General features: G+C 68.1%; 58 protein-coding genes (1 of these 58 only partly in view). 20 read left to right on the top strand and 38 right to left on the bottom strand.

Features of this window, described 5'->3' with window-relative positions; all coding sequences use genetic code 11:
- The 5 genes from rplD to FFS56_RS14115 form a co-directional block, all read right to left on the bottom strand.
- Positions 1–124, bottom strand: the beginning of a protein-coding gene (rplD, locus tag FFS56_RS14135) for a 50S ribosomal protein L4 (protein WP_021201122.1). Its footprint begins 539 nt before the window's first position; the window shows 124 of its 663 coding nt (coding positions 1–124); its start codon is at positions 122–124; its stop codon lies off the left edge, out of view.
- 2 nt (positions 125–126) lie between these two features.
- Entirely contained in the window at positions 127–786 is a 660-nt protein-coding gene (rplC, locus tag FFS56_RS14130) for a 50S ribosomal protein L3 (protein WP_021201123.1), read from the bottom strand.
- 8 nt (positions 787–794) lie between these two features.
- On the bottom strand, positions 795–1,103 hold the full coding sequence (rpsJ, locus tag FFS56_RS14125) for a 30S ribosomal protein S10 (RefSeq protein ID WP_017201594.1): 309 nt from the start codon (positions 1,101–1,103) through the stop codon (positions 795–797).
- An 845-nt stretch (positions 1,104–1,948) separates the two neighbouring features.
- Positions 1,949–2,161, bottom strand: a complete 213-nt coding sequence (locus FFS56_RS14120; protein WP_045264638.1) for a hypothetical protein — start codon at positions 2,159–2,161, stop codon at positions 1,949–1,951.
- A gap of 99 nt (positions 2,162–2,260) precedes the next feature.
- Positions 2,261–4,072, bottom strand: a complete 1,812-nt coding sequence (locus FFS56_RS14115; RefSeq protein WP_127012574.1) for a DUF4012 domain-containing protein — start codon at positions 4,070–4,072, stop codon at positions 2,261–2,263.
- A 90-nt stretch (positions 4,073–4,162) separates the two neighbouring features.
- Between FFS56_RS14115 and FFS56_RS14110 the strand changes: the two genes are divergently transcribed.
- Together FFS56_RS14110 and FFS56_RS14105 are read left to right on the top strand one after the other, a co-directional pair.
- Entirely contained in the window at positions 4,163–5,416 is a 1,254-nt protein-coding gene (locus FFS56_RS14110; RefSeq protein ID WP_127012575.1) for a nucleotide sugar dehydrogenase, read from the top strand.
- On the top strand, positions 5,413–6,567 hold the full coding sequence (locus tag FFS56_RS14105; protein ID WP_127012576.1) for a hypothetical protein: 1,155 nt from the start codon (positions 5,413–5,415) through the stop codon (positions 6,565–6,567). Before FFS56_RS14110 ends, FFS56_RS14105 begins: the two co-directional genes overlap by 4 nt.
- Here the strand turns inward: FFS56_RS14105 and FFS56_RS14100 are convergent.
- From FFS56_RS14100 to FFS56_RS14000, 22 genes are all read right to left on the bottom strand, one after another.
- Entirely contained in the window at positions 6,546–7,568 is a 1,023-nt protein-coding gene (locus FFS56_RS14100; protein ID WP_127012577.1) for a glycosyltransferase family 1 protein, read from the bottom strand. The two genes, FFS56_RS14105 and FFS56_RS14100, sit on opposite strands and share 22 nt — an antisense overlap.
- A complete protein-coding gene (locus FFS56_RS14095; protein WP_127012578.1) occupies positions 7,565–8,893 on the bottom strand; it encodes an oligosaccharide repeat unit polymerase in 1,329 nt (442 codons plus the stop codon). The genes FFS56_RS14100 and FFS56_RS14095 overlap by 4 nt, the downstream gene beginning before the upstream one ends.
- On the bottom strand, positions 8,890–10,026 hold the full coding sequence (locus FFS56_RS14090; RefSeq protein WP_164734111.1) for a glycosyltransferase family 4 protein: 1,137 nt from the start codon (positions 10,024–10,026) through the stop codon (positions 8,890–8,892). The genes FFS56_RS14095 and FFS56_RS14090 overlap by 4 nt, the downstream gene beginning before the upstream one ends.
- Positions 10,023–10,955: an NAD-dependent epimerase/dehydratase family protein gene (locus tag FFS56_RS14085; protein ID WP_127012580.1), complete on the bottom strand. Its 933-nt coding sequence runs from the start codon at positions 10,953–10,955 to the stop codon at positions 10,023–10,025. The genes FFS56_RS14090 and FFS56_RS14085 overlap by 4 nt, the downstream gene beginning before the upstream one ends.
- Positions 10,952–11,614 (bottom strand): NeuD/PglB/VioB family sugar acetyltransferase, encoded by a 663-nt coding sequence (locus tag FFS56_RS14080; RefSeq protein WP_164734112.1) that lies wholly within the window; start codon positions 11,612–11,614, stop codon positions 10,952–10,954. Before FFS56_RS14080 ends, FFS56_RS14085 begins: the two co-directional genes overlap by 4 nt.
- Complete coding sequence (locus FFS56_RS14075) at positions 11,607–12,230, bottom strand: sugar transferase (RefSeq protein WP_127012582.1); 624 nt, start codon at positions 12,228–12,230, stop codon at positions 11,607–11,609. The genes FFS56_RS14080 and FFS56_RS14075 overlap by 8 nt, the downstream gene beginning before the upstream one ends.
- A complete protein-coding gene (locus FFS56_RS14070) occupies positions 12,227–13,363 on the bottom strand; it encodes an aminotransferase class I/II-fold pyridoxal phosphate-dependent enzyme (RefSeq protein ID WP_127012583.1) in 1,137 nt (378 codons plus the stop codon). The genes FFS56_RS14075 and FFS56_RS14070 overlap by 4 nt, the downstream gene beginning before the upstream one ends.
- Complete coding sequence (locus FFS56_RS14065) at positions 13,360–15,168, bottom strand: nucleoside-diphosphate sugar epimerase/dehydratase (RefSeq protein WP_127012584.1); 1,809 nt, start codon at positions 15,166–15,168, stop codon at positions 13,360–13,362. The genes FFS56_RS14070 and FFS56_RS14065 overlap by 4 nt, the downstream gene beginning before the upstream one ends.
- A complete protein-coding gene (locus FFS56_RS14060; RefSeq protein ID WP_164734113.1) occupies positions 15,165–15,752 on the bottom strand; it encodes a hypothetical protein in 588 nt (195 codons plus the stop codon). Before FFS56_RS14060 ends, FFS56_RS14065 begins: the two co-directional genes overlap by 4 nt.
- Before the next feature lie 250 nt (positions 15,753–16,002).
- A complete protein-coding gene (tuf, locus tag FFS56_RS14055; protein ID WP_046747810.1) occupies positions 16,003–17,193 on the bottom strand; it encodes an elongation factor Tu in 1,191 nt (396 codons plus the stop codon).
- A gap of 168 nt (positions 17,194–17,361) precedes the next feature.
- Positions 17,362–19,476 carry an elongation factor G gene (gene fusA / locus FFS56_RS14050; RefSeq protein WP_046747809.1) on the bottom strand — a complete coding sequence of 705 codons (2,115 nt, stop codon included), beginning with the start codon at positions 19,474–19,476 and terminating at the stop codon, positions 17,362–17,364.
- 87 nt (positions 19,477–19,563) lie between these two features.
- Positions 19,564–20,034, bottom strand: coding sequence for a 30S ribosomal protein S7 (gene rpsG / locus FFS56_RS14045; protein WP_017201608.1), 471 nt, complete (start codon positions 20,032–20,034; stop codon positions 19,564–19,566).
- 5 nt (positions 20,035–20,039) lie between these two features.
- Positions 20,040–20,408 carry a 30S ribosomal protein S12 gene (gene rpsL / locus FFS56_RS14040; protein ID WP_017201609.1) on the bottom strand — a complete coding sequence of 123 codons (369 nt, stop codon included), beginning with the start codon at positions 20,406–20,408 and terminating at the stop codon, positions 20,040–20,042.
- 217 nt (positions 20,409–20,625) lie between these two features.
- Positions 20,626–21,273, bottom strand: coding sequence for a spermidine/putrescine ABC transporter substrate-binding protein (locus tag FFS56_RS14035; RefSeq protein ID WP_164734114.1), 648 nt, complete (start codon positions 21,271–21,273; stop codon positions 20,626–20,628).
- A gap of 81 nt (positions 21,274–21,354) precedes the next feature.
- Complete coding sequence (locus FFS56_RS14030; RefSeq protein ID WP_052748698.1) at positions 21,355–21,789, bottom strand: hypothetical protein; 435 nt, start codon at positions 21,787–21,789, stop codon at positions 21,355–21,357.
- Positions 21,790–21,854: 65 nt separating this feature from the next.
- Positions 21,855–22,886, bottom strand: a complete 1,032-nt coding sequence (locus FFS56_RS14025; RefSeq protein WP_046747807.1) for an ABC transporter — start codon at positions 22,884–22,886, stop codon at positions 21,855–21,857.
- Between the two features lie 109 nt (positions 22,887–22,995).
- Positions 22,996–23,148 (bottom strand): hypothetical protein, encoded by a 153-nt coding sequence (locus FFS56_RS20585; RefSeq protein ID WP_164734115.1) that lies wholly within the window; start codon positions 23,146–23,148, stop codon positions 22,996–22,998.
- Positions 23,149–23,218: 70 nt separating this feature from the next.
- Positions 23,219–23,875: a hypothetical protein gene (locus FFS56_RS14020; RefSeq protein WP_127012586.1), complete on the bottom strand. Its 657-nt coding sequence runs from the start codon at positions 23,873–23,875 to the stop codon at positions 23,219–23,221.
- Entirely contained in the window at positions 23,872–24,204 is a 333-nt protein-coding gene (locus FFS56_RS14015) for a PadR family transcriptional regulator (protein ID WP_046747805.1), read from the bottom strand. The genes FFS56_RS14020 and FFS56_RS14015 overlap by 4 nt, the downstream gene beginning before the upstream one ends.
- Before the next feature lie 98 nt (positions 24,205–24,302).
- Complete coding sequence (locus FFS56_RS14010) at positions 24,303–25,241, bottom strand: sugar ABC transporter permease (RefSeq protein WP_046747804.1); 939 nt, start codon at positions 25,239–25,241, stop codon at positions 24,303–24,305.
- Position 25,242: 1 nt separating this feature from the next.
- Entirely contained in the window at positions 25,243–26,847 is a 1,605-nt protein-coding gene (locus FFS56_RS14005) for an ABC transporter permease subunit (RefSeq protein ID WP_127012587.1), read from the bottom strand.
- Between the two features lie 69 nt (positions 26,848–26,916).
- A complete protein-coding gene (locus tag FFS56_RS14000) occupies positions 26,917–28,125 on the bottom strand; it encodes a maltose ABC transporter substrate-binding protein (RefSeq protein ID WP_046747802.1) in 1,209 nt (402 codons plus the stop codon).
- Between the two features lie 186 nt (positions 28,126–28,311).
- On the opposite strand from FFS56_RS14000, the gene FFS56_RS13995 reads away from it, so the two are divergent.
- The 3 genes from FFS56_RS13995 (at position 28,312) to FFS56_RS13985 (ending at position 30,347) form a co-directional block, all read left to right on the top strand.
- Entirely contained in the window at positions 28,312–28,743 is a 432-nt protein-coding gene (locus FFS56_RS13995; protein WP_046747801.1) for a hypothetical protein, read from the top strand.
- 13 nt (positions 28,744–28,756) lie between these two features.
- Positions 28,757–29,245 (top strand): YajQ family cyclic di-GMP-binding protein, encoded by a 489-nt coding sequence (locus tag FFS56_RS13990; protein WP_017829222.1) that lies wholly within the window; start codon positions 28,757–28,759, stop codon positions 29,243–29,245.
- Between the two features lie 469 nt (positions 29,246–29,714).
- Positions 29,715–30,347 carry a GntR family transcriptional regulator gene (locus tag FFS56_RS13985; RefSeq protein WP_046747800.1) on the top strand — a complete coding sequence of 211 codons (633 nt, stop codon included), beginning with the start codon at positions 29,715–29,717 and terminating at the stop codon, positions 30,345–30,347.
- A gap of 4 nt (positions 30,348–30,351) precedes the next feature.
- Here the strand turns inward: FFS56_RS13985 and FFS56_RS13980 are convergent, their stop codons facing one another.
- From FFS56_RS13980 to FFS56_RS13960, 5 genes are all read right to left on the bottom strand, one after another.
- Positions 30,352–31,359, bottom strand: coding sequence for an alpha/beta hydrolase (locus FFS56_RS13980; protein ID WP_127012588.1), 1,008 nt, complete (start codon positions 31,357–31,359; stop codon positions 30,352–30,354).
- 71 nt (positions 31,360–31,430) lie between these two features.
- Entirely contained in the window at positions 31,431–32,804 is a 1,374-nt protein-coding gene (locus FFS56_RS13975; protein WP_046747798.1) for an FAD-dependent oxidoreductase, read from the bottom strand.
- Between the two features lie 61 nt (positions 32,805–32,865).
- A complete protein-coding gene (locus FFS56_RS13970) occupies positions 32,866–33,927 on the bottom strand; it encodes a polyprenyl synthetase family protein (RefSeq protein ID WP_127012589.1) in 1,062 nt (353 codons plus the stop codon).
- A 46-nt stretch (positions 33,928–33,973) separates the two neighbouring features.
- Positions 33,974–34,693, bottom strand: coding sequence for a class I SAM-dependent methyltransferase (locus FFS56_RS13965; RefSeq protein ID WP_058632562.1), 720 nt, complete (start codon positions 34,691–34,693; stop codon positions 33,974–33,976).
- Complete coding sequence (locus FFS56_RS13960) at positions 34,690–35,253, bottom strand: DUF402 domain-containing protein (RefSeq protein ID WP_127012590.1); 564 nt, start codon at positions 35,251–35,253, stop codon at positions 34,690–34,692. Before FFS56_RS13960 ends, FFS56_RS13965 begins: the two co-directional genes overlap by 4 nt.
- A 56-nt stretch (positions 35,254–35,309) precedes the next feature.
- Between FFS56_RS13960 and FFS56_RS13955 the strand changes: the two genes are divergently transcribed.
- On the top strand, positions 35,310–36,578 hold the full coding sequence (locus tag FFS56_RS13955; RefSeq protein ID WP_137772116.1) for a chorismate-binding protein: 1,269 nt from the start codon (positions 35,310–35,312) through the stop codon (positions 36,576–36,578).
- A 13-nt stretch (positions 36,579–36,591) separates the two neighbouring features.
- On the opposite strand, the gene FFS56_RS13950 is transcribed toward FFS56_RS13955, so the two are convergent.
- The 3 genes from FFS56_RS13950 to FFS56_RS13940 are packed head-to-tail and all read right to left on the bottom strand — an operon-like array spanning position 36,592 to position 39,465.
- Positions 36,592–37,434: a PPK2 family polyphosphate kinase gene (locus tag FFS56_RS13950; RefSeq protein WP_127012592.1), complete on the bottom strand. Its 843-nt coding sequence runs from the start codon at positions 37,432–37,434 to the stop codon at positions 36,592–36,594.
- A 16-nt stretch (positions 37,435–37,450) separates the two neighbouring features.
- Positions 37,451–39,100 (bottom strand): 2-succinyl-5-enolpyruvyl-6-hydroxy-3-cyclohexene-1-carboxylic-acid synthase, encoded by a 1,650-nt coding sequence (gene menD / locus FFS56_RS13945; RefSeq protein ID WP_127013007.1) that lies wholly within the window; start codon positions 39,098–39,100, stop codon positions 37,451–37,453.
- Positions 39,101–39,114: 14 nt separating this feature from the next.
- A complete protein-coding gene (locus FFS56_RS13940) occupies positions 39,115–39,465 on the bottom strand; it encodes a PLD nuclease N-terminal domain-containing protein (protein WP_046747792.1) in 351 nt (116 codons plus the stop codon).
- 75 nt (positions 39,466–39,540) lie between these two features.
- Here FFS56_RS13940 and FFS56_RS13935 point away from each other — a divergent pair, with 75 nt between their 5' ends.
- The 5 genes from FFS56_RS13935 to FFS56_RS13915 all read left to right on the top strand — a co-directional run bounded on the left by FFS56_RS13935 (position 39,541) and on the right by FFS56_RS13915 (position 44,580).
- A complete protein-coding gene (locus FFS56_RS13935; RefSeq protein ID WP_127012593.1) occupies positions 39,541–39,969 on the top strand; it encodes a hypothetical protein in 429 nt (142 codons plus the stop codon).
- Between the two features lie 70 nt (positions 39,970–40,039).
- Positions 40,040–40,693 (top strand): thioredoxin domain-containing protein, encoded by a 654-nt coding sequence (locus FFS56_RS13930; RefSeq protein ID WP_046747790.1) that lies wholly within the window; start codon positions 40,040–40,042, stop codon positions 40,691–40,693.
- Positions 40,694–40,782: 89 nt separating this feature from the next.
- Entirely contained in the window at positions 40,783–41,595 is an 813-nt protein-coding gene (locus FFS56_RS13925; protein ID WP_127012594.1) for a tyrosine-protein phosphatase, read from the top strand.
- Positions 41,596–41,640: 45 nt separating this feature from the next.
- Entirely contained in the window at positions 41,641–43,716 is a 2,076-nt protein-coding gene (locus FFS56_RS13920) for a DUF2156 domain-containing protein (protein WP_046747788.1), read from the top strand.
- A 30-nt stretch (positions 43,717–43,746) separates the two neighbouring features.
- Entirely contained in the window at positions 43,747–44,580 is an 834-nt protein-coding gene (locus FFS56_RS13915) for a nucleotidyltransferase domain-containing protein (RefSeq protein WP_127012596.1), read from the top strand.
- 3 nt (positions 44,581–44,583) lie between these two features.
- On the opposite strand, the gene tet(42) is transcribed toward FFS56_RS13915, so the two are convergent.
- Complete coding sequence (gene tet(42) / locus FFS56_RS13910) at positions 44,584–45,870, bottom strand: tetracycline efflux MFS transporter Tet(42) (protein WP_233437323.1); 1,287 nt, start codon at positions 45,868–45,870, stop codon at positions 44,584–44,586.
- A 71-nt stretch (positions 45,871–45,941) separates the two neighbouring features.
- Here tet(42) and FFS56_RS13905 point away from each other — a divergent pair, with 71 nt between their 5' ends.
- Positions 45,942–46,556 (top strand): TetR/AcrR family transcriptional regulator, encoded by a 615-nt coding sequence (locus tag FFS56_RS13905; protein WP_046747787.1) that lies wholly within the window; start codon positions 45,942–45,944, stop codon positions 46,554–46,556.
- Positions 46,557–46,563: 7 nt separating this feature from the next.
- Here FFS56_RS13905 and FFS56_RS13900 read toward each other — a convergent pair whose 3' ends face one another.
- The gene (locus tag FFS56_RS13900) at positions 46,564–47,142 is read right to left on the bottom strand and encodes a hypothetical protein (RefSeq protein ID WP_137772117.1); all 579 of its coding nucleotides are present in this window, start codon (positions 47,140–47,142) and stop codon (positions 46,564–46,566) included.
- A gap of 69 nt (positions 47,143–47,211) precedes the next feature.
- Positions 47,212–47,652 (bottom strand): alternative ribosome rescue aminoacyl-tRNA hydrolase ArfB, encoded by a 441-nt coding sequence (gene arfB / locus FFS56_RS13895; RefSeq protein ID WP_046747784.1) that lies wholly within the window; start codon positions 47,650–47,652, stop codon positions 47,212–47,214.
- Between the two features lie 133 nt (positions 47,653–47,785).
- On the opposite strand from arfB, the gene FFS56_RS13890 reads away from it, so the two are divergent.
- The 8 genes from FFS56_RS13890 to FFS56_RS13860 all read left to right on the top strand — a co-directional run.
- A complete protein-coding gene (locus tag FFS56_RS13890) occupies positions 47,786–48,403 on the top strand; it encodes an AraC family ligand binding domain-containing protein (RefSeq protein ID WP_233437324.1) in 618 nt (205 codons plus the stop codon).
- Between the two features lie 12 nt (positions 48,404–48,415).
- Positions 48,416–48,628, top strand: coding sequence for a helix-turn-helix domain-containing protein (locus FFS56_RS20835; RefSeq protein ID WP_233437325.1), 213 nt, complete (start codon positions 48,416–48,418; stop codon positions 48,626–48,628).
- Positions 48,629–48,815: 187 nt separating this feature from the next.
- The gene (locus FFS56_RS13885; RefSeq protein WP_046747782.1) at positions 48,816–49,880 is read left to right on the top strand and encodes an ABC transporter substrate-binding protein; all 1,065 of its coding nucleotides are present in this window, start codon (positions 48,816–48,818) and stop codon (positions 49,878–49,880) included.
- Between the two features lie 8 nt (positions 49,881–49,888).
- On the top strand, positions 49,889–50,962 hold the full coding sequence (locus FFS56_RS13880; RefSeq protein WP_233437326.1) for an iron chelate uptake ABC transporter family permease subunit: 1,074 nt from the start codon (positions 49,889–49,891) through the stop codon (positions 50,960–50,962).
- Positions 50,959–52,062: an iron chelate uptake ABC transporter family permease subunit gene (locus FFS56_RS13875; RefSeq protein ID WP_127012599.1), complete on the top strand. Its 1,104-nt coding sequence runs from the start codon at positions 50,959–50,961 to the stop codon at positions 52,060–52,062. The genes FFS56_RS13880 and FFS56_RS13875 overlap by 4 nt, the downstream gene beginning before the upstream one ends.
- A gap of 11 nt (positions 52,063–52,073) precedes the next feature.
- A complete protein-coding gene (locus FFS56_RS13870; protein WP_052748696.1) occupies positions 52,074–52,862 on the top strand; it encodes an ABC transporter ATP-binding protein in 789 nt (262 codons plus the stop codon).
- On the top strand, positions 52,859–54,508 hold the full coding sequence (locus FFS56_RS13865; protein WP_127012600.1) for an ABC transporter ATP-binding protein: 1,650 nt from the start codon (positions 52,859–52,861) through the stop codon (positions 54,506–54,508). Before FFS56_RS13870 ends, FFS56_RS13865 begins: the two co-directional genes overlap by 4 nt.
- Positions 54,501–56,304, top strand: a 1,804-nt coding sequence (locus FFS56_RS13860; protein WP_137772327.1) for an ABC transporter ATP-binding protein, incomplete at its 3' end; no start/stop codon positions are given. The genes FFS56_RS13865 and FFS56_RS13860, both read left to right, overlap by 8 nt.

Here is a 56,304-nt window from a genome sequence, read left to right as displayed (position 1 = left end):
CGACGACCTGGTGGATGAGCGGGATGTTCGTCTTGGCGTCGAACAGCGCGGCGGGAAGCTCGATCGAGCCTGCCTTCTTGCCGTCTGCCTTGAGGACGTCGAGCGCGAGAGTGGAGTCAGCCATGATCAGGCACCCTTCACTGCGTTGCGGACATAGACGATGCGGCCACGAGCACCGGGGACGGCGCCCTTGACGAGCATGAGTCCCTTCTCGATGTCGATGGAGTGCACCGTGAGGTTGAGGACGGTCACGCGCTCGCCACCCATACGGCCGGCCATGCGCATGCCCTTGAAGACGCGGCTCGGGGTCGACGATGCGCCGATGGAGCCGGGCTTGCGGTGGTTGCGGTGCGAACCGTGCGAAGCCGAGACACCCTTGAAGTTGTGACGCTTCATGACACCGGCGAAGCCCTTGCCCTTGCTCGTGCCGACGACGTCGACGAGCTGGCCGGCCTCGAAGGTGCCGTCGACCGTGAGCTCCTGGCCCAGGTTGTAGTCGCCGGCGTCCGCGGTGCGGATCTCGGTGACGTGACGACGCGGCGTGACGCCTGCTGCCTCGAAGTGGGCGGAGAGCGGCTTGTTCACCTTGCGGGGGTCGATCTGGCCGTACGCGATCTGCACGGCGTTGTAGCCGTCCTTCTCGGGCGTGCGGACCTGGGTGACCACGTTGGGTGCCAGCTCGATGACGGTGACGGGAACGAGCTTGCCGCTCTCGTTCCACACCTGGGTCATGCCGAGCTTCGTGCCCAGCATGCCCTTGGAAACCTTGGAGTTGATGTCAGCCATGTCGAACCTCAGAGCTTGATCTCGATGTTGACATCGGCCGGCAGGTCGAGACGCATCAGCGAGTCGACGGCCTTGGGCGTCGGGTCGACGATGTCGATCAGACGCTTGTGGGTGCGCATCTCGAAGTGCTCGCGGCTGTCCTTGTACTTGTGCGGCGACCGGATGACGCACACGACGTTCTTCTCGGTCGGAAGGGGCACGGGGCCGACGACGGTTGCGCCCGCACGGGTCACGGTGTCGACGATCTTGCGTGCGGACGTGTCGATGACCTCGTGGTCATACGACTTCAGGCGAATGCGGATCTTCTGTCCCGCCATTGTCTGCTCTCTCTCTTTAAGCGTCTTACCGTCCGGGACCGGGTGGCCCTGGGGCATTGGACGCACGTCGGCGCTGTTCGCGCCTCGGCACGAGAACGGCTCTTGCGAGTCGATCTGCTGCACCACTGTTCTTCTGTCAGCCGGACGCCGTGAAGCGACCGGATGCCGACCTTCCGCCGCGCACGGCAGAACCCTTCATGTAGAGGGGTGTCGGGGTTGTGTTCTGCTACCCGCGGCCTAGAACCCTGCACCGTCCCGGAGGAGGCACCGTCTATGCACTGCCCTGGCAGTGATCCCTCGCGCGCACAGCGGCGACGGAATATCGAACCTGTCTATTCTGCCACGGCTGATTTCACTTGCGCAAACCCGGGCGTGTCGCGCTCCTCCGGCAGCCCCGGTGACGCGTCCGAGAGGGCTCAGATCCCAGGAGATAGCGGGGCGAGGCATCCCCATGCCTCGCCCCGCTTGGGGAGGGCGTTCAGTGCGAGGGGGCACACCGAACGCGAGTAGCCCGGCGTGAAGGGACGCCGAACTCCTCGACCGAGGGCGCGGCGGAAGACCCGCCGCGCAGGCAGGGAGACGCTCAGGCGCCGTGACGGCGCGCGTCGCACGATGATCCCCAAGATCGCTTATCCCCAGTTTTGTACGCGGAAGTCCGCGTGCTTCGGGAAACCGAACCCCTTCGGCTCCCCGACCGCAAGATCCCCAGGCGGTCTCGACGATCCTACTGGATACATCTGTGGATGCGCCACATCCGACGACATTCCGAAGCCGAAGCCGCTGGACAGGAACAAAAGAGCGGCGACCCACCGGAGTGGATCGCCGCTCAGATGCTGTGCTGAGTCCTACTCGTTGCCGACGGCCTTGTCGGCGCTGTCGCGGATCTCGTCGATCTTGTCTGCGGCGCCGGGAGCGATCTTCTTGGCGAAGTCGGCCACGCCGTCGAGCACCTTGTCGCTGATGTCCTCGGCCTGCTCGCTCTTGACCGCCTCGGCGATCTTGTCCTTGTTCTGCTCGTACAGGTCCTTGCCCTTGTTGACGGCGTCCTCGATACCCATGATTCCCCTTCGGAGGCGGTGTGCAATGTGCGTCCAGTCTGCACGAAGGGCCGCACCATCACCAGAGGTAGTGCCTGAGGCAGAGGCCCGCGCCGACGCTCACTGGCAGGTGACGGCGTCCTGCGTGAGGACCGTCGGAGTGACGACCGGGGTGCTGTCGAGCTCGATCTTCGTGGGGGCATCGGAGTCCGCGACGAACTCGTAGGTGAGCGTCTTGGTCTCCTGCGGTGCGAGGGTCAACCGCATCGTGCCGACGGTGAACTCCTGATCGCGCAGGACCTCCGAGCGCGAGAGCTCCGCGTCCGCGTGCTGTGCCACCGCCGTGTACCCCTCGGGGGCGAAGACGAGCGTCTCGACTTTCATGGATCCCTTCGGCGTCTCGACACCGATCCCGGTGACGTACTCCGGAAGGCCGCGCACCGACGCGGGATCCACGGTGTTGCCCAAGGTGACCGTCACGAAGACATGACGCCGTCCATCGGCTGCGCAGACGGGCTGGCTCACGTCGATCCCCTGCGTCATGTACCGCTGCATCTTCCCGGGAGTCGAGTCGATGAAGTACACGCCGAAGCCCTCCGCACCGTCCGCTGCGTACGGACCTCTCCGATCGACAAGCGTGCCGGCGATGAGCTCCTGCTCCGACTCTCGCGCACTCCAGATCGCGATCCGCCCCTCCTTCGCCGCGAGTCCGAGCACGGAGGACAGCTTGGCGAGATCCGCCTCGCCACCCATCAGCTTCTGCAGCGTCAGGCCGGCGAACACCTGGTTGATCATGTCGACCTCGGCAGGCTCGTACGTCTTGTACAGGTCACCGAGCAGCATGGCGACCGCGTTGGAGTTCGAGATCTCCGGACCACCGGGGATCGCGACGGGCCCGGTCGCCACCAGGAGGTAGCTCAGGGCGACGGTGTCGAGAGCGACCACCGCATCGACTTCGACGCCCTTGGCCTCGCGCCACATGTCGCGCGCGACCTCGAACGTCCGGTCGAAGCGGGGCGAACGGGTGAGGGACTGCACATAGCTGCCGAACAGGAAGCCGTACAGGTTGGATTCCTCCTGGGTCACTCCCCCGACGGGCGGGCGGAAGTTCGGGAAGTCGCGTCCGGACGCCGACGACTGATTCACGATCGAGATGGCGCCGTTGTCGATGTGCACCTGCGCGAGCGAGCCGATGGTGCCTCCCCCGGACATCACCTCTCCGTTGTTCTGGAAGATGACGAGCACATCACGCGGCCCACCCTCCCCCAGGATCTCCGGAAGAGCTTCGACCAATGGCATCACGCCGGCAAGAGTGCTCGCAGCAGGCTTCAGGACCTTCTCGATGCGCTCGACGCCGGACGCCACGGGCCCCAGGAGTGCGCCGTGGTCGACGCCCGCCAGCATCGATGAGGCGTCCCGGACGGCCTTGTCGGCTGACCGCGCGATGTCTCCGATGCCGTGGATCGCCTGGAGGTCGAGGCCTCCCTCTGAGGGACGAAGCGCAGCGATGTCGATGGCAGACGCCGGAAGGAGCGCCTTGGTGGCCAGTTCGTCGACGGCGGCGGTCGCCATGCGGACGCCATGGAGGTTCGGACCGACCACCGGCACCCACTCCAGCGACTCCCAAAGGAATCCGCTGGTCTGCTCATGCGCGGAAGCGGCGGTCTTCGTCAGCTCCTCCGCGGCCGCCTGCGCACCCGCGCTGTCTCCCGAGGCGATCAACCCGGGGATGCTCTGTGCCAGCGGGACCGAAGCCTCGAGCTTGTCCTTGGCGTCGAGCGCCTTCGGAATGAGGATCGCCGCGATCACGGCGACGGCGATGAGCAGTGCGAGCACGACGCCCACCACCCACAGGATGATCCGCGTGCGGCGACTCTTTCGACGCTGCTGCTCGTTCTGGGCTCGACGCGCGCGTCTGGAGTCTCGGGTCACCGCAATATACTACCGACGTGGACCTGAGCAGCGTCGCAGACCGCGACGCACGCCCATGGCGGGGTTCGCCCACACCATGGAGGAGTGCACGTGAAAGCTGTCATCGTCGGTCAGGGATATGTCGGGCTTCCGGTCGCCATGCGCGCCGTGCAGGTGGGCATGACCGTCGTCGGACTCGATGTCGACAGCGTGCGGATCGCCGCTCTGCACGCCGGTGAGTCGTACGTCGATGACATCTCGTCGGAGCAGCTGAAGGAGGCGATCGCTTCCGGTCGCTATCTCGCGTCCTCCGACTACGGCGACACCGAGGGCTTCGACGTCGCGGTGATCACGGTCCCCACCCCGCTCCGCGAGGGCCTCCCCGACATCTCCTACATCGAGTCGGCGGGAGCATCGTTGGCGACCCGACTCACCCGCGGGGCGACGGTCGTGCTCGAGTCCACGACCTACCCGGGCACGACAGAGGAGATCCTCGTCCCCCTCCTCGAGGCCGGGTCCGGGCTCCGGGCAGGACAGGACTTCGCCGTCGGATACAGCCCGGAGCGGATCGACCCAGGCAACCCCACGTGGGGCTTCGTCAACACCCCGAAGGTCGTCTCCGGCATCGACGAGCAGTCGCTCGGCAAGGTGAAGGCCTTCTACGACCTCCTCGTGGACCGGACGGTGAGCGTGACCACGCCCAAGGAGGCCGAGCTCACCAAGCTTCTCGAGAACACGTTCCGCCACGTCAACATCGCCCTGGTGAACGAACTCGCCGTGTTCGCGCACGAGCTGGGCGTCGACATCTGGGAATCGATCGATGCCGCGGCGACCAAGCCGTTCGGGTACATGAAGTTCACCCCGGGCCCCGGTGTCGGCGGCCACTGCCTTCCCGTGGATCCGAGCTACCTCTCGTGGCAGGTGCGGCGCAAGCTCGGACGCAGCTTCCGCTTCGTCGAACTCGCCAACGATGTCAACGACCACATGCCGGACTACGTCGCCCAGCGTTCCATGGAGCTGCTCAACGAGGATCGGCGCTCGTTGAACGGATCGACGATCCTGCTGGTCGGACTCGCGTACAAGCGCGACACCGCCGACATCCGCGAGTCCCCCTCCCTGCGCCTCATCGAGCTGCTCACCTCCTTCGGCGCGTCCATCCGCGGCGCGGACCGCCACGTCGAGTCGCACCGGTGGCCGGCCGCCGTCGAGCGTGTGGAGCTCTCCGCTGCGGAAGTGGAGGCCGCGGATCTGGTCATCCTGGTGACCGACCACTCCGACTTCGACCTGACGCTACTGCATGAGTCCCCGACGCCGGTGCTCGACACCAAGGGCCGGCTCACAGGACCCAGGGTCGTTCGTTTGTGAGCTCGCTGCGCCTGATCCTCACGTCCTCGGCTGCCGCGGTCGCGACACTCTCCGTTCAGGTCCTCGGCCTCATCACCCTCGCCCCCACGGACTTCGGGCTCTTCTCGATCGTCTATCTCGCCGGCGCCTTCGCGCTGTCGCTCGCGCTCTCGCTCATCTGCGAGGCGGCGACCCGTTCGCGCCAGGACGCCCCCACCTCCTGGGCGGACTTCAGCGGTGCGTCGACGGAGTTCGCCCTGATCTTCGCCGCCGTCTCCGCACTCGTCGTCTCCCTGACGAACTCGCCCCTGACGCCGTACTGGTGGCTGATCGCGCTCGCCATCGGCGGCGGCGCCTACCGCTCGACCGCACGGTTCTACGCGGTCGAGAACGGCGACGCACGCGGGTCGGTCCTCGGTGACGCCATCGCCGCCGTCGTCGCCGTCGTCCTCAGCGTCGTCACCCTCACCCTCCACAGCGGCGAGCTCTCCTGGGTGCTCGGCACCTGGGCGGCGTCGAGCGTCGTCGCCGCCGTGTTCTCGAGGTGGCCGGCTCTGGGTCGCCCTGGCGTGCTCGTGCGCTGGACCCGTCAGCGCTGGACCGCCATCGCCCCTCTCGTCCGAGACTCCCTGATCATGGATGCCTCATCGATCGGTACCCCCTACGCGCTGGCCCCGATCCTCGGAGTAGGCCCGTTCGGTGTCTACCGCGCCGTGTCGAACGTCGCCGCACCGGTGCGCCTGCTGCTGAATCCGATCCGGCCGCGCATCGCCCGACTGCGGATGTCTGCGGCGACCGTCGGCGCGGTCGTGGCCGGCGGCATCGTGCTCGGCGGTCTCGCCGCCGGGGTGCTGCTGCTGCTCGGCGAGACGTCCTGGCCGCTCGGCACTCTCCGGGACCTCATTCCGTTCGCCGCACCGACCGCGATCTTCGTCATGGCGAACATGGTGGGGCACACCTTCTACATCGTGTCCCGGCTGCGGGCCTCACGACGCGGACTGCTCACGGCGCGGCTCGTCCAGACCGCGCTGGGCGTCGTCGGGCCGCTGGCGGGTGCTCTGCTGGGCGGGCTGAGCGGAGCGATATGGGCATACGCCCTCTCCACCCTGCTGTCGTCGCTCTTCTGGCTGCTCGTCGCCCGCCGCGCGGATCAGCTTCCGGTCACCGCCTGACGCCAGACCGACTCCCACGCCGAGAAGCTGTAGTGATCCCGGACTGTGCGGTGACCTGCGGCTCCACGCTCAGCACGTCGCGTCGCGCTCTCCGAGAAGAAGCCGGTGAGAGCGTCCGCCCAGTCGTCCGCGCTCTCGGGCGCGATGCCGTCTCCTCTGCGCAGGATCTCGGCGTTCACCCCGACCGGGTCGCCCATCATCGGAATCCCGGCCGCGCCGTACTGCAGCAGCTTGTAGCCGCACTTGCCTCGCGACCAGGCGGAATCCGGTGTCGGCATCAGCCCGAGATCGGCGTCGGCGAGCACGGCACCGAAGGTCTGCGGCGACCACGCCACCCGGTCGACGATCGCGTCCAGCGGGCCGAGCTCCGCGTCCCCCGCGCTGACGACGGTGAGCCGCATGCCCGTCCGCTCATGCGCGTAAAGCAGCGCAGACTCGATGTCGCGCAGATAGCCCTCCGTGGCGGGCGAGCCGATCCATATCGCGCGCGGCGTCTCCCCGATCTCGAAGCTCGTCTTGCGCGAGTAGTCCGCCGGATCCACGCAGCTCGGGATCACGGTCACGCGAGGGTTGATCCGACTCGCTGCCTCGGCGAGTGTGGGGTTTCCGGCGATGACGACGTCGGCCGCGCCGACCGCCGCTCGCCAGATCGCCGCCTTCGGGAACGGGCCCCGGCGGTCGAGGTGGAGGGCGTCGTCGAAATCGTAGATCCCGACGCGCTCGCCACCCAGCAGACGCCTCTCCACACCGCCGCGGCTCAGCGGACTCGCCTGCCGCGACACCAGCACTCGCGCGTCGCGCGGAGGCCTGCGACGCAGCTCCACCTCGGCCGCGAGCAGCCGCCGAGGCGACTTCAGGAGAGACCGTCCGGAGTTGGTCGCCCCGTCGAGATACGAGTGCGTGACCGCGGGCACCTCCAGCCTGTCGAGCCAGTCGAAGACGCGGACCCGTGCGCTTCCCGCACTGCGCCCGTAACTGGTGTACGTGTGCAGCGCCGTCACGATGCCGCCCGCCGGCGAGAGCCGATCACCCCGAGCACCACGATGATCGCGGCTGTGACGAGGTACAGCGTGTTGTTGGTCTTCTGCGCGAACGTGACCAGGAACAGCGTCGACACCAGCAGGGCCGACAGCCACCATCGCGCGGGCGACGCCCGCCGCGTGGAGTACAGGTAGGCCACGAGCGCGCCGATCGCCGCCGCGCCGAGGGCGACGCCGACGACCCGCCAGTCCCGATAGAACGGCTCCAGCCACGTGTACACGTTCGTCAGTGTGCCCACGTCGACGAACGGCGCCGAGGATTCCCAGGTGCGCAGCCCGGGGATCAGACCCAGGATGGGCTCGAAGAAGGCCGTTCCGAGGGTCTGCGGGTTGTAGTCGCCGTAGACGAGGCGAGGCCCGCCCACCGGGGGCCACGCGCCGTTGGTGGAATCCACCAGGGACAGGAACGCGGGCACGCCCGCGGTCAGGTAGATGAAGGGGCTGGAGAGTCCGGAGGCGCTCAGGGCAGGCGAGACGTTGCCGCCGACATCACCCGTCTTGCCCAGTGCGCCGGCGAGCACCTGGAAGGCCAGAAGCGCTCCGACGCCGATGGCTGCGATCGACACCGCCATCACCCACGGCCGGCGGTACCACGCACGCTCAGCCCCGCCCCGCCACGAGCGCGCGTAGAGGAGGAGAAGAGCAGCGATCGCGAGCAGAACCCCCGCGAAGAGGTTCGTCCGCTGCAGCAGGGCGAGCATCGAGGTGGCGAGCAGGACCGCGGCCGGCACGCGCCACCACCACGCGAGTCCGTTCCGGACCGACCCGGGGACGATGAGGATCGCCAGCAGAAGAGGTCCGACGTACATCAGCAGACGCGCCCACAGGGGCACCCCGGCGAGGTACGACTCGGCGGCGCCTCGGATCGTCTCGGGATGGAACCAGAAGGCGTCCCACCCGAAGCGCTGGAGGATGGTCCAGATGTACACCCCGAAACCCAGCGCGTAGGCGCCGGCGAGGATCAGCAGGACTCGCCGGCTGACGAGCGCATGGTCCCGCGGTGCCAGGTCGGCGCCGCGTGCCTTGCGGGCTGCGAGCGCGACACCTCCCCACGCCCCGACGGAGAAGAACGCCATACCGACCAGCAGCACGCCCCACGCGGCGATCGATGCACCGTGATAGGCGATGAGCCCCGACCCGACGAGGACCAGCGTCACCGCCCACACCGCGTTGTGCACGACCACGGGAAGGAACGCTCGTCGCGCGATGAACCAGGTCAGGACGGTCAGTCCGATGAGCACGGCGACGACGACGAGCGCGCCGACGCCGTTGGAGACGTCCGTCATCGCCGACCCCGCTCCATCTCACTCCGCAGGAAGTCGGACACCGAGGCATGGACCGCGTCACGTCGGAAATGCTCGACCACGAAGTCGCGGGCGTTCGCGCCCAGGTCCGCCGCGAGATGCGGATCCTCGATCACCCGCTGCAGAGCGTCGGCGAGCTGACCCGCGTCCCCCGCCGTCACCATGAGTCCGGTGCGCTCGGGGATCACGGAATCCACCGCTCCGGTCGCATCCGTCGTGACGACGGCGATCCCCGTCGCCCCCGCCTCCAGCACGACGTTGGGGAAGCCCTCGCGCAGGGTCGGGAGGCAGAGGGCTCGCATCAGGGGATAGTACATCGATGTGTCCGGCACGGCCCCGAGCACGATCGGGGCGCGCCGCAGTCGAGAGAAGGAACCCAATTCCGCACCGTCGACGCCGCCCACGATCAGCAGCTGGTACTCCGCTCCTCGGTCGTCCAGGAGGCGACAGGCTTCGGCGAGGACCTCGAGGCCCTTGTCGTGGTTGAGTCTGCCGACGAAACCGATGACGGGGACACCGGGCAGGAGGCCATCGACCTGCGCCGCCGTGTTGCCGGGGGCGAAGCGATCCACATCCACACCGTTGGAGCTGCCTCTGCCGCGCACGGTGATGCGTGCGGCCGGCGCGAGCCGCAGGGACACGACGCGCTGTCGGAGACTCGGACTCACCGCCAGCGTGGTGGTCGCGAGGCGGATCGTCAGACGCTCCATGATCGTCAGCACCCGCCGAGTCATCCCCGCTGCGGTCTCCAGTCGGAGCCCGCGCAGGTGATACACGCGAGTGCGAACGCCGAGCAGTCGGGCGGCGGTGATGCCGAGCAGGCCTGCTTTCGGAGTGCCGACGAAGACGACGTCGGGCCGGAGGCGGCGGATCAGCCGCATCCAGTCACGAAGCCCGCGGACGTCTCCGACGATGTCGATCTCCCTGGCCATGGGGAGCGGATGCACCGAGACGCCGGGAGACGTTGCGAGCGCCTCGAGTCTCTCGCCGGGCGAGCTCGCGACGTGCACCTCCCATCCGTCAGCGACCAGCCGCTGCGGCAGCCCGGACAGCAGGCCGATGGAGACGTCCGCCGTGACGCCGATCAGTATGCGAGCGGTCGCGGCCGGGGTCACGAGTCCTTGCTCCGGAACCACGCGACGGTCTTCGCGATCCCTTCCTCGAGCGGGACGGGCTGCACGTCGGGGAACAGCTCCCGCAGACGAACGCCGTCGGACTGGGAGGCACGTACATCGCCAGGACGCGGATCGACGTGCTCGACGCTCACCGTGCGACCGGTCTGATCTTCGATGACGGTCACCAGCTCGCGCAGCGTGGTGTTGGTTCCGAACGCGAGATTCACGGGATGTCCCGACGTCACGCGGTCTCGGACGGCGACCATGAGCGCATGCGTCACCGTGTCGACGCTCGTGAAGTCCCGCGACTGCAGGCCGTCGCCGTGGATGGTGAGCGCCCGTCCGGCGAGGGCCGCGTCGACGAACCTCGGGATCACGGCGGCGTACACATGATCGGCCGGCTGGTAGGGACCGTAGACGTTGAAGAAGCGGAACGCCAAGGTCGGAAGACCATAGGAATACTGGTAGGCCAGCACGTAGGCCTCTCCCCCGAGCTTGGTCGCCGCGTACGGGCTCATCGGCCGCGTCCAGTCGAACTCCGACTTCGGCAGAGCGGGGTTGGCGCCGTACACGGAGCTCGAGGATGCCATCACCACGTAGGCGTTCTCGCGCCGGGCCGCTTCGAGCACGGTCAGCGTCCCCGTCAGGTTGGCGACGTGAGAGGCGACCGGGTCGTCGATGGACCGCGGGACGCTGCCGAGCGCGCCCAGGTGGACGATCGCGTCCGCACCGACAGTGGCGGCGGCAACCGCTTCGGCGTCGGCGACGGACCCGCGGTGCAGTGTGATCCGCGTTCCGGCGAGGTTCGATTCGCGTCCCGTGCTGAAGTCGTCCAGCACGTGGACATCGACGTCGGGCGCCTCGTCGTTGAACCGTCGCACGAGGTTCGAACCGATGAACCCGGCACCGCCGGTGATGACTACCTTCACGAGCTGTGACTCTTTCCTGTTGTTCTGTGGACGCGAGCGGGTACTCCCACCAGTGTCACCCGAGCAGGGGCGTCCTTGGTCACGCACGCAGCCGCCCCGACCGTGACGTCCGCACCGATGCTCAATCCCTGCAACACGACCGATTTCGCGCCGATGAGCACGCGCTCTCCGATGCGCACGTCCCCCGACACCACCGATCCCGGATTCAAGGACACCGCATCCGCGAGGACGCTGTCATGGCCGACGATGGCTCCCGGATTCACGTGTGCGTGGCGTCCGATCCGGACATTCGTCGACACCAGCGCACCGGCGCATACGACCGTGCCGACGCCGATCGTCGTCAGGGACCCGATCGACGCGCCGGGGTGCACCAGCGTCTCCGCCCGGTCGCTTCCCACCCGCGCGGCGATGTGCGCGCGATGTTCGGGCGACCCCACCGCGATGACGAATGACGACGCCGGGTGCGCGGCGAGTGCTGCATCGATGGTGCCGAGATGGCGATGGCCCCGATCGGCCAGACGCTCCAGAGCGAGAGGGCTGGGGGCATCGTCGGCGAAACCGAGCACGCCGAAGCGGGGCGACACCGCGTTCAGGGCTTCGACGACGTCCAGCGTCTCGCGTGCGAAACCTCCCGCCCCGAGGATGATCAGCTCACGCATCGGCATCCTTCAGACCTCGAAACTCCGGCATCGTGGCGTGGCCGTCGGCGCTGACCCCGTCACGGCGCACCACGACGGCGACCGTGCGCCACAGGATCCACAGGTCGAGCCTCATCGATCGCGTGTCGACGTACTTCACGTCGAGCTGCAACCGCTCATCCCAGTCGACGGTGTTCCGACCGCTCACCTGCGCCAACCCGGTGACCCCTGGTCGCACCTCATGCCGACGAGCCTGCACTGGCGTGTACCGGTCGAGGTAGGAGACGAGGAGAGGGCGCGGCCCCACCAGGCTCATATCGCCGAGCAGCACGTTCCAGAAGGTCGGCAGCTCGTCGAGGCTGGTGCCGCGCAGCAGGCGCCCGAATCCGGTCAGCCGTGCCGCGTCGTCGGCGGTGCCGACCGCAGGATCGGCGGGGCGCATGGTGCGGAACTTGTAGAGGGTGAAGACCTTCCCGCCGAGCCCCGGCCGCGGCTGCCGGAAGATCACCGGGCGACCGAGGTTCATCAGCACCAGCGCGGCCACGATGATCTGCAGGGGAAGGGAGAGGATCAGCACCACGGCGGCGATGCCGAGGTCGAGCGTGCGCTTGGCCGCGTCGAAGAAGACTCTGCTCATGCGCGCTCAGCCAGGAAGCCGCGGATCAGGGTCTGCACACGCTCCATCTGCTCCTCGGACAACGCCGACCCCGACGGCAGCGTGATGCCCACGCGGAAGAAGCGCTCCGAGACCCCGTTCACCGCGGCCGGGGCCTCGGTGAAGACGGGCTGCAGGTGCATGGGTTTCCACAGCGGTCGGGATTCGACGTCATGAGAACCGAGGTGCGCGGAGAGCTCGGAGGCACTCCAGCCGGTGACGTCCTCGTCGACGAGCACGGCGGTGAGCCACGCGTTGTCCTCGGCATCGTGGTCTCCGCCGAACACCGAGACGCCGTCGACGTCCGCGAACAGCGCGCGGTACTCGTCGCGCCAGCGGTGACGTCGGCGGATCATGTCGTCGAGGCGGGACAGCTGTGCGCGACCGAGCGCAGCGAGGAGGTTGCTGAGCCGGTAGTTGTAGCCGATGTCGGTGTGCTCGTAGTGCGCGACCGGCTGTCGCGCCTGCGTCGCGAGATAGCGGACGCGATCTGCGATCTCCGCGTCATCGGTCACCAGCATGCCGCCGCCGGAGGTCGTCATGATCTTGTTGCCGTTGAAGGAGAAGACCGACGCGCGCCCGAAGCTGCCTGCGGGTCGGCCGCCGCGGCGGCCTCCGAGCGACTCGGCGGCATCGGCGAGCACCGGGATCCCGTACGCATCGGCGATCTGCTCGATCGCCTCGAGATCGGCGACCTTGCCGAGCAGGTCGACGGGGACGATCGCCTTCGGCGGTGTGCCCTTCGCCTCGAGTTCCGTGATGACCTCGCGGAGCAGGCCCACATCCATGTTGCCCGTCACCGGGTCCGCGTCGATGAAGTACGGCGTCGCGCCCGTGTAGGCGATCGCATTGGCGGTGGCAGCGAACGTGAAGCTCGACGTGACGACGATGTCGCCGGCGCCGACCCCGAGCGCGAGAAGTCCGAGGTGGAGCCCTGCCGTCCCCGAGCTCAGCGCGACCGCGTGGCGCACTCCGACCCTGTCGCACATCTCGCGCTCGAAGGCGTCGACGTCCGGACCGAGCGGAGCGACCCATCCGGACCGCAGGGCGGCGACGATCGCCTTCTCCTCGAGCTCGCCGACATCGGGAGACGACATGTAGATCCGGTCGTTCATCGCGGGAGGTCTCCTTCTCGACCATGGGCGGACACGGCAGCCTCTGCGGGAACGAGCCGGCGCATCCAGCCGCCGAGGTCGAGCGCCTCCGGGCTGATGCTCCCGATCGACGTGTGCTGGATCTGGGGGTGGAAGGGTCGTTCGACGACCTCGTCTTCACCGACCAGTTCCTCGTGCAGCTTCTCGCCTGGGCGCAGACCGGTGTAGACGATCTCGATGTACTCGCCGGACATCGCGATCATGCGTTGCGCGATGTCGAGGATCTTCACCGGCTCGCCCATGTCGAGGATGAGCACTTCGCCAGGCCGGCCGATGCTTCCGGCCTGGATCACCAGCTGACACGCCTCGGAGATCGTCATGAAGTATCGAGTGACCTCCGGGTGGGTCACGGTCACGGGCCCGCCGGCCTCGATGAGGGTCCGGAACATGGGGAGCATGGAGCCCCTGCTGCCGATCACGTTGCCGAAGCGCACGGAGAGGTATCGACGACGCGAGCTCTTCGCGGCCCACACCGTGAGCTTCTCCGCCACGCGCTTCGAGTGTCCGAGGACGCTCGAAGGGTTCGCCGCCTTGTCGGTGGAGATGTTCACGAACGTCTCGACGTCGACGTCGAGCGCGGCTTCGAGCACGTTCCGGGTGCCGAGCACGTTCGTCTTCCAGGCCTCTTCGGGATACTGCTCGAGCATGGGCAGATGTTTCAGCGCCGCGGCGTGGAAGACGACTTCGGGGCGATGACGACGGAAGACCTCGCGAAGCGATTCGACATCGCGGATGTCGGCGAGGACGACATCCTCGGTGTCGAGAAGGCCGTGGCCGGAAATGCTGAGCTGGCTTCCCTGCAGGCCGCTCTCGTCACGGTCGAGCATGACGAGGACTTCCGGCCCGAACTGCGAGAGCTGGCGGCAGAGCTCGCCGCCGATCGACCCGCCTGCCCCGGTGACGAGCACACGCTTCCCCGTCACGTATCCCGCGATCGACTTGACGTCGGTGTCGACGGGCTGACGACCGATGAGGTCTTCGATGCGGACATCCCGCAGGTCGCGGATGCGGCTCGCGCCCTGCAAGACCTTGTCGAGTTCCGGGAGCACGAGAACGTTGAGACCGGCAGCGTTGCCCGCATCGGTGACGCGGCGCAGCAGTGCGGCGTCGGCGCGTCCTACCGCGATGATGAGCTCCGTCGCGCCGCTCAGCTCGACGGCTGCCCTCAGCTGCGCGAGCGTCCCGAGGACGGGAACCCCCTTGACCCGCAGGTTTCGCTTCTTGAGGTCATCGTCGATCAGACCGACGGGACTGAAGACCGGCTCCTTCGTCTCGTTGAGCATCCGGCTGATCAACTGCTGGCCTACCCAGCCGGCGCCGAACACCAGCACCTTGCGCGATCCTCCCGGAACGTCCTCGCTCTTCCGGCTGAAGACGAGCGGCACGTAGCGGAAGACCAGCATCAGAACGAGTGCGATCGCCGTCACCGACAGAGCGCTGCGGAGGGCTTCCGCCGGCTGACGCATCCATACGAGCAACACGGCACCCATGACGACACCCACGAGGAGCGCCGAGAGCCCCAGAGCGCGCACCTCCTCGATGGAGCCGTACAGGTAGCGCCCGCGATACAGATGAAGGACGAACCCGGCAGCGAACTGCGCGGCGATGAGGCCTGCGATCACGATCAGCACGAACGGCCACACCGCGAGCGGGACGAGGAAGTCGTAGCGCAGGAGCACTACCAGCAACGCGGCGATGCTCCACGCCACCGCGTCCGGCACGAGTCGATTGACCCTGCGGCGAGTCGCGTCTTCTCCGATGCTCATTTGTCCCCTCCCCGTTGCTGGACCGCAACTCCGTCCGTGGCACGGTTCCCCATCACGGCGCGGAGGCCCGCATAAGCGACGGCAGCCGCCACCCCGATGAGCGCTCCCACCGGGAGCACGGTCACCGCGAGCGGCTGCACGGGCGACACCGGCGTCACCGCATCGAACGTCTCCGCGGTGACACCGGATCCAGCCTGTTCCGCCGCCGACTCGGCTATCGCGGTCGCCATGGCTGCCGCCGTCCGAGGGTCCGTGTGCGAGACCGTCACCGCGGTGATCGAGGTCTCCGGACGCCACGTTGCGGAGACACGGTCGGAGAGTTCGCTCCGTGAGACCCCGAAGTCCTTCGCTATCGGGGCGATGACGCTCTCCGATCGCGCTCGAACGGCGGCATTCGTCGCCACCGTCCGAGGGACGAACGTCTCTGGGGCGTCTCCGGCGCTGAACACGATCTCCGCTTCCGCCTCATAGGTCGGAGGTGTGAAGAGGAGCACTGCCGTCGACGCGAGCATGCTCAACACGAAGATGATCGACATCCCCACCCATGCGCGCCTGAACGCGCCGAACCACTCCCCCGGCGACATGCTTCTCCTCTTCGAACCACATGGGCACGGAACGACTCTGTAAACCAGCATCCCAATACATCGGGCGTGGAGGACGGAACCCGGCCGATAGTCCGATAGATGACACTGCCGCTCCTGCGCGGTCTAGTCATTCTATTGGATGAAATCTCCGGCTCCGTGCCGACCACGGATCATGCCCAGACGACGGGCCCCGCTGCACGACAAAGGGGCCGGACCCGAAGGTCCGACCCCTTTGCGAGGAAGCAGATGCTTACTTGATGATCTTCGTGACCGTACCGGCGCCGACGGTGCGTCCACCCTCACGGATGGCGAAGCCGAGGCCCTCCTCCATGGCGATCGGCTGGATCAGCTCGACCGTCATGTCGGTGGTGTCGCCGGGCATGACCATCTCGGTGCCCTCGGGCAGCGAGATGACGCCGGTGACGTCGGTGGTGCGGAAGTAGAACTGTGGGCGGTAGTTCGTGTAGAACGGGTTGTGACGCCCACCCTCGTCCTTGGACAGGATGTACGCGGTGCCCTCGAAGTCGGTGTGCGGCGTGACCGAACCCGGCTTCACGATAACCTGGCCGCGCTCGACGTCCTCACGCTTGGTGCCGCGGAGCAGCAAACCACAGTTCTCGCCGGCCCAGGCCTCGTCGAGCTGCTTGTGGAACATCTCGATACCCGTGACCGTGGTCTTGACGGTCGGACGGAGTCCGACGATCTCGACCTCGGAGTTGATGGCCAGCGTGCCACGCTCGGCGCGACCCGTGACGACGGTGCCACGACCGGTGATCGTGAAGACGTCCTCGACGGGCATCAGGAACGGCTTGTCACGGTCACGCTCCGGGTCCGGAACGCTGTCGTCGACAGCCTGCATCAGGTCCAGGATCGCCTGGGTCCACTTCTCGTCGCCCTCGAGGGCCTTGAGAGCCGAGACGCGGACGACAGGAGCGTCCTCGTCGAAGCCCTGGCCTGCGAGCAGCTCGCGGACCTCGAGCTCGACGAGCTCCAGGATCTCCTCGTCGTCGACCATGTCGGACTTGTTCAGCGCGACCAGCAGGTACGGAACGCCGACCTGCTTGGCCAGCAGCACGTGCTCACGCGTCTGAGCCATCGGGCCGTCGGTGGCGGCGACCACGAGGATCGCGCCGTCCATCTGAGCCGCACCGGTGATCATGTTCTTGACGTAGTCGGCGTGGCCGGGAGCGTCAACGTGCGCGTAGTGGCGCTTGGGGGTCTCGTACTCGATGTGCGAGATGTTGATGGTGATTCCACGCTGGCGCTCTTCCGGCGCCGAGTCGATGGAAGCGAAGTCACGCTGCACGTTGGTGTCGGACGGGAACTTGTCAGCAAGCACCTTCGAGATCGCTGCGGAGAGCGTGGTCTTGCCGTGGTCGACGTGACCGATCGTTCCGATGTTGACGTGCGGCTTGGTCCGCTCGAACTTGGCCTTAGCCACTGGGTCCTCCTCAGGACGTCGTTGTAGAGGTGACCGGGCACTGGTTTGCGACCGGTTCTCTACGGGTTAGGTTCTCAGTTTAGTAGAGAGGGAATGTGAAGTTGTAGGTGACCTGGGAACCCCGGGTGCTTCGACAGGCTCAGCGACCCAGGGCTCCCAGAAGAGCGATTACTCGCCCTTGGTCTTCTGGACGATCTCGTCGGCCACAGCGCGGGGCACCTCAGCGTAGCTGTGGAACTCCATCGAGTAGACGGCACGGCCCGAGGTCTTCGAGCGCAGGTCGCCGATGTAGCCGAACATCTCGGACAGCGGGACCTGAGCGCGGACGACCTTGACGCCGGCAGCGTCTTCCATCGACTGGATCTGGCCTCGACGCGAGTTCAGGTCGCCGATGACGTCGCCCATGTACTCCTCAGGAGTACGGACCTCGACGGCCATCAGCGGCTCGAGCAGCACGGGGTTGGCACGACGCGCGGCCTCCTTGAAGCCCATGGAGCCCGCGATCTTGAACGCCATCTCCGAGGAGTCGACGTCGTGGGCCGCACCGTCGACGATGGTCGCCTTGACGCCGACCATCGGGTAGCCCGCGAGCACACCGACGTTCATCGCGTCCTGGAAACCGGCGTCGATCGAGCCGATGTACTCACGAGGGATGCGACCACCGGTGACGGCGTTCACGAACTCGTAGGTCTTCTCGGAGTCGAGGTCGAGCGGCTCGATGGTGAACTGGATCTTGGCGAACTGTCCAGAACCACCGGTCTGCTTCTTGTGCGTGTAGTCGTGCTTCTCGACGGTCTTGCGGATCGTCTCGCGGTACGCCACCTGCGGCTTGCCGACGTTGGCCTCGACGTTGAACTCGCGCTTCATGCGGTCGACGAGGATGTCGAGGTGCAGCTCGCCCATGCCCTTGATGGTCGTCTGACCGGTCTCGGGGTTGAGCTCCGTACGGAAGGTCGGGTCCTCTTCAGCGAGCTTCTGGATGGCGACACCCAGCTTCTCCTGGTCGGCCTTGGTCTTCGGCTCGATCGCGACCTCGATGACGGGCTCCGGGAACGTCATCGACTCGAGGACGACGGGCGCCGTCGGGTCGGTGAGGGTGTCACCCGTGGTGGTGTCCTTGAGGCCGATGACCGCGTAGATGTTGCCGGCGGTGACCGAGGGGACCGGGATCTCCTTGTTGGCGTGCATCTGGAAGATCTTCCCGATGCGCTCCTTCTTGTTCTTGGTCGAGTTGACGACGGCCGAACCGGAGTCGAGGTGGCCCGAGTAGACGCGCACGTAGGTGAGGCGACCGAAGAACGGGTGCACGGCGACCTTGAACGCGAGAGCTGCGAACGGGTCATTGGCGTCGGGGTGACGCTCGATGATCGTGTCGTAGTCCTTCGGGTCGTGCGCCTCGATCGAGCCCACGTCGAGCGGGTTCGGGAGGTAGTCGACGACCGCGTCGAGCATCGGCTGGACGCCGCGGTTCTTGAACGCGGAGCCGCAGAGCACCGGGTAGATCTCGCTCGCGACGGTCAGCTTGCGGATGGCGCCCTTGATCTCGGCGACCGTGAGCTCCTCGCCACCGAAGAACTTCTCCAGCAGCGCGTCGTCGGTCTCGGCGACGGTCTCGAGGAGCTGCTGACGGTACTCCGCCGCCTTCTCCTTGAGGTCTTCCGGGATCTCCTGGATCTCGTAGGAGGCGCCCATGGTGACGTCACCCTTGGAGTCTCCGGCCCAGACCAGTGCACGCATCTCGATCAGGTCGACGACGCCGATGAAGTCGCTCTCCGCGCCGATCGGCAGCTGGATCACGAGCGGCTTGGCGCCGAGGCGGTTGATGATGGTGTCGACCGTGAAGTAGAAGTCGGCGCCGAGCTTGTCCATCTTGTTGACGAAGCAGATGCGCGGGACGTTGTACTTGTCGGCCTGACGCCAGACGGTCTCGGACTGGGGCTCGACGCCCTCCTTGCCGTCGAACACGGCGACCGCACCGTCGAGCACGCGGAGCGAACGCTCCACCTCGACCGTGAAGTCCACGTGGCCGGGGGTGTCGATGATGTTGATCTGGTTCTTGTTCCAGTAGCAGGTCACGGCGGCAGACGTGATCGTGATGCCGCGCTCCTTCTCCTGCTCCATCCAGTCGGTGGTCGAGGCGCCGTCGTGCGTCTCGCCGAGCTTGTGGTTGACGCCCGTGTAGAACAGGATGCGCTCGGTCGTCGTGGTCTTGCCGGCATCGATGTGCGCCATGATGCCGATGTTGCGGACCTTGCTCAGGTCCGTGAGCACGTCTTGTGCCACAGGAGTGTCCTTATCTTTTGGAGCAGGTGTACTGCGAAGAGGGGGTGCCGGCCCCTCTTCGGGTGGCCGAGGGGCCGGCGGAGCTGTTTACCAGCGGTAGTGAGCGAACGCGCGGTTCGACTCGGCCATCTTGTGCGTGTCCTCGCGGCGCTTGACCGCGGCACCCAGGCCGTTCGACGCGTCGAGGATCTCGTTCTGCAGACGCTCGGTCATCGTCTTCTCACGACGGCCCTTCGCGTAGCTCACGAGCCAGCGCAGTGCGAGCGTGTTGGCGCGGTGAGGCTTGACCTCGACCGGCACCTGGTAGGTCGAGCCACCGACGCGGCGGCTGCGGACCTCGAGGGTCGGGCGCACGTTGTCGAGCGCCTTCTTCAGGGTGGCGACGGCGTCCTGACCGTTCTTCGCCTCGACACCGCGGAGGGCGCCGTAGACGATCGACTCGGCCAGCGACTTCTTGCCGTCGACGAGGATCTTGTTCACCAGCGAGGTGACGATCGGTGCGCCGTATACCGGGTCGTTGACGACGGGGCGCTTGGGGGCTGGTCCCTTACGAGGCATCTAACTCAACCCTTCTTCGCGCCGTAGCGGGAACGAGCCTGCTTACGGTTCTTGACTGCCTGGGTGTCCAGGGCGCCGCGGACGATCTTGTAACGCACACCGGGGAGGTCCTTGACACGACCGCCACGCACGAGCACGAGCGAGTGCTCCTGCAGGTTGTGGCCCTCACCGGGGATGTACGCGGTGACCTCGGTGCCGTTGCGGAGCTTCACACGAGCGACCTTGCGCATCGCCGAGTTCGGCTTCTTCGGCGTGGTGGTGTAGACGCGGGTGCAGACCCCGGCCTGCTGCGGGTTCGACTTGAGCGCCGGCGCCTTGGTCTTGGTGACCTTGGGCGAGCGACCCTTGCGAACCAACTGCTGAATGGTTGGCACGTTCTCTCCTCATAGTGCTGCACGGTGACAGCGTGATGGGTTTCACATCATGACCCACCGGCACGCCGGAACCGACGAGCTTTTGGTGTGATGGGTATGCCGTGGGGGCAGACCGACAGGTGCCGGCGCCCAGTGCGCACGCGGAGGCGTGCACACACCTGATCAAGTGTAATGCCGCGTAACGTAGCGGTCAAATGGGCGTGACTGCGCTCGCACCTCAGGGCAGGTCGGGGTCGAACGGCGAGTCGAGCGATTCGGTCAGCTCGGCCAGCAGCGCCTCGATCTGCGGCTCGACGTGCTGCGAGACCGCGGCCTGGATCGAGATCCGGTGCCGCAGCAGGATGCCGCAGATCTCGCGGCCCACCAGGTTGGCGTACTCGTCGGCGAGTGCCACCTCCTGCCGGAGCGCGATCTTGGCCTCCTCCGTGAGCGGAGGCAGCGCGGGGAGCTCCGCGGAAGAGTCGTCCGCGAGCCCGGCGATGGTGAACAGGAACGGGGCGCCAGGAACCGGGTCGGGATCGAGCGGGAGGCCGTCGAACTCGGGGTCGAGATCCTCCGCCGGGCGATAGCTGCGGGCACGGTTGCGCGCGGCCTGCTGGTCGAGTTCGCGCTGCAGCATCGGCAGGTTCCTCGCCGTGTACTCCGCGACGGCATGATCGACGATGGTCTTGATCCTGGTCGACAGCCCGTGCTGCACCCCGTGCGGCACGTTCGCCCCGATGCCGGCCGCCGAGAGGATCGGCGAGCCGAGACACCGACGACACGGCGCGACGCGACCGCGGTGGGTCGCCGGCTCCCAGCGCGGCACCCAGCGCAACCAGGCTTCGACGGCCTGGTCGACCTGCGTCTCCAACGAGCGCTCCACTCCACCAGCGTACGGCGCGTCGCCCCTCGCCGTCGCGATTTCCCCAGCCCGGCGGGGCGAAGATGGACGAGCGCCCGAAGGTCACTCCTCCTCTTCGCGCTCCCAGGGCCAGCGTGGATGCTCCGCACGGGTGCGCCGCAGGGCGATACCGCCCCACCCGGCGATCAGCGCAGCCAGCACGATGACAGCGCTCGCACCGCCTCGCACCAGGTCTCCGGCGACCGCAGTCGCGAGCACGAGATCTCCGTCGCCGATGAGTACGGCGAGCCAGACGACGACGAGGTGGGCGAGTCCCGCCGTCAGGGCGATCGCGACCGTCGCCACATAGGAGGGCTGCGACCGACGTAGCGTCGACCACAGGACGAGGGCGAAGGAGACGACGGCGGCGATCATCCCGGCCACTCCCGGCACCTGGCCCAGGTTCGGGACCGCGATGATGTCGGTGTCCGTGGCGACGCTCACCGCTCCGAGTCCGAAGACGGCGAGCGCGAAGAAGCCGATGGTGGCGAGGACCACCGCCAGGATGGCCGAAACCCCCGCGGACTCGGGTCCGCGGGGGTTCGGCGTGGTGGAGTTCGTGATTACCTCGCCAGCGTCGGGCCGGCTTCGAGCGTGCGCTCGTACTCGCGCTGTGCCTCGGCGTTCAGCTCGGTCTTGCGGGCGCCGCTGCGTGCGACCCACGCGCCGAACCAGATCGTGAGCTCGCGGGCGAACACGAATGCCGCGATCGCGAGCGGAGCGAGCAGCTGCTCGCCGACGAGGTCGAGGCCCTGGCTCGAGCTGAGCTTCCAGAACGGGGCTTCGAAGAGCTGCCCGAGGATGTGGCCGCCGTACGCGATGACGCCGACGATGAGACCGAAGACGACCCAGAGTCCCCAGCGACCGCGGTTGATGATCGCGCCGAGCAGCCAGAACCCGAGGAAGAACACGACGACGGGCGTCCAGAACCCCCAGGTGGACAGCGGGGCGACAGCACTCTGACCGATGTTCTCTCCGGTCACGTCACCGGCGATCGCGCCGAGACCGAGCCATGCACCGAGGTACAGGACCGCGAAGACGAGGGTGGCGAGAAGCCCGATGGCCCCTGCCGTGCCGCGGTTGCCCCGGTCACGGGGAGGCTCGGGAGCCTGGACGAAGATCGGCTGCGGCTGCGCTGCGGCCGCGACCACCAGCGGCTCCGAGGGGACGACACGCGTCTCGGCCTCATCGCCGTACTGGGCGTAGGCGGCTCCCGCCATGCCCGACTGCTCGTGGCCGAAGGGCACGGGCTCGCCCACGACGGGCTCCGGGTAGAAGGAGGTGGTCTCGGCGTCGGCCTGAGCCCTGATCTCTTCGGCGCGGTCGTACGACGCAGCGGAGGAAGCGGGGGTCACCGCGGGGGGCGGCGATGCGAAGGTTCCGGGGTGTTCGCGCTCGGCCGCTTCGAAAGCGGCGAGGTCGGGATCCACGGGTGCGGCGGCCGGCGTGACGTCGCCACCGTCTGCCGCGGTCTCGCCGGAGCCGGGAACATCCGCACCTGCGGCCGCGGCGGCATCCAGACCCGCGTTCGCGCTGCCGACGACGTCGTCAACGTCAGCCGGCTTCTCGGGCTGGGGAACGTCGGGGTCACTCATGGGGTGCGCCTCTCATCGGAATCGTGCATTGCGAGGGTACCTCCGCGCGAACGGACGCTCGCGGAGGCGTGCCGACGTGTCGGCATTCATGCGGATACGTCGTCCCAGGTCAGGGAAGAGCGGTGCGAAGCGCATCCCCGGCGAACTGGGCGAGCACGGGGACCATCGGAAGCGACAGCCACACGAGGGCGCCGATGACGCCGACGCACACGATGCCGGCGAACCAGCTCATCCCGAGGTTGCGACCCCCCACCCGTGCCATGACTCCACGCTAGGCCCGAAGCACCGATCCCCCGAGGAGCAACGCCGATATCCGGTGCGCGGCACCCGCTTCATCCTGCGGCGCGCCCCCGGAGTCGCCACAGCAGCCACAGCCCGGAGAGCGGGACGAGGAGGAATCCGAGGAGGATGAGGACGTGCCACTCCCCCACGCCGGGCACGAGCGGGTTGACGGCGGGGACCTCCGGGGGCGTCCCGGTCCCCGAGGAGCTCCCACCCGACTCCGACGAGGAGAAGGCCGTCAGCGTGGAGACCGTGAGGAACGAGATGCCGGTGACGACGAAGGGTACGACGATCGCGACCACCTTCTCCCACGTCCTCCAGAGCGAGCTCGCGCTCACGAGCGCGGCGCCGACGAACCAGCCGAGTACGGGCACGACGATCCCTCCGAAGCTCAACGTCAGCGCCGCAGCGATCGCGAACCCTCTCGTCGAGGTCGCCGGCGGACGCGGCACCGGGGGCGCGGCGACCACGGGCGCGCCGATGATCGTCGGCCCGGACGGGACTTCCGCCTGAGCCCCATCGGCGATCGCGACAGGATCGCCGAGATCCGCGATACGCGCCGCCGTCGCTTCGGCATCGAGCCCCTGCAGCTCCTCGAGGATGCCGGCGCGGATGTCGCTCGCGACACCGTGCGGCAGGTTGCGCATGGCCTCGTCGAGCCGCGCGAGGTACTCGGTGCGGAGGTCGTCTGCGGTGAGCTCTGTCATGGTCGTCCCTCTCCGACGATGCCCGTGACGACACGGGCGAATGGTGTCCACTGGGCGCGGAAACGGTCCAACTGATCGATCCCGCTGCCGGTGAGCCGGTAGTACTTGCGCACCGGACCACTGTCGGAGGGCTGATCGAACGTGGTGACCCACCCGTTGTCCTTCAGCCTCCCGAGCAGCGGGTACAGCGTGCCGATGCTGGCGATCAGGCCCGCGCCGGTGAGCGCATCCGCCAGCTGCCAGCCGTACATCGGCTCGCGCGCGAGCAGCCCGAGCACGCAGTACTCGACCACTCCCTTGCGCATCTGAGCGCCGACATCAGCTGTCATGCAAGACAAGGTAGCATGCGAGACAAGAGAGCGCGAGGAGTCCGACCGTGCGGGCACCCGTGCCACCGGATCACGACGCCGGCGGGCAGACCAGCGACTCAGCCCTTCGTCGCTCCGGCCGTCAGACCGCCCACGATGTACTTCTGCAGGAAGAGGAACAGGATCATCACCGGGATCGCGGCCATCACGGCCCCCGCCGAGAACGCCGACCAGTCCGCATACCGCGGGTTCGCGACGAGCTTCGTCAGACCGACCACGAGCGTCTGCTGATCCACGTCGACGAGCATGACGCTCGCGATCACGTACTCGTTGACGGTGCCGATGAAGGAGAGCAGCCCGACCACCGCGAGGATCGGCGCGACCAGACGAAGGATGATCGTGAAGAAGATGCGTGCGTGACCGGCACCGTCGATGCGGGCAGCCTCGTCGATCTCCTTGGGGATCGTGTTGAAGAAGCCGTACATCAGGTAGGTGTTCACACCGAGCGCTCCACCGAGGTACACCAGGATCAGACCGGTGTGGGTGTTCAGACCGATGGCCGGGAACCAGTCCCCCAGGGTCGACATGAGGAGGAAGATCGCGACCACGGCGAGCAGCTGCGGGAACATCTGCACGACCACGATCGTCACGAGGCCCACGCGGCGCCCGGCGAACCTCATGCGCGAGAAGGCGTAGGCGGCGCACGCTCCGATGAAGACCGTGACCGCGCCGGTGACGACGGCGATCAGGAGCGTGTTGAGGAACCACGTGCCGTACGGGTTCTGCGGATCGCTGAGGATGCGCACGTAGCTGTCGATGCCGATCGCGGAGAACAGCTGGTTCGAGCCCGTCAGCGTCCCCTTCGGGTTCAGCGAGGCCGAGACGACGTACAGCAGCGGGAACAGCGCGAACGCGCTCACGACGATCGCCACGAGGTGACGCCATCCGGTGTCGGCGAACCAGGCGCCGAAGCTGCGGCGGCGCGGAGCGAGGGTCTGCGCCTTCTCGGCGGACCGGGTTGTGGCGGGACGCTCGGTGATGGGGCTGTCGGTGCTCATGTCAGTTCAGCTCCTCGAGGGCCTTGGTCTTGCGGAAGCTGATGATGGAGATCGTCGCGACCACGATGAAGATCAGGATCGTGAAGGCCGACGCCAGACCGTAGTCGCGGGTCTGACCCGTGAAGGCCACCTTGTAGACCATCGAGATCAGGATGTCGGTGTGGCCCACGGGGATGGACACATCGCTGAAGCGCGGCCCGCCCTTGGTGAGCATGTAGATCAGGTTGAAGTTGTTGAAGTTGAACGCGAACGACGAGATCAGCAGCGGCGCCACGGTCACGAGCAGCAGCGGCAGCTTGATGCGGCGAAAGACCTGCCACGGGTTCGCGCCGTCCATCACGGCGGCTTCGTTGACGTCCTCCGGGATGCCCTGCAGCGCCCCCATGCAGACCAGGAACATGTACGGGAACCCGAGCCACAGGTTCACCAGCAGCACCGACACCTTGGCGAGCGTGGGATCGGTCAGCCACGGGATCGCGGCCCCGCCGAAGATCACCTGGTTGATGAAGCCGAAGCTCTCGTTCATCATGCCCGCCCAGACCAGCGCGGACAGGAACGCGGGGAACGCGTACGGGAGGATCAGGATGATGCGGTAGCCGTTGCGGAAGCGCATACGGGTGTTGTTGAACACCAGCGCGAGCAGCAGACCGAGGAAGAACGTGGTCGCGACCGAGATCAGGGCGAACGCGAAGGTCCAGAGCGTCACCGAGATGAGCGGACCGCGGATGGAGGAGTCGGTGACAGCGCGCACGAAGTTGTCGAAACCGACCGTCGTCTGCCATCCGGGGAGGAGCTGCTCTCCGCCTTCAGCTGTGAACGCACCGTCACCCGTGTCGGAGTAGACGATCCCTGTGGTGGTGTCGGTGATCGTGTCTGCAGCCTCGTCGTACTCGAGCGTCGAGACGTAGAGGTAGCCCTTCTGCCCGTCCGGGGCGCGCAGGCTGCCCTCGTTGGGGTCGTCGCTGAACGGGACGGAGAGCTGCTCCAGCTCCTCCGACAGCGTGAAGACGGTGGCGAGGGGAAGCGTGGTCCACCCGTCGACCGCGACGGCCTTGTCACCTTCGAACTGCGCGTCGACCTCTGCGAGCGGCTGCTCCGCCGTGCCGAGGAGTGCATCGCCGGTGTCCGGGTCGGTCGCCAGCAGGCCGTAGGTGCCGAACTGTTCGACCACGGTGACGGGGTACGTCGGCGAGTCCTCGACCCGCTCCTGCGCCGAAGCGAGGAGCGAGGAGATCGCCTGGTCCTTGGTTCCGTTGTGGCCGGTGCCGTAGTTCGTGAAGCCGATGTACCCGGTGTAGAGCAGCGTGAAGACCTGGAACACGATCAGGAAGATGATGCCGGGCGTCAGGTACTTCGCCGCGATGCGCTTGCGGGAGAAGTAGATGTAATTGACGAGGACCGCGACGACGACCACGATGCCGAGGATCAACCACTCCTGGTGCGCGAACAGCACGAACGCGGCGTACAGGGCGATCGCATCGACGACCGCCAGCAGGAGGATCTTCAGCAGCATCCAGCCGATCGGCCCTGATGCAGCCTCGGCGATCTTGGCGGCCTGGCGCTGGCGCTTGGTCGGAGGAGCTGTGCGCTCTTCGGTGTCAGTCATGTCGTCCTCGTCATGATCCTGCCGGGGCGGGCGAAGGCGCCCACCCCGGCAGAGTCAGTGTCCTGGCTGTTACTTGATCGCGGCGGTCACGTCGTCGACGAGCTTCTGCCACGTCGTCGCCGGGTCCTCGCCGTTGATGATCGCGGCCTCGGCCACGCCCCAGTACTGCCAGACCGCACCCATGGCCGGGATGGCGGGCATCGGCACGGCGTCGGCACCGACGGCCTGGAAGCCGGCGATGATCGGGTCGGCCGCCGCGGTGTCGGCGGCAGCGGTGAGCGCGGGAAGCACGTTGCCGGCCTTGAACAGCTCGAGCTGCACGTCTTCGGTGCCGATGTAGTTCACGAGGAAGTCGTTCGCGGCGACCTTGTTCTTCGACTCCGAGCTCACGAAGAAGCCCTTCACTCCGGCGAACGGCGATGCGGTCTCACCGGTCGGGCTCGGGATCGGGTCGATCGCGACGTTGATGCCGGCGTCGGTGGCCGCACCCACGTTCCACGGACCGGTCAGCCAGAAGGCCGCCGTGCCGTCGAGGAACTGCTGCTTGGCGATCTCACCGTCGACGTCGGTGTTGAGCACGCCGGCTGCGCCCTGCGCGCCCAGCCAGTCGGCGAAGGCGAAGCCGCCCTCGCTGCCGAGCTGGAGGTCGGTGGAGTCGTAGCTGCCGGTGTCGTCGGTGCCGAACACCGGGGCGCCGAACGCGGTCTGGAACGGGTACAGGTGGTACGGGTTGCCCTCGGTCCCCTGCTCGACGACGAACTTCCCCTTGGAGATCATGTCGTCGAAGCTGGTCGCGGGAGCCGGAACCAGGTCGGCGTTGCGGAGCACGGCGATGTTCTCCACGGCGTACGGGAGCATGTAGACGGTGCCGTCGTACGTCGCCGCCTGCAGCGCGACGGGGAGGTAGTCCTCGGAGCTGTCGCCCAGCTCGATCGGAGCGACCACGCCGTTCGTGGAGAGCTCGCCCAGCCAGTCGTGCGCGCCCATGACGATGTCGGGGCCCTTGCCGGTCGGGACCTGCTGGATGAAGTCGTCCTTCATGTCATCGACCGACTTGCCCGTGAGCTCGACCTTGACGCCGGTCTTCTCCTCATAGGCATCTGCGGCGCCCTGAAGCGCGTCGACCCGCTCGGCGTCGACCCAGACGACCAGCGCACTGCTGTCGTCGGAGCCGGAGGTGTCGTCGTTGCTGGTCCCCGTGGAGCAGCCGGCAAGCGTCAGAGTCGAAACGATGGCGATCGCGCCCGCGGCGACGATGCCCCTCTTGTTCACCTTCATTGGTGTGTGCCTCTCTCAGTGCTGATCACCTGCAAGGACTGCAAGCGCTTACAGTATGCATCGAAATCAGGGGTGATCGCAATGAGAGAGGCCGTCGATATCAACCCGTGATGCACCGAAATCCGCTTCACTTGGATGGAAACGCTTCCACGGGTCCGACGAAAACCCGCTCCGTAGACTGTGGTCATGGCTGGTGGCACACTTCGCATCCGCAGGATCACGGCAGCGCTCGCGTTGGCGCTCACGGCGATGGCGCTGAGCGGGTGCACCGTGTTCGCCCCGAGCTACGGCGTCCTGGATCGAGAAGCCGAGCCGGAAGACGCCGTCCCGGACGCGGTGGCGGAGCAGGACTCCGGAGACGTCGCCGACCTGTCGTCGGCCCGCCTGGTGGGTGAACACTCCGGCAGCTCGATCTGGCTGCTGCGCGGCGTCGAACACGGAGCGGTATGCGTGCTCGCCTTCCCCGAGGACGGCGAGTGGGGCATGGCATGCGGCGGAGAAGGCGCCCCCGTGGAGATGAGTGGTCCCGCCGGGCACTTCGTTACCGTCCCCGACGACTACCCCACGCCGGACGGAGCCACCCGGGTCTCCGACAACGTCTACGCGCTGAGCCCCTGAGTAGGATGAAACCATGGCTGACAGCTCATTTGACATCGTCTCGAAGGTCGACCACCAGGAAGCGGAGAACGCTCTGAACCAGGCCCGCAAGGAGATCGAGCAGCGCTACGACTTCAAGGGCACCGGTGCGTCGATCGCCTGGAGCGGCGAGAGCATCCTCATCATCGCGAACACCGAGGAGCGCGCCAAGGCCGTGCTCGACGTGTTCCAGTCCAAGCTCATCAAGCGCGGCATCTCGCTGAAGAGCCTCGAGTCCGGCGACCCGTTCGCCAGCGGCAAGGAGTTCCGCATCGTCTCGACGCTCAAGGACGGCATCTCCTCCGAGAACGCGAAGAAGATCAACAAGATCATCCGGGACGAGGGCCCCAAGGGCGTGAAGAGCCAGATCCAGGGCGACGAGCTGCGCGTGCAGTCCAAGAGCCGCGACGACCTGCAGTCGGTCATCGCACTGTTGAAGGGCGCCGATCTCGATCTCGACCTGCAGTTCATCAACTACCGGTAAGCGTCGCGCTCCACGACGGAGGGGCCGGATGCGATCGCATCCGGCCCCTCCATCGTGATTTCTGGACTGCGTGCCAGATTGTCGAATTGCATACCAATATATGGGTTTCCGTACCCAAGACTGGGAAGCGGTCGACTCGACCGACGACGCGAACGCCGCGTGACGCACTGCCGTCGTAGGGCTGCGCGATTTCGGTGTTGCGAGCTTGCCCTCGTGGGGACGAGGCCGCGGCAGTTCCATGCGCTCGCGTCTTCGGTGGCCGGCGGATGCTGAGCATCCGCCGGCCACGGAAACCGCGAGCGGGCGACCACACGTAAGAAGAGCCCACCGGGGCCCGCGCTGCGCGCCCCCACGCGGACCGCGGACTCCGGTGGTGGATATTGGCATCCGAAGCGACTTCATGATGTAGTTGCCCTCCCGGGCGAATCATGGGGCGCTCGGGATCAGAAGGGCAACTGGGGGCGGATCCATGGGGAGCACCGGATCGACGAACATCGGCGAGAGCAAGCAGCTCCTGGCCGAAGAAGTCTTCCACCACATCGGCGGACAGATCATCGACGGCACGTTGGCCGCGGGTGAGCGCATCCGTGACGTCGACGTGGCGGAGGAGCTGCACGTGTCACGGACACCGGTGCGGGAGGCGCTCCAGCGACTGGAACGCCTCGGGATGGTGACGATGTATCCGAGCCGATACACGGAGGTGACGGCGGTGACCCCGGAGACCGTGGCGCAGTCGCTCGAGTTCGCCGGCTACCAGGCGGGCATCGCCGCGAGACTGGCCGTACCGAGGATCACGATGGCCCAGCGCGAGCACGTCGTCGCCCTGGTCGAGGGCTTGCACGCATCACTCGAGGACGGCACCGAGACGTCGAACGCGCGCTGGGCGGTGTTCTCCTACCTCGGCGATCACAGCGGCAACTCGCAGCATCGCACGCTGATCGACGACGCGAGCATGGTGCTGTTCCGCAACCTCCGCGATTGGGTGGTGCCGCCGTCGGATCGCGCACGCATGGGTCAGGTGTACTCCGACTTCGGCGATGCCGTCCGAAGTGCGGACGGCGACACCGCAGAGCGCCTCGTCCGGGCGATGTACTACCTGTGAGAGCTCACTGCACCGCTCGCCATGCGGTGACCCACCGGTCCAGCCGCCGATAGGCGTCCTCCCGTGCCTCGTGCCGGGAGAGGAACACGTCGTGCAGGGCACCATCGATGCGCTCCACGGTGACGCTGGGTCCGAGACGGAGTGCCGCACGGGCGATGTCGTCGACGACCAGCACGGAATCGGCTGAGGTGAGGTCCTCCGACCATCGCGTCGGGGGCACGAATCTCGCGGAGAGCAGCACGCACACCGGCGCCGTGATGGACAGGCCCGCTGCCACGGCCTTGTGCCCCGACAGGATGGCGTGCAGCCACCCCGCGTACACGGCCATGGTCTGCGCCGGGCGCCAGACCGGGTTCACCTCCATCGGGTCGTCAGGGTCGGCCACCTCCTGCTGTGCTCGCGTGTAGAAGCCGAGGTCGACCTGCGGTGCCACCTCCATCGGACGGATCCTCGCCTGCAGTTCGACCATCGGGGCGATCGCCGCTCTCGCCGGGGCGAACTGGAACTCCAGCCAGGGGCTGTTGAGGATCACCGCGTCGGCCGCTCCCGGATGCCGAGACGCCCACAGGCTCAGTGTCAGACCGCCGGTGGAGTGTCCGAGCAGGATCAGGCGCCGGTCGGATTCGACGCCTCCTTCCCCACGCCCCATGGCGTCCAGTGCCGCAGCGATGTCCTCGTCGTAGATCGCGAGATCGGCGATGTATCCCGGCGTCTGCCCGTCGCGGAGGCTGCGGCCGTACTTGCGCAGATCGAGCGCGAAGAAACGGGCGCCCCGCGTGGTCCACAAGCGGGCGAGACGCTTCTGGAAGAAGTAGTCGGACCAGCCGTGCACGTACAGCACATCGACTCCGTCGAGGAGCGGACGGTGTCCGCGCACCCTTTCCCAGAGGCCCGGCTCTGTCGGCAGCGCGCGCACCAGCGTGGCCACGACCGGACCCTGATCGTCGACACCGAGGTCGAGAGTGCGCTGCTGGAACTCGTCACCGAGCACATCGGGAATCCAGTCGGCCATGCATTCCTCCCCCGTTCACGCCAGGCTAGCGGAGCGTGCCGAAGGGACGGGGAGGCCCGACCGAGACGGCGTTACTCGCCGCGGGAGACGCGGACCATCTCGTCGCGCGGGACCACCTTGACGCGGGCCCGCTCCTCAGGCGCGCCCAGAGCGATCTCGTGCTCGTCGAGGCGGTGCCATCCGTCCAGGTCGGTCCAGCGCACACCGCGCTCCTGCAGGAGCTCGACGATGGCCTCCTCGGAGGGGTCCTCCGGGTGCCACCAGGAGCCCTGGTCGTTGATGATGTGGCGCACGGTCTCCATCGCATCGGACTTGGTGTGCCCGATCAGACCCACCGGCCCGCGCTTGATCCACCCCGTGGCGTAGATGCCGGGGACGCGCTCGTTCGAGTCCTTCGCGAGCACCTGGCCCTCACGGTTGGGGATCACGCCGTGCTTCTTGTCGAACGGGACGCCGGGAAGCGGCGAGCCGAAGTAGCCGATGGCGCGGTACAGGGCCTGCAAGGGCACCTCGCGCAGCTCACCGGTGCCGATCGCGCCGCCCTGGCCGTCGGGCTGGGTGCGCTCGTAGACGAGAGCCGCGACGCGACCGTTCTCATCCTTGCGGACCTCGACCGGCTTCGCCCAGAAGTGCAGGTGCAGGCGTCGCGAGGCCGTGCCGCCGGCGTTGTTCACCGAATCGCGCTTGCGCCACGACTGCAAGATGCGGTCGATGACCATGACCTGCTTGTTGCTGGCGACGGCATCCTTCGCCGCATCGTCGTAGTCGAAGTCCTCGTCGTAGACGACCATGTCGACGTCCCGCAGTTCGCCGAGCTCGCGCAGCTCGAGCGGCGTGAACTTCACCTGCGCCGGCCCACGACGGCCGAACACGTGCACGTCGGTGATCTCGCTGGCCTTGAGGCCCTCGTAGACGTTCGACGGCACCTCGGTGACCAGCAGATCCTCCGCGTGCTTGGCCAGCATGCGTGCGACATCGAGCGCCACGTTGCCGTTGCCCAGCACACCGACGGATGCCGCATCCAGCGGCCATTCGCGCGGAACGTCAGGGTGTCCGTCGAACCAGCTGACGTAGTCGGCCGCTCCGTAGGAGGCGACAGCGTCGATGCCGGGGATGTCCAGAGACGTGTCGCGGATGGCACCCGTGGCGAAGATCACCGCGTTGTAGTGCTTCTTCAGGTCTTCGAGGGTGATGTCCTCGCCGAAGCGCACGTTGCCGAACAGGCGGATGTCACCGCGGTCGAGAACGTCGCGCAGGGCCGTGATGATCCCCTTGATGCGAGGGTGGTCGGGGGCCACACCGTAGCGCACCAGACCGTAGGGCGCGGGAAGCTGCTCGAACAGATCGATCGAGACGTCGAACTTGCGCTCCGCCTTCAGCAGGATGTCCGCGGCGTAGATGCCGGCGGGGCCTGCACCGACGATGGCCAGTCTGAGCTTGGTCATGGGAGGTCCTTTCGTATGCCGTCGCAACAGGCGCGCGACCCGACGGGCCGCCCGCGCGGATTCAGCTGGAGCGTTCGGCGAGGGTCTCTGCGAAGCGGGTCAGTGCCTCGCGCACGGTCCCCCGCGGCAGGCGCGTGAGGGCGTCGATCGCATCCTGTGTCCAGGCGTGCGCGAGCTCGAGGGTCTTCTGCGTGACCGCGTGATCGCGCAGCTCATCCAGCGGGCCGTCGAGGATCGCGGAGTCCGCGCCGTCGGCGATCAGGGCCACACCGTCGTCGATGCGCGCCGCGAGATCGACCGCACCCGCATCGTGCTCCGCCTTCAACAGGAGGTAGGGCATGGTCGGAACGCCGGCGCGCAGGTCGGTGCCCGGCACCTTGCCGGTCTCCTCGGGCTTCGCCGAGAGGTCGATCACATCGTCGAGCAGCTGGAACGCCACGCCGATCTTCTCGCCGTACACGCGCAGCGGCTCCTCGTACTCCGACGGAGCGTTCGAGAAGATCACACCGCCCTGAGTGGCCGCGGCGATCAGCGAACCCGTCTTGTCGGCGAGCACCTGGATGTAGAACTCGATCGGGTCGTCGCCCTCCTGCGGGCCCAGGGTCTCGTGCATCTGACCGAGGACGAGCCGCTCGAAGGTGTCGGCCTGAAGACGGATCGCGCGCTCACCGAGTCGGGACATCAACTGGCTGGCACGGGAGAACAGGATGTCGCCCGTGAGGATCGCGATGTTGTTGCCCCACACGGCGTGGGCAGCCGGTACCCCGCGACGGCGATCGGCTCCGTCCATCACATCGTCGTGATAGAGCGATCCGAGATGCGTGATCTCGAGCGCCTTCGCGACGTCGATGACCTGGGCGGTGTTGCCGTCGCCGAGCTGGGCGGCGAGGAGGGTGAGCACGGGGCGGATGCGCTTGCCACCTGCCTCGTACAGATAGCGACTCGCGGCATCGGCCAGAGGGTCGGCGACACGGACGTCGTCGGCCAGACCGGTCTCGACGAGTTCCAGCCCGTCCTCGATGGCGCGGGCGACGCGGCGGGCGGCGGGGCCGATGAAGACGCGATCGCTGAAGCCGAGACGGCTCGCCAGTCGCGAACCCGGGGCGATGGGGCTCGAAGTCACGTTCTCAGCCTACCTTCGTCCGATGTCACGGTTTCGCCCGGACGGTTCACTCCGGCTTGCGCGCTCTGTGCAGGGCCACGATGCCGAACGAGAGATTGCGGTACGCGACCTCGCTCCAGCCCGCCTCACGAATCCACGCGGAGAGCCGCTTCTGATCGGGCCACTCCCTGATCGACTCGTTCAGATAGTCGTAGGCATCGCCGTTGGTGCCGGCCACGCGGGCGACACGGGGCAGCACCTGCGCGTTGTAGAACCTGTATGCGCTGCGGAAGAGCTTCCCCGGCGGCGTCGAGAACTCGTTGATCACGAGCCGGCCCCCGGGCTTCGTGACCCGATACAGCTCGCGAAGCGCCTTCTTCGGATCGTTCACGTTACGCAGCGCGTAAGACATGGTGACCGCGTCGAACGAGGCGTCGGGGAACGGCAGATCGGTGGCATCGGCCTGCACGAACGACAGGTTGCGCATCGCGCCGTGCCGCCGCTCCCCCTCGGCGAGCATCCCCGGGGAGAAGTCGGCTGCGACCACCTCGGCGCCGCTGCGCGCGAGGGAGGCCGACGACGACGCCGTTCCGGCACCGAGGTCGAGGATGCGCTCGCCCGGCTTCGGAGCCACGGCTCGCGTGGTGGCTGCCCGCCAGAGCACGTCGTTGCCGAACGTCATGGCGGTGTTCGTGCGGTCGTAGCCCGCGGCGACCTGGTCGAACATGCCGCTGACGCGGGCGGGGTCCTTGCCGAGATCGGCGCGGTTCTTCTCGTTCGAGGTCACGAGTCCAGTCTAGGCGGGAGGCCCAGCGCTTCGAGGTGGTCGAGCCAGGGGTCGACGGTGGCGTCGTCGAACGGGGCGACCTGCGCACGCACCCGCGTCTCGAGGTCGAGGGCCAGGGATTCGAGATGGGCCATGACGTCCGCGGGATACCCGTAGCGCACACTGTGCTCGGCCCACTCGTCGCGGTCGTCGACCCAGGTGCCGCGCTCGCCCGCGACCCGCACCACGTCGAGGTCCATGTCGATCCCGGTCACGAGGAGCGGATCGTCGGACCAGTGGATGTCCCACCCCAGGTCGATGTAGATGCGCATGCCCCTGCGGTGACGGCGGTTGACCGTCACGGCATGGTCGCCGTCGGCCGGAACCAGGGTGACGTTCGGACCCCCGGCGTGGAACTCCGCGCCCGGTCGCACGCTGTGCCACCCCACGGGCTGTCCGAGCCAATCGCCCCACCGGTCGGCACCGAGATACACGCACTCGTGCCGCCAGTGCGGCGAGCCGTCCCACTTGCGCCACTGGAAGACCATCTCGGTGCCGGGTGCGGGGCGTGCATCGCTCATCCGCTCACCCTACGGCCACGCAGATCCCTGTCGCCTGAGCGGCATAGGCTGGATGCGTGCACACCCCCCACCTGGTCGTGGAGACCCGAGAGATCGACGCGGTCGAAGACCTCCTGGCGTACGCCGACCCCGCCCGTCCTCTGGCCTGGTTGCGGCGCGGAGACGGGATCGTCGCCGTCGGCCAGACCCTCAGCGAGATCCGGCCTCCCGCACATGCGGAAGCGTCACGCGTCACGTCGCTCGCGAGCGCCTGGCGGGACATGGCCGCGCATGCCGAGGTGTCCGACCCGATGGAGCTTCCCGGCACCGGGCTCGTCGCCTTCGGGACCATCGCATTCGATGAGGATTCGACAGCCGACAGCGTGCTGGTGATCCCGACGCAGGTGATCGGACGGCACGGCGACCGCTTCTGGCGCACCACGATCCGCTTCGCCGGCGCCGCGCAGGCAGGTGCGCCGGAACATCAGGTCGACCTGGTCACGCAGCCCTATGGACCGCACTGGGCCGGCACGGTGGGTCCGGGGGCCCAGACGCCTCAGGGCTACCAGGACTCGGTGCGCCGCGCCCTCACCCGCATCGCCGACGGCGAGGTGAGCAAGGTCGTGCTCGCACGCGACCTCACCGGCAGCATCCCCGCCGGATCGGACCTGCGGCGTCTGGTGCGCGCCCTGTCGACCGGCTACCCCGACACCTGGGCCTTCGCCGTCGACGGCTTGATCGGCGCGAGCCCGGAGACGCTCGTGACCGTGCACGGGGGCACGGTGACCGCGCGGGTGCTGGCGGGCACGATCGGCCGCGGAGCCGATGCGGATGCCGATACCGCCGCGTCCGCTCATCTCGCGTCGAGCGTGAAGGATCTCGACGAGCACCAGTACGCCGTGCAGAGCGTGCTCGCCTCGCTGCGCGCCCACACCAGGGCTCTGGCGGCGAGCGAGCAGCCCTTCCTGCTGAAGCTCCCCAACCTGTTCCATCTGGCCACCGATGTCGAAGGCGAGCTCGCGTCCGGAGAGACGGCACTCGACCTCGTCCGCGCGCTGCACCCGACTGCGGCTGTGGCCGGCACCCCGACCCCCGCGGCGATCGCGGCGATCCGCGAGCTCGAGCCCTTCGATCGCGGGCGCTACGCGGGCCCCGTCGGCTGGGTGGACGCCGCAGGCAACGGCGAGTGGGCGATCGCGCTCCGCTGCGCCCAGTTCACCGAACGGGCGGGAGAGATCGGCGTGACCGCATACGCGGGCGCCGGTATCGTCGCCGGCTCCGATCCCGAGAGCGAACTGCTCGAGACGCGCGTGAAGTTCCGTCCGCTGGTCGACGCGCTGGCCTGACCGCGGCGCACGCTCAACTGGCGGCGAGGCGCTCCTTCTCGGCCTCGACGTCGAAGTCGGCACTCGGCCACTGCGGATCGATGTCCTCCAGTGCCGCGAGCAGCAGCTCCTGCACCGCGAGTCGCGCGTACCATTTCGCATTCGCCGGGATCACGAACCACGGGGCCGCGTCGGTCGACGTGCGGTCGAAGACGGTCTGATACGCGTCCATGTACTGCGGCCAGAGCATCCGCTCGTCCACATCACCCGGGTGGTACTTCCAGTACTTGTCCGGACGTTCGAGGCGCTCCATCAGCCGCGCCTTCTGCTCTTCGGGCGAGATGTGCAGCATGACCTTCACGATCCGGGTGCCCGATGCCGCGACGCGCGCCTCGAACTCGTTGATGGCGTCGTAGCGGCGCTCGATCTCCGCGGGCGGGGCGAGTTCGCGCACGCGCCCGATCAGCACATCCTCGTAGTGCGAGCGATCGAACACCCCGATGAACCCCGGCTCCGGCAGACGCTTCTCGACACGCCAGAGGAAGTCGTGCGCGCGCTCCTCGGCCGTCGGCGCCTTGAATGCGGCGAGCGCGACGCCCTGCGGATCGACACCGCCGACAACGTGCCGCACGATGCCGCCCTTGCCCGCGGAGTCCATCGCCTGCAGCACCAGGAGAACGGCGTCCTTCGCCACGCCGACGCGGCTCTCGGCGAACAGCCGTTCCTGCAGCACGTTGAGGTCCGCCAGGCCTGCCGCGAGGTCGGAGACCCCGTGCGACTTGCCGTGGTCGTAGCCGGGCTTGGCATCGGGGTCGACATCGGCGAGACGGAATCCCTCGCCGACTCGCAGCTTCTGCGTCCAGGTGTGCGCGTTCATACGCACATCCTGCCAGTCAACGCGCCAGCGGCACCTCGATGATCTGACGGCCGCCGCGCGGCGAGGTCAGCGCCTGATCGAGTGCCGTGCGGGTGGTGACGCGCTGGTACTCCCAGCCGTAGGCGAGGGCGAGGTGTTCGAGGCGGACGGTGTGCGGCGTGTAGAAGGCCCGGTCGAGGTCGCCCGGCCGGGCGGAGGATGCGACCTCGAGGGCATCGAAGATCGTGCCGCCGCCGTCGTTCCCGACGATGACCTGCAGCCGAGGCTCCGTCTCGTCCGGCGGCAGCAGCAGGGCGCCGACATCGTGCAGGAAGGCCAGATCGCCCAGCAGCACACGGGTGATCCCTGGTGCTCCGGCCGCCTGACTGGAGATCGCGACACCTGTCGCGGTGGCTATCGTGCCGTCGATGCCGGCGAGACCGCGGTTGGCGTGGACGGGGACCTTCTTGCCGCCGAGCACCTGATCGGCGACGCGCACCAGGCGCGAGGATCCGAACACCAGGCGATCGTGCGGCCAGGTGGCGCGCCACACGGCATCGACGAGGAGCTCGCGATCGAGCGGGCGGCGGACCGCGTCGAGCTCGGCTTTCACCGCTTCTCTGCGCGCAGCGAAGTCGGCGGATGCCAGCGCCTCCGGGTCGGGGGCGTGCTCGCTCAGGTCCACGACCTCAGCGGCGGACGCGCGCATCCACTCGCCGAGCCAGTCGCGATCGGCGGCCCCCGGGGTGACCGCGACCGCGTCGACTCCGCGCGTGCGGTGGTTGAGGTTCAACTCCTCGCCGCCGTGGCGCACGGCGACGATCTCGACGTCCTGTCGCGCGAGCAGCGCGGCGACCTCGCGGCTGAGAGTGGGATGGCCCAGCACCACGACCCGCTCGATGCGTCCGCCGAGGTCTTCGCGAGCCAGCAGGCGACGGTAGCCGTGCACGACCTGACGTCCGAACCGCGCACCGCTCACGATCTCGGCGATCAGCGGCCACCCACCGGCATGCGCGATCTCTTCGGCATCGGGGCCGGCATCGGCCCCGGCGATCACGACGGTGCGCCGACTGCGGTCGAGCTCGAACGGCTCCTCCTTCAGCCCCGAGGGAACTTCGCTCCGGACGAGTTCGATAGAGGGAAGGTCCCCCGAGAGGGGCTCTCTCGTGGGAAGGTTCAGGTGCACGGGCCCGGCGACGCCACGGAGGCCGCTCTCGACCTCGCGTGCCCCCATCGACGCGGCGACCGCCCGTTCGGCGAGTCCGGCCCAGTCGCCCTCGCCCGGCACGGGAGCATCGAGCGCGTCACGCACCCACGGACGGAAGAGGCCTTCCTGGAGCGTCGCCTGGTTGGCGCCGACGCCGCGCAGCTCCGGGGGGCGGTCGGCGGTGAGCAGGAGCATCGGGACCCCGGAGTGGAACGCCTCCATGACCGCGGGAAGCAGGTTGCCGACGGCCGTCCCCGAGGTGCACACCACCGCTGCGGGCATGCGTGTCTCCTTGGCGATGCCGAGGGCGGTGAACCCCGCGACCCGCTCGTCGATGCGGACGTGCACGCGGAGGTGTCCGTCATCGGCGGCACGCACAGCGGCGAGCGCGAGTGCCTGCGACCGCGAGCCCGGCGACACCACGATGTCGCGCACACCGTGGCCGACGAGCTCGGCGATCAGGGTCGCCGCGGCGTCCATCGCCGGCGACGACGTCACGGGCGCTGGTCCGTGGCAGGAGGCTCGTCGGTCTCGTCGTCGAGGCGTGCCAGCTCCTCCTCGAGGCGGCGGATACGCGCATCCTGCTCGGACTTGCTGATGCTGCGGAGGAAAGCAGGGTCGTCATCCGGTGCGACGACAGGACGGACACCGGGATCGTTCGCCCGACGGCGGCCGATCACGAACCAGAGGATGCCGCCGATCACGGGAAGGAGCACGACGATCGCGATCCAGAGCGGTTTGGACACACCCCGGTGCCGCGTCGCCGGCTGCACTGCACAGTCGACGATGCTGAACACCCAGAACACGGCGGCGAGGAAGCCGCCGACGATCAGTAGTCTCGCCACCCCTCCAGTCTAGGCGTGTCGCGACCGCTCCGGCCCCGGGGAGGACAGAGGCGGCGTTGCTAGACTGCGCGGGAAATGCTGCCCCCATCGCCTGATCCGTCGCCGCGAGCGGGGGCCGAACGGCTGCTGATCGCCCGTGTGATCATCGCCGTCGGCCTCGCGCTCCTGCTCGTCGTCGGCGCCTGGTCGACGTCTCGGGGTTCCGCCGACGTGCACGCGACACTGTGTCTCGCCTCCGATGTCTCGGAGTCGGCCGCGGCTGCCCCGACCTCAGCCGATGCCGAGAGCGCAGCGACGGTCGATGTGCTGTCCTCCGGTGTGGGCATCTGCCTGCTCGCGGTGCTGGGGTCCGTCGCCTTGATCCTGCTGTTCCGCCGGCTCACGGGCCATTCGACACGGACGCTCGACGTCCACTCTCCGCACGCGGCGACTCCGAGCCGGGCGGGCTCCGGCATCCTCGTCTCCGCTCTCACCCTCACGCAGCTCTCCATCTCCCGCACCTGATCCACGACGAGCGTCCGCGCCGCCCGCCGGCGGCACCTTCCCTCGTCGTACCCGTGTGTCTGGAGACCCCATGAAGAACTCTGTCAAAGCGACCCTGGTCGCCATCGCCGTCGCCATCGTCCTGCTGATCGCCGGGATCGTGTTCGCGATCAGCCAGCAGCAACCCGCCGCACCCTCGGCAGAAGGAGAACCGCAGCAGACCGTCCGCACCGACTCGCATGTGCTCGATGACGGGGGCGACGGCGCCGTGACCGTCGTCGAGTTCCTCGACTTCGAATGCGAGGCGTGCGGTGCGTTCTACCCCGTGGTGGAAGATCTCCGCGAGAAGTACGACGGAGAGATCACCTACGTCGTGCGCTACTTCCCGCTTCCCGGTCACATCAACTCCACGCAGGCCGCGTTGGCCGCCGAGGCGGCCGCTCGTCAGGACCGCTTCGAGGACATGTACCACCGCCTGTTCGAGACCCAGGCGCAGTGGGGCGAGCAGCCAGAGGAGACCCCTGAGGTGTTCCGAGGCTTCGCCGAGGAGCTCGGCCTCGACATGGCCGCCTACGACGCCGCGATCGCCGATCCGGCCACCGCGGAGCGGGTGCAGTCCGACAAGACGGACGGTGAGAAGCTCGGGGTCAACAGCACGCCGACCTTCTTCGTCGCCGGGGAGAAAGTCGTGCTGCAGGAGTGGGACGACCTCGAGCAGGCCATCGAGAAGGCCGTGAACGGCTGAGACGACGGGCGGGAACGCGCGGTTTCCGTGTCGAAGCCGCGCGTTCCCGCCACACCGATATTCTGGCCGCACACCCAGGAGAGGCCAGAATGACCATCGACATCTCAACCGCTTTGCAGACGACCCACAACGCCCGCGAACTCACGGGACTCCCGACCTCCGACGGCGGGACGCTCACCTCCGGCCTCCTCTTCCGGTCGGACGCGCTGGCTGCATTGACGGATGAGGGGATGCAGGCCCTGACCGATCTGCGTATCGGCACGGTCATCGACCTGCGCACGGACGGCGAGCGCTCCCGTGCCGCCGACCGACTGCCCGACGACGGCAGCGTGACACTGATCGAACTTCCCATGCAGGGCGGGGCGATGGACGAGATGGTCAAGAAGTTCCTCCCCGCGGCCGGGAGCGCTGGTCTCTCCGTGACCCAGGTCACCGAGGTGCTGAAGCAGGTGCCGACGCTGGAGGAGCTCTACACCTCGATCCTGGAGTCCAGTGCCCCGCAGTTCGCCACCATCGCCAGGACGGTGCTCGCCGCCGCGCGCACCGAGCGGCCGGGAGTGCTGTTCCACTGCACTGCGGGTAAGGACCGCACCGGCCTCGCTGCCGCGATCCTGCTGCTCGTCGCGGAGGTTCCCCGTGAGGAGATCGTCGCCGACTACACCCTCACGGAGAAGAACCTCGCGCGCGGATTCGCCGAGGCCCTCACCGCGCTGATCACCTCTCTCGGAGTCCCCCTCACCCCGGCGCTGAAGACCCTCGCCACCGAATCGCCGGCGTCGGCGATCGAGACGGCGATGGAGTGGATCACCGCGAATCACGGAGACATGTCGGGCTACCTGCGCAGCGGTGGGATGACGGCCGAGGAGATCGCCGACCTCCGACGGGTTCTCCGCGGCGAGTAGGAGCGGCCTCCGCGGCGGAGCCACCTCCCTCGCTACGCTGAGCGCATGACCGAGGAGCACTCCCCCTCTCCGCATCCCGTGATCGCCGTCGTCCGGCGCATCCCCGCGACGCTGACGATGGTGCTGCTGATCCTCGTCGTCGGGGTGGTCTCGCGCGGACTCTGGACACCGTTCGAGGACACCGCGCTCTTCCAGAGCGTCGCCTACGGTCTTCCCAACCTGGCCGACGGCAAGTGGTGGACTCCGCTCACCGGCACGTTCTTCGTCAACGAGCCGTGGGTGTATCTGTTCACCATCGCGGGCTTCTGGGGCATGGCCTACCTGGAGTTCCGTCGCGGGTCGCGCATCGCGCTCGCCTACTACTGGATCGGGCAGCTGTTCGCGATCTTCGCCACCGCGCTGCTGCTGTTCCTGCTGTCGCAGTTCCCCTGGGCCTGGGCGACGGAGCAGGCCCAGGCACTCGACGTGGGGGCATCCGGCGGCACCATGGCCTGCATCGCCGCCGCGGTCGGGCTGTTCCGTCCGCCGTGGCGAGTGCGCGGCTGGCTCATCCTGCTCGGCTTCGTCTTCATCGCGATGCTGTTCTGGGGCAAGGTCGCCGACCTCGAACACCTCCTCGCGGTGCTGCTGATCCTCGTGGTCGACCGGTCGCTGCGGGTGCGGCACACCACGGTCCGCGAGCAGCGGCTGATCGCCGTGGTCGCGATGCTCGTCCTCGGCGCCGTGGAGATCATCACGACGTTCGTGGCGACCGACGGCCCCTTCGGCCAGACCGATCCCGCGTCCGGCGGATTCATCGACCTGGCGATCGATCTCGTCGTGATCCTCGTGTTGGTGAACGGCCTCCGACGCGGGCGCCGCTGGACCTGGGTGCTCGCGCTGTTGCTGGGGATCTTCAACGTCCTCACTGCCACTCTCGTGCTGATCCTGATCACGGTGTACAGCCAGGCTCAGGTCGATTTCCGTTGGGATGGAGACACCGAGCTCGCTCTGGCGAACGGGTTCCTCTGGCTGATCATGCTCGTGTACCTGATCTGGGTACGCCGCGCTTTCCGCGCCAAGCGGCGAGCCAAGCTCGGCACGCAACCCGCCCCCACCGTCGAGGACATGAAGCAGCAGCTGCGCACGCACGGAGGCGGCACGCTCTCGTGGATGACGACCTGGGACGGCAACAGCTACGCCAGGGTCATCGGCGGCATCGTGGCCTACCAGCGGCGCAACGGCGTCGCCCTCGCCCTCGCCGACCCGATCGGACCGGCACAGACGCGCGCCGAGGCCGTGACCGACTTCATCCACGCCGCCGAGCTGGCCGGTCTCGTGCCGTGCTTCTTCAGCGCCGACGAAGCCACGCGCGCCGCCGTGCCCTCGACGTGGCGGAGCATCGTGGTGGCGGACGACACGATCGTCGACCTCCCCGGCCTGGAGTTCACCGGCAAGCGCTGGAACTCCGTCCGCACCTCGCTCAACAAGGCGGGCCGCGAGGAGATGACGTTCCGGATGACGCACCTGAAGGCCGAACCGTGGGGTGTGCAGCAGCAGCTGCGCGCGATCTCGGAGGCCTGGGTGGGAGACAAGGATCTGCCGGAGATGCGTTTCACGCTCGGCACGCTCGACGAGGCGGAAGACCCGGAGGTGCGACTCGCGCTGGCCCTCGCTCCGAACGGCGACGTCGACGGGTTCCTGTCGTGGCTGCCGGTCTACGGCGAAGGCGGCGTCGTGCGCGGCTGGACCCTCGACCTCATGCGGCGTCGCGAGGGCGGCTTCGGGCCGGTGATGGAGTACCTCATCGGATCCTCCGCCCGCCAGTTCGCCGACGAGGGCGCACAGATCATGTCGCTCTCAGGGGCACCGCTCGCCCACGACTATCCACCGGATGCCGGGATGATCGCAGCGCTCAGCGACCGGCTCGCCGAGGCCCTGGAACCGGTGTACGGCTTCGGGTCGCTGCACCGTTTCAAGCAGAAGTTCCACCCGCGGTACGAGACCATGTACCTGCTGTTCCGTGACGAGAGCGACCTCACCCGCATCGGCGGAGCGCTCACCCGGGCCTTCCTCCCGGACGCGACCCTGCGGCAGTTCGCCGGCGCAGGGCTCGAGCTCGTGCGCGGCGGCAAGGACTGACGCCGGCGGGATCCGCACCGGGGAATCCGCATGAGTACGATCGGTGTCGTGCTCGATGAAGACCGCCTCCGCTCCATGGCCGACGGCCTGGGAAAGGTGCCAGGGGTGCGAGCCGTCGCGTTGGGCGGCAGCCGCGCGCGCGGGACGCACCGTCCCGACTCCGACATCGATCTGGGGCTGTATGTGGAGGCGGACGTCGACCTGACCGCCCTCGCGGAGGCGGCGCGCGGATGGACCGGTGAAGACGTCGAGATCGCCGGCCGCGGCGGATGGGGACTCTGGGTCGACAGCGGGGCCTGGCTGATCGTCGACGGCGCACCGGTCGACCTCATCCTCCGCGACGTGACCCGCGTCGAGGACCAGTGCGCCCGCGCCGTCCGTGGCGAGTTCGCCTTCCACTCCCAGCCGGGACATCCGCTCGGCTTCCTCGACGTCGCCTATGCGGGTGAGGTGGCGACCGGCGTGCCGCTCTGCGACCCGGACGGGATCCTCGTCGCGCTGGCTCAAAGCGTGACTCCGTACCCCGACGCCCTCCGCGCGGCGTTCATCGAGAATCTCTGGCAGGTCGACTTCCTGCTGAACGCAGCCACGAAGGGCGCGAAGACGGGCGATGCCGCCTACGTGGCGCTGTGCGGAACCACAGCGGCCATGCTGATCGCCCATGCCTGGCACGCGGCCGCCGGCCAGTGGGTGACGAACGAGAAGGGACTGGTGCCGAACGTGGCACGGCTCCCGATCGACACGGCGGGGTTCAGCGCGGCAGCCGCCGCGGTGCTCGGAAGCATCGGAACCGCGCCGGAAGAGTTGCTGGCGTCGATCGCACGGCTGAGGGGGCTGCCGCGCCCGGCAACCCCCTCGGACTGAACCTCAGCCGGCCGTCTCCACGAGTGCCGCGGGAGCGTCGCCCGTCGTCTCGCCGGCCGGGCGCTTCGCGGTGTTCGCGATGTGCGCGCGGCTGACGACGATCACCGCCACGATCATGAGCGCGACCCCGAGCCAGTACGGGGCCGCGTGGCTGACCAGTGCGTAGAGCGCACCGGCGATGAGCGGGGCCGCCGTGCCCATCGCCGCATTCAACGACTGGGTGGCTCCGCCGAGCCAGCCCTGCTCGTCGTCGCCGACGGCGTTGGACATCGCCCCGTCCATCGCGGCCTGGGACGCCCCCTGGCCGGCGGCCAGCATCAGGGCGCCGACGATGAACACCCACGGCTGCGCGAAGACGGAAGCCACGACGGCGAGGGCCGCGAGACCGATCATCTGCGCGACGATGCCGCTCACGATCACTCCGCGCTCGCCGATGCGCGGAAGCAGGATGCCCAGCAGCACGCCCTGGATGAGGATGTCGGTGATGCCGACGGCCGCGGTCAGGAGTCCGATCTGGGTCGGTCCCCACTGGATGGAGTCCAGGGCGAGGACGCTGAAGTTGTTCACGAAGAAGCCGAACGGCAGCGCGAGCAGACCGAAGCCGATCATCAGCCCGCGCAGCTCCTTGCGTCCGAAGGCCTCCTTGAAGACGGCGAAGGGCTGCACATCGCGCAGCTTGATCGTGGCGATCCTGTTGCCCGGCTTCAGGCTCTCCGGGAGGAGGAAGATGCTGAGGATCGCGATCGTGAGGGCGACGGCGGCGGTGAGGAACACCGGGAGCTGGATGCTGATCGCGGCGAGCAGTCCTCCGATGGCCGGACCGATCATGGTGCCGATCCCCGAGAGCGCACCGAGGAGGCCGAAGCGCTTGGCCCGCTGCTCCGGCGGGGTGATGTCGGCCAGGTAGGCGAAGAGGGCAGGCAGGTCGCCCGCGGTGAGGCCCTGGATGACGCGAGCGAGCACGAGCACCCAGAGGGCGCCGCCGAATCCGAACAGCGCCATCGAGAAGGCCGCACCGAATGCCGCGACGATGATCACGGGTCGACGTCCGAAGCGGTCTGAGAGACGTCCGAGGAAGGGCGCGACCAGGAAGGCGCACAGCCCGTTGATCGCTTCGAGCACGCCGACCCAGATGGCCAGATCGCTTTCGTGCGAGACGTACTGGAGCACCACGAAGGGCAGCACCGGGAGAACGACGGTCATGCCGATGACGGTCAGCATCGTGAGCACGATGAGCATGATCCACGCGCGGTTCTGATCCCGTCGCGTGAGAGAGGTGGGTGAAGTCATACCGAAAGTGTAGTCATACCAGTTTTGGTGTCAAGCCAGTTTTATAGTGGGTTCACGATAGACTCTCGAACATGACCAATCCCGCACCTCTCGGTCGCCGCGAACGGAAGAAGGCCGCGACCCGCAAGGCGATCTCCGACGTCGCGACGGCCATGTTCCTGGAACGCGGCTTCGATGAGGTGAGCATCCGCGAGGTCGCCGATGCCGCAGATGTCTCCCCCACGACCGTGTTCGCGCACTTCCCCCAGAAGGAGGCGCTGGTGTTCGACGAAGACGACGAGCAGCGCGATCGCCTGGTCGCCGCCGTCCGCGAGCGCCCGTCAGGGAGCACCATCAACCGCGCGATCCATGACTTCTATGCCTCAGAGCTCCGCGCGAACGTCGACGAGCACGGAGACGAGATCACTCGCACCTTCATGCGCTTCCTGAACGAGACACCGGCGCTGCGCGACTACGCGGCGAAGATGTGGCTCCGACACGAAGACGCCCTCTCCGACGCGATCGCCGACGAACTGGGACTCGATACACCCACCCCGGAGATCCGGGTCTACTCGCGGTTCATCCTGCAGATGCAGCTGCTCGTGAACGAGAACGACGACCCCTTCGGGACGCTCGAAGCGGGATTCGTGATCCTCGAGAACGGCTGGGCGCCGGTCGAAGCCGGCCTCAGCGGATCCGCCAGCTAGAGAGCCCTCATCGAACGGTCGTCACCGTGCAACCGGAGGGCGTGAACTCGATTCCCAGAGGCACATCCTGCTGGTGGACGGGCTCCCCCAACACCCACTCGGTGCGGAGTCCGGCGAGGCTCCCGCTGCTCTCACCCTCGGTGTCGAGCACCACGAGCAGAACGCCGGTGGGCCGCTTCGCGCTGAGCATCGAGGAATCCGCCGCCGCCCGCTCGATGATGCGCGTCAACGCCGCGTCATCCAGGGCAGCGAACTCGGGCATCGACGCGGCGACCCCTGCGGCCTCGACAGTCCATCCCGAAGGGCCCAACGATGATGCGTCCACGAGCGCTCCGTCAACTATCCTCTGCACGTCGACCGCCACGTACAACCTGGGGTCCTGCGGATCGCCGCCCAGATGACACGCCGCCGGCGACGACACGACCACGGGGAAGGGCGAGACCTGGAACACCCAGCGGAACATCAACGCACCGAGGATCAGCACCCCCACGACGGCCAGGATCGCCAGCCCCGTCACCCAGCCACGGAGGAGACCCACGGAGCGACGGTACCGGGACTCCGGAACCCACCCGACCTGGTCGACCATGGCGTCGAGCATAGGACTTCAGGTGCGCCCGAGGATCACGATCGGGCATCGCCCTCGTTCACTGTCGGTTCAGTCGTCGCGGGGGCGCCGACGCAGGCTCTTGACATCCGTGCGCCGCTGCTTCGCCTTCAGCCGGCGCTCCTTCGATCCCCGAGTCGGCTTCGTCGCTCGACGCGGCGGAGCGGGCGGACGCAGCGCCTCCTCCACGAGAGCGACGAGTCGATCGCGCGCCGCATCCCTGTTCCGCAGCTGTGCGCGGTGCTCCGAGGCGGCGATCGTCAGCACGCCGTCGACCAGGCGACCACTCAACCGTTCGAGCAGTCGCTCGCGTTGATGCGGTGAGAGCACCGGCGAGCGCGCCGCATCCCAGACCAGCTCCACGCGGGAATCGGCCGTGTTCACGCCCTGACCGCCCGGACCGGACGACCGCGAGAAGCGCCACGACAGCTCGGCCTCGGGGATGGTGAGACCCGACGAGACCCGCAGACCGGGGCGATGGGCGGAGGGCATGCCTCCATCATCGGGCCTCGCGTCGCACTCGCACCGCACCGCACCGCACCGCGCCGCGCCGCACCCCGTTAGCATGGCGAGGACGGCAGGCCGGATTTCGAGCCCGCGGCGCAGCCCGTCACGCGGAGCACGAATGAACTCATACCGGCAGGATGATTGGGCGGCGAGCCCCTCGTATCCGTCGACCGTGAACGAGCCGTACCTGATGGGCACTGGTGTGGTCACCGCCGAAGACACGGGAACCCGTCCGCTCTCTCCCCCGCACAGCCACGCCGACCCGATGCTGGCCTGGTGCTATCGCGGCACGGTGTGGGTGCACCTGCAGGATGCGCGGTGGCGACTCGCTCCCGGTCAGGGCGTATGGATCCCGGCCCACACCCCACACACCGCTCATCACGAGGCGGACTCGACGGGCTGCTACACCTACATCCCCGACTCCGCGCTGATCACCCCGATCGACGGCATCACCCGGGTGCTCGTGCCGCGCGCCGTGCAGGAGATGCTGCTGCACCTCGGCATCAACGACATGCCCACCGACCTGCGCGTGCGCATCCAGTCCGTCCTGATCGAGATGCTCCAACAGCCGCTTCCGGAGGCCGCGAGCGAGTGGGGCGAGGTGCCGATGCCCGCCGACGAACGCGTGGCAGCTCTCGTGCAGACCGTGCTCGCCGACCCCGGCGACCCCCGCAGTGCGATCGAGCTGTTCCTCGCCCACGGCCTCCACGAGCGCACGGTGCTGCGCATCTTCTAGAACGACGTCGGCATGAGCTTCGGGCGCTGGCGCACCGGAGTGCGGATGACTCTCGGAGCCCGACTGGTCGTGGACGGCACCCCCATCGGCGCCGCCGCGCACCGCTGCGGCTACGCCACGACGAGCGCCTTCTCCGCCGCATTCAAGGACCGCTTCGGCCTGACCCCGCGACAGCACGTGGCACGGGTGCATTCCGACGCCGCCCACCAGCTGTACTGGCGCTGACGGCACGGCATTCCCGGTCGCCCGACGGTCGATCCGACCGGCGTTTGTCGGTTCCGCGATACAAGTCGTCGCTCCCGCAACACTGAGCGCGCCATCCGCGTTCTAGCATCGTTCTGTTAGGGCATGCTTACCTAACTTCTCGCCGCGTCGATGCGGCAACACCCTCCCCCCTTCCCGAAGGAGAACCATGTCGCACGCTTCTGCGCGCCCGAAGATCCGCCGAGGCTCCGCCCTCGTCGCCGCGGCCGTCGCCGCCGCCCTCACGCTGGCCGGGTGCTCGACCGCGCCCGGTGAAGCTGCCGATTCGGCGCCCACCGCAACCGACGGCGTGGTGATCGAGCACGGCCACGGGAAGACCGTGATCCCCGAGAAGCCGCAGCGCATCGTCACCCTCGGCTGGATGACGGCCGACATCGTCGCCGCCCTCGGCACCAACCCCGTGGGCATGGAAGAGGTGTGGGGCGCGGGCGAGAGCGGCTACCAGCCCTGGTTCGAGGACTACGTCACCGAAGAGTACGGCGAGACGCCCGAGATCATCCCCTTCCTCGAAGACGGCCCCAACTACGAGGCCATCAAGGAGCTCAAGCCCGACCTGATCCTGAGCCTGTACTCGGGCATCTCCGACATCGAGTACGAGCGCCTGACCGAGATCGCCCCGACCGTCCCCTACATCGAAGGTCCGTGGAACCCCGGCACGTGGGAGGACATGACCCGCACGGTCGGCAAGGCCCTGTCGGAAGAGGACAAGGCCGACGAGCTGATCGCCGAGACCGAGGAGCAGATCACCACTCTCGCCGGCGAGCACCCCGAGTTCCAGGACAAGACCTTCGTCTGGGGTCTGACCCTGAACGAGGGCGGCACCGACCTCGGCGTCTACCTCGAGTACGACCCGCGCGTGCGCATCACCGAGGCCCTCGGATTCACGTCCACCTCGGCGATGGACAGCTTCCTCAAGACCGCCGAGGGCGACAACTGGTACACCGGCGTCAGCCTCGAGAAGCTCTACGACGTCCAGGCCGACCTGTTCGCCGCGTGGGGCAGCAGCGCCGACGAGGGGAAGTACACCGTCGAGAACAAGGTCGTCTCCCGCTGGAACCCGATCGCGAACGGTTCGTACGTGATCTACGCCGACGCCGCCGAGGCCTCCGCCATCAGCGCTCCCACCGTGCTCTCGCTGAAGTACATCCTGCCGAAGTACGTCGACGACCTCGCCGGCGCGCTGCAGGGCGAGCCGACCATCACCGGCAAGTGACGCACGGGATGTCCCTGACGACGGACGACGTCACGGACGTCTCGAACACGGGTGCGGGAAGTCGCGAAGGCGGCTCCCCGCACCGCAACGGGACGCTCGTTCTGGGACTCGTCATCGCCGCGGGCGTGCTGGCGATCGCCGCCATCGCCTCGCTCGCCGTCGGCGCCGGCGCGATCGACCCCGTCACCGTCCTGCAGTCGCTCTTCACCTACGACGACGAGAACCCGCTGCACCTGATGGTCATGGAGCTGCGCGTGCCCCGCACCCTGCTCGGCATCGTCGTGGGCGCGGCTCTCGCCGTGTGCGGCGGACTGATCCAGGCCTTCACCCGCAACCCGCTCGCCGACCCCGGCATCCTCGGGGTCAACGCCGGTGCGTCGTTCGCCGTCACGTTCGTCGTCGGCGTGCTCGGGTTCACCACCCCCGGCGCCTACGTGCCCTTCGCCCTCGGCGGCGCCTTCGTGCTCACCCTACTCGTGTACATCCTCGGTTCCTTCGGCGCCTCGGGCGCGACCCCGATGAAGCTCACCCTCGCCGGGGTGGCCCTGGGCGCCGCCTTCACCGGGTTCACCACCGCCATCGTGCTGCGCGACACCAGCACGCTTCAGGTCATGCGGTTCTGGGGTGTCGGCTCTATCGGTGGACGCACGATCGACCAGCTCACCTGGGCCGTGCCGCTGATCGTCGCCGGGCTGCTGATCGGCCTGTTGTGCGCGCGTTCCCTGAACGCCCTGGCACTCGGGGACGACCTGGCGCAGGCCCTCGGCGCTCGCGTGCGGGTGACCCGCATCCTCGTCATCATCGCCGTCACCCTGCTGGCGGGAACCAGCGTCGCCGCCGCCGGACCCATCGCGTTCGTCGGACTCATGATCCCCCACATCGTGCGCTGGTTCACCGGACCCGATCAACGATGGGTGCTCGCGTACTCGATGATCATCGGCCCCGCCTTCCTGCTCCTCGCCGACATCCTGGGCCGCATCGTGCTCCCGAACGGGGAGATGCGCGTCGGGATCGTCACCGCCCTCCTCGGAGCCCCGATCCTGATCGTGCTCGTGCGCCGCAAGCGGGTGAGCGGGCTGTGAGCATCGATCAGAAGCCGGTCACCGCGTCGGGCACGCCAGCGCGGCCGACCGACGTCGCGCCCGTGGACCACGGCCGACGCCTGTTCCGGATCGAGACCGCGCGCGTCGCGACCCTCATCCCGGTGCGCTCCGTGGTCGCGTGTCTCATCCTCCTCGTCGTGATCGTCGGAGCCGGCCTCTTCTCCATGACGCTCGGCGCCTACGAGGTCGACTTCGCGGCCGTCATCCGGGCGATCTTCGATCCCTCCTCAGACCCCGACATCCGCCAGGTGGTCGTCGAATGGCGCCTGCCCCGGGTGCTGTTCGCCGTGCTGTGCGGCGCTGCCCTGGCCCTCGCCGGTGGCATCTTCCAGTCCCTCACGCGCAACCCGCTCGGCTCCCCGGACATCATCGGCTTCGGCATCGGGGCCCAGTTCGGTGTGACGCTCGTGATGGTCGTGCTCGAACTGAACACCTACATGTTCAAGGCGGCCGGCGCACTCGTCGGCGGCCTGTTGACTGCACTTCTCGTCTACGTGCTGGCGAACAAGAACACGATGTCGTCGTTCCGGCTCATCATCGTCGGCATCGGCGTCTCGGCAGGACTCGGCTCCCTCACCTCGTGGATCCTGATCTCGGTCAGTGTCGAGAAGGCGATGATGGCGGCGACCTGGGGGGCCGGTTCGATCGCCTCGCTCGGGTTCGACCAGCTGATCCCGGCGACTCTCGTGTTCGCGATCGTCATGCTCCTGTCCCTCCCGCTCGCCCGCACGCTCCCGGTGCTCGAGATGGGCGACGACGCAGCGACCGCCCTCGGCATCAGTCCCGGACGCACCCGCCTCGCGGCGATGGTGTTCGGCGTTGCCCTGGTCGCGCTCGTCACCGCCGCCGCCGGACCCATCTCGTTCATCGCGCTCGCCGCCCCGCAGATCTCGCAGCGCCTCACCCGCTCGAACACCCCGATGGGCACCGTGCCCGTGATGCTGACCGGGGCCGCGCTCGTCGTCGTGTCGGACGCCGTCGCCCAGCTCGTCGCTGTGCCCGTCGGCGTCGTGACGGTCTCGGTCGGCGGCATCTACCTCGCCTGGCTGCTGGCCGCCCAGTACGCGCGCCGCACCTGAAAGGAACACCCATGACCGCTTCGCTGCTGGCTCGCGACATCACGCTGGGCTACGGAGACACCCCCATCATCTCCGAGCTGACCCTCGAGGTACCGGACGACTCGTTCACGATCATCATCGGACCGAACGCGTGCGGCAAGTCCACCCTGCTGCGCGGATTCGCCCGGCTGCTGCGCCCGAGCACCGGGGCCGTCCTGCTCGACGGCGACGAGCTGCGCTCGCTCAAGCCGAAGGAAGCCGCTCGCAAGCTGGGCCTTCTCCCCCAGTCGTCCATCGCGCCAGACGGCATCACGGTCGCCGATCTCGTCGGTCGCGGACGCTTCCCGCATCAGAGCGCCATGCGCACGTGGAGCAGCGCCGACGAGCGTGCGGTGTCCGAGGCCATGGCCGCCACCGGGGTCACGGATCTCTCACGGCGCCTGGTGGACGAGCTCTCCGGCGGGCAGCGACAGCGCGTCTGGGTGGCGATGGCCCTCGCCCAGCAGACCAAGCACCTGCTGCTCGACGAGCCGACGACCTTCCTCGACATCGCTCACCAGATCGACCTGATGGAGCTGTTCGCCGACCTGCACCGCGAGGGCACGACGCTCGTCGCCGTGCTGCACGACCTCAACCACGCCGCTCGCTACGCCACGCACCTCGTGGCGATGCGCGACGGGGCCATCGTGGCGCAGGGAGACCCGCGCGAGATCATCACCGCCGAGCTCGTGCACGCCGTGTACGACCTGCCCTGCAAGGTGATCACCGACCCCGTCTCAGGCACGCCGCTCGTGCTGCCGCTCGGACGGCGGACACCGTGACGTCCCCCAAGACATCCACTCCGCGGAAGCTGTTCGGGATCGCGCTGAGATCGGGGGGTCGCGGGATCGCCCTCACCGGAGCGACGGCGCTGCTCATCGTGCACGCGCTCGCCGAGGCGACGATCCCCGTCATCATCGGAGCGACGATAGACCGCGCCGTACTTCCCGCAGACCCCGCCGCGCTCGCCCTCTGGCTCGGCGTGCTCGTCGGAACGTTCCTCGTGCTGACCGTGAGCTATCAGTCGGCCTCCCGGCTCATGGTCTCGGTCTACGGGTACGGCGAGCAGGCGCTCCGTCACCTCGCGCTGTCGCGGATGCTGCGACCCCGGCTCTCCCGTCGCACGGTGACCCCCGGCGAGGCGCTCACCTTCGTCACATCCGACACCTATCGCGTCGCCGGCGTCGCCTGGTCCGTGGCGCAGCAATGCTCCACGATCGCCGCGATCATCGGAGCCGGACTCGCGATGCTGGTGATCTCGCCCGTCGCGACACTCGTCGTGTTCGGCTCGACCATCGCGATGATGTTCATGATGCAGGTCGTCTCCCGTCCGCTCGAGCGTCGCGGGTTCGCTGAGCAGCACGCGGCGACCGAGGCCGGCGCCGTGGCCGCCGACTTCATGAGCGGATTCCGCGTGCTCGTGGGTATCGGTGCCCGGGATGAGGCCGTGCGGCGTTACGTCGCCGCGAGCGACACCTCCCGACGCGCGGCGACGGCAGCCGGCCGATCCCTCGCCTCCTACGAAGCGGTGAGCGGCACATTGGCCGCGATCGCGACGACCGCGTTGGCGGGCATATCGGCCTGGTTCGCCGCCGAGGGCCGCATCAGCATCGGTGAACTGGTGACCGTGCTCGGCCTCGCCCAGTTCATCAGCGGCTACCTCGCGTATGCGGGGTCGTTCCCCTCGAACTGGATCCACAAACTCGCCTCCGCCAAGCGCCTCGCCGAGATGATCGACGCCGACGATCTGCTGGATCCGCCGCCCGCATCGCCCGCATCGGCAGGTCCGGCGGGACAGGTGGTGCTGGCTTTCCACACGGACTCGGGTTCGCCGCGCGTCGAGGTGCGCGAGCGGGAGCTCCTCGGTGTCCGCCCTGCCGACAGCGACACGGCCAGGGCCCTCTCCCGGATGCTCGGCCTGCGGACCCGTGTCGACCGAGGCCGTGTCCACCTCGCGGTCGACGGAGAACTCCGAGATCTGGCCGACCTCGACCCGGTGGAATACCGGGATCGGGTCGTCGCCCCTCCGCATGGGCAGACGATCGTGAGCGGCTCTCTCCGCGAGGCCGTGCGCGGGCACGGGCGGGACGAGCCCACGCACCCGCCCTTCATCGAGATGGCAGCCCTCCACGACACGGTGGTGCAGGTCGGCGGCTGGGAAGCGCAGGTCGGGGAAGCCGGGAGACGTCTCTCGGGCGGACAACGGCAGCGCATCGGCATCGCCCGCGCCCTGCACGCACAGGCCGACGTGCTCGTGCTCGACGAACCGACCTCCGCCGTCGACGCCCTCACCGAGGCGCACATCGCCCGCGCCCTGGCAGAACACACCGGGACCGTGATCGTGATCACCACCTCGCCGATTCTGCTCGGCGCCTGCGACCGAGTCGTCGACGTTCCCTCCGGCGGATCGGAGGTGCAGCATGGGTGACCCGGTCTCGACCTCCCCTCTGCTGCCGATCGCCTCCAGCGCTCGGGTACGGGCCGTCATCGGTGCGCTTCTGCGCCGGCATCCCGGCCGCATGGCAGCCGTCGCCGCGCTCTTCCTCGCGGCCTCCGCCCTCGGAATCGTGATGCCCGCCTGCCTGGGCCGCATCGTCGATGCCGTCTCGTCAGACGCAGGCTTCGCGAGCATCGCCGGCTGGGTCGTCGGAGCGGGACTGGGCGCCATCGGTGCGGCCGTGGTGATGCTGTGGGCCGTGCGGGTGCTCACCGGTCTGGTGCAGGACATGCTCGCGGCACTGCGCGAGGACGTGTTCGCCTCGGCGATGAGTCTTCCGGTGAGCACGGTCGACGACGGCGAGAGCGCCGACCTGCTCTCCCGCGTGACCGGCGATGTCGATGCGGTGGCCGAGGCCGGAGGGAACGTGGCCCCGACCCTGCTGTCCGCCGCATTCGCGATCGCCGTGTCGGTGGTCGCACTGACCGCGCTCGATCCCCGGCTCGCCCTCGCCGGACTCGCCTCCGCACCGTTCTACGTGCTCGGCACCCGGGCGTTCCTCCGCAGGTCGCGCGTCGTGTTCCGCGAAGTGCGGGTGCGCGAAGCCGCGCGCAGTCAGGCCGTACTCGATGCGGTCGCGGGTATCGAGACGCTCACCGCTTTCAACGAGCAGGAGCCGGCGTTGGAGCGGGTGCGAGAGCGCGCAGAGGCCTCGATCCGGAAGCAGATCGAGGGCGTGCGAGTGAGCAACCGGCTGTTCCGCTGGATCAACGGTGGCGAGCTCGTCGGCCTCGCCGCGATCCTCGGCACCGGGTTCCTGCTGCAGTCGGCCGGCGCGGTCACGGTGGGCGCCGTCACCACCGCAGCGCTGCTGTTCCACCGTCTGTTCGGTCCCGTGGGGCAGTTGATCTTCGGACTCGACGACATCCAACGCGCGACCATCGGCCTGGCGCGACTCGTCGGCGTGATCGACCTCGCGCCGTCGACTGTCGCCTCGGATCGGCGAGCGGACGCGGCAGCACGGGCATCGGAGGAATCAGCGTCATCAGCGGGGATCGAGGTGCGCGACGTGACGTTCCGCTATCCGACCACCGGCCGGGGGATCCACGACGTGAACCTGCGGGTCGAGCGGGGCACCACGGCGGCGCTGGTGGGCACTTCGGGGTCGGGCAAGAGCACACTCGCGCGCGTGGTCGCCGGCCACCACCCACCGACCTCTGGCAGCGTGCACCTCGCCTCCCGCACGTCGGCCCCGTACTACCTGTCGCAGGAGCTGCATCACTTCCGGGGCACGATCGCCGACAATCTGAGGCTCATCGCTCCGGAGGCGAGCGACGACGAGATGACCGCGGCGCTGCAGGCTGTCGGAGCGCAGTGGGCCGTCGATGCCATGGTCCGCGAGAACGTGGAGCCTTCCGAGGAGGCTGTCGTGCCCTTGGACGAGGGACGCATCCAGCAGCTCGCCGTCGCACGGGCCTTCCTCGCCGACCCGGACATCGTGATCCTCGACGAGGCCACCGCCGACGTCGGGCTCCACCATCGAGAAGCCGTGGAAGAGGCGATCGCCGTGCTGCGCGAAGGACGCACCGCTCTGCTCATCGCGCACCGGCTGCAGCAGGCCGTCCCCGCCGAGCAGATCGTCGTGTTCGCCGATGGCAGGGCTACGCAGCGCGGCACGCATGAGGAGCTCCTCGCCACCGACGGGCTCTATCGCGACTCCTGGCTGGCGCAGACTCGCGCCTCAGTCGCGACAGCGAACCCGACCGATCCCTCCCCCACCACAGACA

Origin of the sequence: Microbacterium sp. Beta, assembly GCF_005502545.1 — a bacterium.
GTDB classification, from domain to species: Bacteria; Actinomycetota; Actinomycetes; order Actinomycetales; family Microbacteriaceae; genus Microbacterium; species Microbacterium oxydans.
This window is presented reverse-complemented; position numbering and strand designations above follow the sequence as displayed.

Excerpts from the sequence above, each read along its gene's own strand:
- FFS56_RS13985 (WP_046747800.1), top strand. The coding sequence starts at position 29,715 with ATGGGGAGCACCGGATCGACGAACATCGGCGAGAGCAAGCAGCTCCTG.
- rpsJ (WP_017201594.1), bottom strand. The coding sequence starts at position 1,103 with ATGGCGGGACAGAAGATCCGCATTCGCCTGAAGTCGTATGACCACGAG.
- FFS56_RS20585 (WP_164734115.1), bottom strand. The coding sequence starts at position 23,148 with ATGGCACGGGTGGGGGGTCGCAACCTCGGGATGAGCTGGTTCGCCGGC.
- FFS56_RS13905 (WP_046747787.1), top strand. The coding sequence starts at position 45,942 with ATGACCAATCCCGCACCTCTCGGTCGCCGCGAACGGAAGAAGGCCGCG.
- FFS56_RS14095 (WP_127012578.1), bottom strand. The coding sequence starts at position 8,893 with ATGACGGACGTCTCCAACGGCGTCGGCGCGCTCGTCGTCGTCGCCGTG.
- arfB (WP_046747784.1), bottom strand. The coding sequence starts at position 47,652 with ATGCCCTCCGCCCATCGCCCCGGTCTGCGGGTCTCGTCGGGTCTCACC.
- FFS56_RS13930 (WP_046747790.1), top strand. The coding sequence starts at position 40,040 with ATGAAGAACTCTGTCAAAGCGACCCTGGTCGCCATCGCCGTCGCCATC.
- FFS56_RS14015 (WP_046747805.1), bottom strand. The coding sequence starts at position 24,204 with ATGACAGCTGATGTCGGCGCTCAGATGCGCAAGGGAGTGGTCGAGTAC.
- FFS56_RS13995 (WP_046747801.1), top strand. The coding sequence starts at position 28,312 with ATGGCTGGTGGCACACTTCGCATCCGCAGGATCACGGCAGCGCTCGCG.
- FFS56_RS14070 (WP_127012583.1), bottom strand. The coding sequence starts at position 13,363 with ATGAACGACCGGATCTACATGTCGTCTCCCGATGTCGGCGAGCTCGAG.
- FFS56_RS14080 (WP_164734112.1), bottom strand. The coding sequence starts at position 11,614 with ATGCGTGAGCTGATCATCCTCGGGGCGGGAGGTTTCGCACGCGAGACG.
- FFS56_RS14000 (WP_046747802.1), bottom strand. The coding sequence starts at position 28,125 with ATGAAGGTGAACAAGAGGGGCATCGTCGCCGCGGGCGCGATCGCCATC.
- FFS56_RS13925 (WP_127012594.1), top strand. The coding sequence starts at position 40,783 with ATGACCATCGACATCTCAACCGCTTTGCAGACGACCCACAACGCCCGC.
- FFS56_RS14075 (WP_127012582.1), bottom strand. The coding sequence starts at position 12,230 with ATGAGCAGAGTCTTCTTCGACGCGGCCAAGCGCACGCTCGACCTCGGC.
- FFS56_RS14020 (WP_127012586.1), bottom strand. The coding sequence starts at position 23,875 with ATGACAGAGCTCACCGCAGACGACCTCCGCACCGAGTACCTCGCGCGG.
- FFS56_RS14005 (WP_127012587.1), bottom strand. The coding sequence starts at position 26,847 with ATGACTGACACCGAAGAGCGCACAGCTCCTCCGACCAAGCGCCAGCGC.
- rpsG (WP_017201608.1), bottom strand. The coding sequence starts at position 20,034 with ATGCCTCGTAAGGGACCAGCCCCCAAGCGCCCCGTCGTCAACGACCCG.
- menD (WP_127013007.1), bottom strand. The coding sequence starts at position 39,100 with ATGGACGCCGCGGCGACCCTGATCGCCGAGCTCGTCGGCCACGGTGTG.
- FFS56_RS14120 (WP_045264638.1), bottom strand. The coding sequence starts at position 2,161 with ATGGGTATCGAGGACGCCGTCAACAAGGGCAAGGACCTGTACGAGCAG.
- FFS56_RS13890 (WP_233437324.1), top strand. The coding sequence starts at position 47,786 with ATGAACTCATACCGGCAGGATGATTGGGCGGCGAGCCCCTCGTATCCG.
- FFS56_RS14060 (WP_164734113.1), bottom strand. The coding sequence starts at position 15,752 with ATGTCGCCGGGGGAGTGGTTCGGCGCGTTCAGGCGCGCATGGGTGGGG.
- FFS56_RS14065 (WP_127012584.1), bottom strand. The coding sequence starts at position 15,168 with ATGAGCATCGGAGAAGACGCGACTCGCCGCAGGGTCAATCGACTCGTG.
- FFS56_RS13960 (WP_127012590.1), bottom strand. The coding sequence starts at position 35,253 with ATGAGCGATGCACGCCCCGCACCCGGCACCGAGATGGTCTTCCAGTGG.
- FFS56_RS13885 (WP_046747782.1), top strand. The coding sequence starts at position 48,816 with ATGTCGCACGCTTCTGCGCGCCCGAAGATCCGCCGAGGCTCCGCCCTC.
- FFS56_RS13880 (WP_233437326.1), top strand. The coding sequence starts at position 49,889 with ATGTCCCTGACGACGGACGACGTCACGGACGTCTCGAACACGGGTGCG.
- FFS56_RS14025 (WP_046747807.1), bottom strand. The coding sequence starts at position 22,886 with ATGAGTGACCCCGACGTTCCCCAGCCCGAGAAGCCGGCTGACGTTGAC.
- FFS56_RS13935 (WP_127012593.1), top strand. The coding sequence starts at position 39,541 with ATGCTGCCCCCATCGCCTGATCCGTCGCCGCGAGCGGGGGCCGAACGG.
- FFS56_RS14010 (WP_046747804.1), bottom strand. The coding sequence starts at position 25,241 with ATGAGCACCGACAGCCCCATCACCGAGCGTCCCGCCACAACCCGGTCC.
- FFS56_RS13900 (WP_137772117.1), bottom strand. The coding sequence starts at position 47,142 with ATGGTCGACCAGGTCGGGTGGGTTCCGGAGTCCCGGTACCGTCGCTCC.
- FFS56_RS13950 (WP_127012592.1), bottom strand. The coding sequence starts at position 37,434 with ATGAACGCGCACACCTGGACGCAGAAGCTGCGAGTCGGCGAGGGATTC.
- FFS56_RS13915 (WP_127012596.1), top strand. The coding sequence starts at position 43,747 with ATGAGTACGATCGGTGTCGTGCTCGATGAAGACCGCCTCCGCTCCATG.
- FFS56_RS13980 (WP_127012588.1), bottom strand. The coding sequence starts at position 31,359 with ATGGCCGACTGGATTCCCGATGTGCTCGGTGACGAGTTCCAGCAGCGC.
- FFS56_RS13975 (WP_046747798.1), bottom strand. The coding sequence starts at position 32,804 with ATGACCAAGCTCAGACTGGCCATCGTCGGTGCAGGCCCCGCCGGCATC.
- FFS56_RS13870 (WP_052748696.1), top strand. The coding sequence starts at position 52,074 with ATGACCGCTTCGCTGCTGGCTCGCGACATCACGCTGGGCTACGGAGAC.
- FFS56_RS13920 (WP_046747788.1), top strand. The coding sequence starts at position 41,641 with ATGACCGAGGAGCACTCCCCCTCTCCGCATCCCGTGATCGCCGTCGTC.
- FFS56_RS20835 (WP_233437325.1), top strand. The coding sequence starts at position 48,416 with ATGAGCTTCGGGCGCTGGCGCACCGGAGTGCGGATGACTCTCGGAGCC.
- FFS56_RS13990 (WP_017829222.1), top strand. The coding sequence starts at position 28,757 with ATGGCTGACAGCTCATTTGACATCGTCTCGAAGGTCGACCACCAGGAA.
- rplC (WP_021201123.1), bottom strand. The coding sequence starts at position 786 with ATGGCTGACATCAACTCCAAGGTTTCCAAGGGCATGCTGGGCACGAAG.